This window comes from Streptomyces sp. NPDC006691 (assembly GCF_042869955.1).
Taxonomy (GTDB): domain Bacteria; phylum Actinomycetota; class Actinomycetes; order Streptomycetales; family Streptomycetaceae; genus Streptomyces.
Genome location: NZ_JBIAGW010000015.1, coordinates 134,327 through 191,640, shown reverse-complemented (window position 1 = coordinate 191,640; position 57,314 = coordinate 134,327). Strand labels below are relative to the sequence as shown.

The following is a 57,314-nucleotide window of genomic DNA, read 5'->3' as shown; positions in this document are numbered from 1 at the left end:
CCGAGCGCCGAGCCGTGCGCGGCCTCGGTGTTCTGCGCGTTGGGGGCGGGCCAGGCGATGATCGAGCGCATCGCGATGAAGGAGGGCTTGTCGGTCACCGCCTTCGCGGCCTGGACGGCCTGGTACAGGCCGGCCGGGTCGAGGTCGCCGTCCGCCTTGGGGGCCACGCGCTGGACGTGCCAGCCGTAGGCCTCGTACCGCTTGAGGGTGTCCTCGGAGACCGCGGTCTCGGTGTCGCCCTCGATCGAGATGTGGTTGTCGTCCCACAACAGGACCAGGTTGCCGAGCCTCTGGTGACCGGCCAGCGAGGACGCCTCCGCGGAGATGCCCTCCTGGAGGCAGCCGTCCCCGGCGATCGCGAACACGAAGTGGTCGAACGGGGAGGTGCCGGGAGCCGCCTCCGGGTCGAACAGGCCGCGCTCGTAACGGGCGGCCATCGCCATGCCCACCGCGTTGGCCACGCCCTGGCCCAGCGGGCCGGTCGTCGTCTCCACACCCGTGGTGTGGCCGTACTCCGGGTGGCCGGGGGTCTTGGAGCCCCAGGTACGGAACGCCTTGAGGTCATCCAGCTCCAGGCCGAACCCGGCCAGGTACAGCTGGATGTAGAGGGTCAGTGACGAGTGGCCCGCGGACAGGACGAAACGATCGCGTCCGACCCAGCCGGCGTCCGCCGGGTCGTGCCGCATCACCTTCTGGAAGAGGGTGTACGCGGCCGGAGACAGGCTCATCGCCGTACCGGGATGGCCGTTGCCGACCTTCTGCACGGCATCCGCGGCCAATACACGGCCGGTGTCAACCGCCCGCTGGTCCAGCTCGGTCCACTCGAATCCCAGCGGGAGGAGCGGAGGCAGGTGGTCGATACAAGCGTGGGAAAGGGACGTGGTGGTCATAGGTCAGTCGTCTCCATGGCGGGAGCCGCGCGGGTGTCCGCCACGGCCCCCGTTTCACCGGTCGGCGGGGTGGGCGGGCAGGCGCAGTCGGCGGTGGATGTCGAGGGCGGCGCTGGAGTGGTTCAGGGTGATGTAGTGCAGCCCGGGCGCGCCCTCGTCGACGAGACGCTGGGCGAGTTCGACCGCGTGGTCGACGCCGATGCGGTGGGACTCCTCGGGCGAGTGCCGCGCGGCGTGCAGCCGGCCGGCGAGGCCCGTCGGGAAGGTGGCGTCGCTCAGTTCGGCGAAGCGGCTGATCTGGTCGTACCGGGTGGCGGGCATGATCTCCGGGACGACCGGGGTGTCGCAGCCCGCGGCGGCCAGCCTGTCGCGCAGCCGGAGGTAGTCCTCGGCGTGGAAGAACATCTGGGTGATGGCGTAGTCCGCGCCCGCCCGGCACTTGGCGACGAAGTGGCGGATGTCGCTGTCCCAGTCGGGCGAGCGGGGGTGCCGCTCGGGGAACGCGGCGACCCCGATGCTGAAGTCGCCCAGCTCGCGCACGAGGCGGACCAGGTCCACAGCGTGGTTCAGGCCGTCGGGATGCGGTGTCCACGGACCCCGGGGGTCTCCCGGCGGGTCGCCGCGCAGCACCAGTACGTCCCGGATGCCGGCGTCGGCGTAACGCCCGATGATCTGCCGCAGTTCGGCCACCGAGTGGCCGACCGCGGTGAGGTGGGCGACGGGGCGCAGCGTGGTCTGCTCCGCGATGCGCTGGGTGAGGTCGGTGGTCCGTTCCCGCGAGGAGCCGCCCGCGCCGTAGGTCACGGAGACGAAGGCCGGGTCGACCGCCTCGATCCTGCGCAGGGCCTGCCACAGCGCGCCCTCGCCCTGGCCGGTCCGGGGCGGGAAGAACTCGAAGGAGTACGAGCGACGTCCCGCCGCGATCAGTTCGGCCGGTCCGGGGCGGGCGGCGGGCAGCGTGAGCACGCTCATCGGAGGGGCGTCCCTTCCGCGGGCCGGCCCGCCGGGTCCAGGCCCGTCGCGTACACGGCACGGCGCAGTGCCCGTACGTGCTCGGGCTCGGGCGTGTAGGTCTGCGTGCCCACGGCCGAGAGGGCCAGCGAGGCCATCACCGATCCCGTCTGCGCGCAGTGCACGGCATCGTGGCCCGCCGCGAGGGAGGCCAGATAGCCCGCGCGGAAGGCGTCGCCGACACCGGTGGGGTCCGCGATGGTCTCCGTGGGAACGGCCGGCACGTCCACCGCCGGTTCGCCGGCACGCTCGATGCGGCTGCCCTTCTCGGCCAGCGTGGTGATCCAGGTACCGACGCGCCCCAGCACCTCGGCGTGCTTCCAGCCGGTCTTGCGCAGCAGCAGCTCGTGCTCGTACTCATTGGTGAACAACAGCGTCGCGCCGTCGGCCAGTTCGCGGATCTCGGCGCCTTCGAGGCGGGCCAGCTGCTGGGCCGGATCGGCGGCGTACGGGATGCCGAGGGAGCGGCAGGCGCGGGTGTGCCGGAGCATCGCCGCGGGAGCGTCCGCGCCGATCAAAACGAGGTCGGCGCCACCGCGGGCATCCAGGACCCCGGCGATGTCGATGTCGGGCGCCTCGGCCATCGCGCCCGCGTAGAAGGACGCGAGCTGGTTGCCGTCGGGGTCGGTGGTGCACAGGAAGCGGGCCGTGTGCCGCGTGCCGGAGACCCGGACCGCGGAGGTGTCCACGCCGAGCCCGGCGAGCCGGCGCCCGTACTCGTGGAAGTCCGCGCCGACCGCCGCGACGAGCAGCGGACGGTGGCCGAGACGGGCCAGGCCGTAGGCGATGTTGGCGGCGACGCCCCCGTCCCTGATGTCCAGGGTGTCGACGAGGAACGACAGGGAGATCCGGTCCAGTTTGTCGGCCAGCAGCTGCTCGCTGATGCGGCCGGGAAACGTCATGAGGTGGTCGGTGGCGACCGATCCGGTGACGGCGATCCGCACGTCAGGCCTCCGCGATGGTGCGCAGCGCGGCGGCGCGGTCCGTGCGCTCCCAGGTGAAGTCGGGGAGCTCGCGGCCGAAGTGGCCGTACGCCGCGGTCTGGGCGTAGATCGGGCGGAGCAGGTCGAGGTCGCGGATGATCGCGGCCGGGCGCAGGTCGAAGACCTGCGTGATCGCGGTCTCGATCTTCTCGTTGTCGACCGTGTTGGTGCCGAACGTCTCGACGAACAGACCCACCGGCTCGGCCTTGCCGATCGCGTACGCGACCTGGACCTCGCAGCGCGCCGCGAGACCGGCGGCCACCACGTTCTTGGCGACCCAGCGCATCGCGTACGCCGCCGAACGGTCCACCTTCGACGGGTCCTTGCCCGAGAACGCGCCACCGCCGTGACGGGCCATGCCGCCGTAGGTGTCGATGATGATCTTGCGGCCGGTGAGACCCGCGTCGCCCATCGGACCGCCGATCTCGAAACGGCCGGTCGGGTTCACCAGCAGGCGGTAGCCGTCGGTGTCCAGCTTGATGCCGTCCTGCTCCAGCGCGGCCAGTACGTGCTCGATCACGTACCGGCGGATGTCGGGGGCCAGCAGCGACTCCAGGTCGATGCCGCTCGCGTGCTGCGAGGAGACCACCACCGTGTCCAGCCGGACCGGGGTGTCACCGTCGTACTCGACGGTGACCTGGGTCTTGCCGTCCGGGCGCAGGTACGGGACCGTCCCGTCCTTGCGGACCTCGGTCAGGCGGCGCGAGAGGCGGTGCGCGATGTGGATCGGCAGCGGCATCAGCTCGGGCGTCTCGTCGCAGGCATAGCCGAACATCAGGCCCTGGTCGCCCGCGCCCTGCCTGTCCAGCTCGTCGCCCTCCTCGTCCGCGGCGGCCCCCTCGACCCGCTTCTCGTACGCGGTGTCGACACCCTGGGCGATGTCCGGGGACTGGGCACCGATGGACACCGAGACGCCGCAGGAGGCGCCGTCGAAGCCCTTCTTCGACGAGTCGTAGCCGATGTCCAGGATCTTGTCGCGCACGAGCTGCGCGATCGGCGCGTACGCCTTGGTGGTGACCTCTCCGGCCACGTGCACCTGGCCCGTGGTGATGAGGGTCTCCACGGCGACGCGGGAGGCCGGGTCCTCGCGCAGCAGCGCGTCGAGGATCGTGTCACTGATCTGGTCAGCGATCTTGTCGGGGTGACCCTCGGTCACGGACTCCGAGGTGAAGAGACGACGGGACATGACACTCCTGGGGCTGGCGATGACAAAGGGGAGTCGTACGGCGTCCGCACACTGGGCGGCCGTTCGAAGGTGCGCGGGAAGGGACACGCGGGCCCGGGTGCGGGGCACGGACGGGGTTCCGCCGGCCGCCCGCACTCGACGTACCCGACGCTAACCACACCCGATCGGCAACACCAGGAAAGTGCGCGGACTCTGTCATAAGCGAGGTCATGAGCGAGGTCGGGCGACTTCATCGGCGCGGACCTGAGCGCGGACCTGAGCGAGGACCTCGGCGGGATCGGGGCAAGTTCAGGGGCGAGGAGGACCGGCTGTCGCCTCCCAGGCGGCATGGGCCACGGAGACGAGCGTCATGTGACGGTTCCAGCCGTCGAAGGTCCGCCCCGTGAAGTCCCGTGCGCCGAGCGGGTCGGTGACGCGCGCGAAGGACTCGTCCACCGCGCGTGCGGACGCCGTGAGGGCCGCCAGGGCCGCGGGGTCGATGTCCGCCAGGTCGGTGAGCCAGACCTCGTCGGACGAGGGCCCCGCGCCCCGCGGCGGGCGCACCCGGACGACGGTGGTCCCGGCGGCCGACGGGTCGGCGCCCTCGCCGCGGTGCTTGAGCTCCAGAACGCCGGGAGCGAGCGGGTCGGTGCGGTCGACCTGTACGAGGAACCGCAGCCGGGCGGCGCGCAGCATCCGTACCGCCGCGGCCACATCGATGCCGTGCAGGGCCAACACCACTGGTTTGTCCGGCAGTTGACTGCGGTGCCCGCCCACCAGATCCAGGCAGGCCCCGATCGCGCACTCCGTCGGGGTCTCGGGCCCGCTGCTCTCGGGGATGGACGTGCGAGCCCGGCGGACCGGGTCGTCGGTCCAGGAACGGGGAAGCAGCAGACGCCAGTTGACGGGATGGCACCGCGTACCGGACACCGCCCACAGGCCGATGCCGTACTGCACGTTCACGTGGTGACCGAGGCCGGGCACATGGCGGCGGTGGACGCCCACGATGTTGTCGCCCTCCTTCGGCGCGATCACCGGTCGGAGCACCCACGCGTCCGGCGGCACCGAGGCGGTCACGTGGGCGGCCAGGGCGCGCCGGACCGGCAGCCAGTCCCAGGTGGAGCAGCTGACGAAATGGTGCAGGCGCTGTTCCAGCGTGGGGCCGCCGCCGAGCCGGGCCGCCATGTTCCGGAAGGACCGGCGGCCCGGAGTGGCCAGCAGGCCCTCGACGTACTGGGTGAACCGCTCGCGCTGGTCGCTGCGCGTCAGCGAGGCGACCAGCGGAGCGCACAAGGACGGCAGCGTGTCGACGGCCGGCAGGTATCCGCTTGCTCCGCGCAGTGCGGCACTACTCACGAACTCCCCCTGGTGCAACGGATGATGAACGTTTCCTGGCCGGTGGTGCGCCGCCCCACCGGCGCGCACTCCCGACGCCCCCGCATGCCTGCCCGACATCCCACAAACCCGTGACCGTGTGCGCGTCCTCCGGTCGGAGTGAGCGTCCACGGCCACGGGCAGTGGCCTGCGGGAACCCTGGTGACGTCCGGCCGTCGCGAGCGGGGGTGGTCGCGCGGCCGGGCCGGGGCCCCGGGTCAGGCGGCCGCGGGCTCCGCCTTCTTCGTCCGGAAGGTTCCGGACGCCGTGAAGACGAGCGCGGCGATCACGAGGGCCGCCACGGTGAATCCGGAGACCCCGTAGAAGCCGTCGAACTTGGAGAGCAGGATGCCGCCCGCGAAGCCGCCGATCGTGGTGCCGACGTACAGCGCCGTCGTGGCGAGCGAGGAGACCGTGCCGCGTGCGGCGGTGGTCTGGGAGAGCAGCATCGCCATGAAGATGGGGTAGTTGAGGCCGAGCACCGCCGAGCCGAGGGCCAGGAGGGTGATCGCGGTGGCCAGGTTCGGGGCGAAGGGCACCGCGCCGTAGATGACGATCAGCGCCACGAACGCCCAGGCGAGCGTGCGCTGTTCACCCAGCCGCTTGATGACGTGGCTGCCGAAGATCGAGGTGGTCGCCATGCCCACGCCCAGCGCCATCATCGCGGCGCCGATCGCGCTGACGCCGAGACCGAAGTCCTTGGAGAGCCAGGACCCGATGAACGAGATGGTCTCGAACACACCGGTCTGGTAGGCGAGATAGCCCACCAGGTACCAGGTGAACGTGCGGGAGCGGAACAGTCCCGCGTACACCGAGAAGAAGCCGCCACTGGCCGACGGGGAGGCGGGCACCGAGGGGAAGACCCGGAACAGCAGGAACCACACGACGGCGGAGAGCCCGGCGACCGCGAAGAACGGCACGTGCCAGGAGCTGGCCGCCAGCCAGCCGCCGATCGGAACGCCGACCACCTGCGAGATGGACATGCCGGCGCCCGCCAGGCCCATGGTCTTCACGATGGCGTCGCCCGGCACCAGGACCGGGATGGACGCCCACAGCTGCGGGGTGACCAGGGCGGCCGACATGCCGGCGAGCACCCGGAAGACGATCATGCCCCAGAAGCCGGGCGCCACTCCGCACAGAGCGGTCGCGATCGTGAATCCGGCAAAGCCGAGGAGGAGGACGCTACGCCGGTTCCTGCCGTCCGAGAGAGGACCGGCCACCAGCGCGAACAGGGCGAAGCCGAGAGCGTACGCGCTGACCATCCACCCCGACATGCTCGTGGAGACATCGAAACTGCGGGAAAGGGTGGGCAGCATCGGGGCAACGAGGAAGGTGTCGGTCCCGATCACGAACATGGTCGTGAACGAAAGCCAGGCAATGGCCGTTGCCGATACCTTCTTCGCCGCGGGGGACGCGGAGACCGCCGTACTGGTGTGTGAGGGTGATTGTGTCGAGGTCATGAAAGGAACACCGCCGTCGAAGGGCTGGATGGGGGGAAATTGATCGGCGTCAGCCGCGCCGAATCGCCGGCGGGCCGCGGAGTACGTGCGAAAGGCTCGGCCCGAACGGGACCGGCGGATCAAGCGGGCTTTCGGCCCCACGCGGAATAGACGAAGGTCGAGAGGTCGGGAGCCGGACCGCTCTCCACGAGGAGTTGGGCCGCCTCGACCTGTTCGGCGGTCACCCGCCCCGCCTCGACCAGCCGCGGGCCGCTCTGCACCAGCCGGATGCTCAGGAGCTGGTCCTGCACCTCGTCGACGCCGATGCCGCCGGGGGTGGCGGTCAGGCCCACCGAGTCGCAGCCGGCCGCCTCCAGGGTCGCCGGGATGCGCCGTGCCCAGGCCAGGTCTATGCCCTGGTCCCGCAGCGCCGCCAGATAGGCGCCGTGCACCTGCTGCCACACCGGGTACGGGGAGTGTTCCGCCGGCAGGAAGTGGACGTCCTCGATGACCAGCCAGCCGCCCGGAGCGAGCCACTTCATCGCGCGCTCGACGATCTCCTCGCGCCGCGGCAGGTGCATGAACAGCGCGCGGGCGTGGATCAGGTCGAAGGAGCCGTCCGGAAAGTCCTCGACCGTGATGTCCGAGGCGCGCACCGTCAGGTGGGGCGCGCGGTCGCCATCGATGAACCGGGGGTCGATGTCCACGGCGAGCACCGAGCCGTCGGGCACCCGGCCGGCGAGGAGGTAGGCGATGGAACCCGCTCCGGCGCCCAGTTCCAGGCACCGCCAGTCCCGCCGCATCGGCAGCCGGTCGAGGACCCGCACCGTGCCGGGGTCGTAGGTCTTCTCCAGCAGCTGGAGGCGTTCCAATTCGGTGGGCAGGTCCTTGCTGAGCAGTCCTGTCGTGTAGGCATCGGCAGGCACAGCGTGGGCACTCATCGCACGGGTTCCTTCCAAGGGGGTCGGGGTGCCAGCCGGCGCTGGTGGGGATCGGGGGCCGGCCGGCCGGATCAGGTGGGCTCGCCGAAATAGCCGGAGGAGTGCAGGACGCGCAGCCAGCTGCCGTCGGGCTGACGCCGGGCCACCTGGTAGCGGCCCCGGCTGTTGTCCTGGGGGACGCTCGACGTCAGGGCGATGTCGCCGAGACGGAGCGTGGGCAGCGACTCCTCCATCGGGAAGTAGGAGAACTTCGCCAGCATCCCCTCGAACGCCTTCTGGATCGCGGCGCGGCCGACGTGGTCGTGGCCGATGGGGAACGCCATGACCGCGTCCGGCTCGTAGAGGGCCGCCATGCCCTCCGCGTCACCCAGGTTGGCCAGTTCCACCCACAGCCGCGCCAGGTCCTCCGGCTCCTTGGCCTTCTCGCGATCGGTCATCGGGATCGGTTCCTCTCTGCTGTCCGTCGTCTGCTGCTTGTCGCCGTTCGGGGTGGGTCAGCCGGAGACCAGGGCGCGCGGGTCGTACACCGCCCGAATCCTGTTGATCTTTCCGTCCTCGACATGAATCCAGTTCGCCACCGGAGTGGGCGGCGCGATCGTGGTGTGCAGGGTGAACCAGGTCACGACGTCCGCACCCGAGACGAAGACCCGCTCCACCGCAAGGTCCGTCGTCACCGGCGCCATTCGCTCCAGGGATTCCCGGCACGCGTCCGGATTGTCGAGGCGGGCCAGCGGTCCGACATATTCGAATGCGTCCGCAAGCAGCGACCTCAGGGTGTCGAATTCCTTGCCGCGCCAGGCCGCGATATAGGCGGCCGCAATCTCCTTGGATTCCCCCGCAGTTGCTTCCGCGGTTTCCTCAGGCTTTTCGCTCACAGGTTGAATTCTGCGCGGGTGGCCGACGGCTGGCGACGGCCCGCACGGCACTATGTCAAGTCGTCGGCGGGGCAGGCGGCGGGCCCGTCGGCGTTCCGCAACGCAAAGTGCCGCGCCCGCTGAGCAGCGGACACGGCACGCCGCGCGAGGCGGCACACGAGGGGGGCGGCCTACGGCTGGAGGCGTCGGGTCAGCCATCCGTCGCCGTCCCGGTCGTAGCGCAGGCGCTGGTGCACCCGGTTCTCGCCGTTCGCCCAGAACTCCACGCTGTCGAACCGGAGCAGGTAGGCGACGTAGCTGTCCGGACGCGGCAGCGGACCCAGGCCGGCGAGCCGGTCGATCTCCGTCCGGAAGGCGGCCATGTCCAGCAGTTCCTCGCTCTGCCGGGAGGTCACCGAGGCGGGGTGGGTGAACAGCGGGCGCTCCAGCCACTTGGCGTCGGCCACGTCGGGGCCGAGCAGCTCCACCCGTCCGCTCACGCTGATCTGCTGACTGGTCTCGCGCCAGTACAGGACGCCCGACGCCCAGGGGTTCTCGGTGATCTCGCGGCCCTTCTGGCTGCCGAGATGCGTGGCGAAGACGATGCCGTCGTCCGTGATCTCGTTGACCGCCACGATGCGGGTCGACGGGCGGCCCTGTTTGTCGGCGGTGGCGAGGGCCAGCGCCTTCGGCTCCCGCACGCCGATGCGCGCGGCGTCGTCCCACCAGCGGCGCACGATCCCCGCCGGACCCGGCGGCGGTGCGTCGTACTCGGGGAAGGTGATCTCGATGCTCGCGGTGAGCGTTTCCGACCTGCCTGAGCTCATTGCTGCCTCCTCATTGCTTGTACGTTGTCGTGCGCCCCGGGCCTGCGCCCCGGGGCGAGAGGGCTCGGCCGCGCCGGTCAGACCAGGGCCGTGCCGTGGGCGAACACGGCGCCGCTGCCGCCGACTTCGACGGAGGTGAAGCGGCCGCCGGTGCCCTCGGCGCGCGCCAGCATCAGCGAGGGGCGGCCGAGTTCGACGCCCTGGAGGATCTCGATGGGCTGCCCGTGCTCGATGAGCCCGTGGCGGCCCAGGTGCAGGGCGAGCGGCCCGGCGGCCGATCCGGTGGCCGCGTCCTCGACCACTCCGTACGCGGGCGAGAACATCCGGCTGCGCCAGTGGGTGCCCTGGCCCGCGAAGCAGTTGGCGGCCATGTCGGGGAACGCGGCCAGTGCCCGGTGGTCGGGGTGCAGCCGCGACAGGGCCTCGACGCTGTCGAGCCCGACGAAGACGTGCCGGGGACCGTTGCGGTAGATCTCGACCGGGAGGGTCGACTCACGCACGCCGAGGGCCGCCAGGAGTTCGTCGGCCCGGTCGAACAACTCCCAGGTGGGAATGGGCTGTTGCATCCGCGCACCCGTCACTTCACCGGCCCGGCGGTCCAGTTCGAAGGGTATGGCCCCCATCTGGGTCTCCAGGAGCAGCTTGTCGCGGTCGCTCCCGGCACCCAGCGCGATGGCCGTGCCGAGCATCGGGTGCCCCGCGAAGGGCAGTTCGTTGACCGGGGTGAAGATGCGGATCCGCGCGTCCCCGTCCCCCCGCGGCCGCAGCACGAAGGTGGTCTCGGACAGGTTCATCTCGCGGGCGATGCGCTGCATGCGCTCGCCGGGGATGTCGTCGGCGTCGAAGAAGACGGCGACCGGGTTACCGCGCAGGGGTTCCTCGGCGAAGGCGTCCACGACGGCGTACTGGTGCATGGATGGTGTCTCCAACTGGGCAGAGGGCGAATGGCTTTCGAGGGGCCGGGCCGCGCACGGGGCGGCCCGGCCGCTCCCGGCGGCCCCGGGCTCACGCGATGACGCGCTGATCCACCAAACCGGGCGCATCGGGCAGCGCCAGGACGTCCCGCACCGCGCGGGCCACGATCCGCGGGCCGTCCTGGGTGAGCACGGACTCGGCGTGGAACTGCATGGAGGCGAAGTGCGGCCCCCGCAGCGCGTGGACCTCTCCGGTCGCCGCGTCCCGGCTCACGTCGATCGTGCCGACTCCGTCGACCTCGACGCGGTCCGTGTCGCTCACCGCCGCGAACGTGTTGTAGAAGCCCACCCGTTCACGGCGCCCGAACAGGTCGATCTCCTTCTGTACGCCCTGGTTGGGGACGTTCCTGCGGCGCAGCTGGAAGCCGAGCCGGAGGCTCAGCGCCTGGTGGCTGAGGCAGACGGCGAGGAACGGGCGCCGGTCGTGCAGCAGGGTGTCGACGGCGGTGCGCAGCCGTTCCATCTTCGGGTGGCCCGAGGCGCTCGGGTCACCGGGCCCCGGCCCCATCACCACGAGATCGTACCCGTCGAAGGAGTACGCCTCGTCGAAGCGCCGCACGGTCACCGCGAGGCCGACCGAGCGGAGCTGCCCGGCGATCATGGCGGTGAAGGTGTCCTCGGCGTCGATCACGAGGACCTCGCGGCCCACGAGGTCCGGTTCCGGCCGCAGCCGCCGGCCCACGTCGCTCAGCCAGAATCCGGCGATGGAGGCGTTCCTGCCGCCCAGGGCGGCACGGACCGTGGGGTGCTCCGCGAAGCGGGTCACGACGGGGGTTTCGAGGGCGGCGATCAGACCCGCCGCCTTGGCGCGGGTCTCGGCGGCCTCCGCCGCCGGGTCGGAGTGGCGCACCAGCGTGGCACCGACCCCGATCCGCAGCCGGCCCTCGGCGGAGATGTCCGCGGTGCGGATCAGGATCGCCGAGTCCAGTGAGCGCGCGCCCCGCTCGTCGCGGCTGATCAGGGCGGCGACCCCGCTGTAGTAGCCGCGCCCCCGCGGCTCGTACCGGGCGATGACCCGACAGGCGCTCTCCAGCGGGCTGCCGGTGACGGTCGGGGCGAACAGCGTCTCGCGCAGGACGTCGCGCACATCCCGGTCGGTGTGCCCCTCGATGAAGTACTCGGTGTGCGCGACGCTGCCCATTTCCTTGAGGTACGGCCCGACGACCCGGCCGCCCTCGGGGCAGATCTGGGCCATCATCTTCAGTTCCTCGTCGACGACCATGTACAGCTCGTCGGTCTCCTTGCGGTCGGCGAGGAAGGCCATGAGGCCGGGCAGTTCGGGGCCCGACGGCGGGTAGCGGTAGGTGCCGCTGATCGGGTTCATGACGGCGACACCGTCCCGCAGACTGACGTGCCGCTCGGGCGAGGCGCCGACGAAGGTGCGCTCGCCGGTGTGGACGACGAACGTCCAGTAGGCGCCGCTCTCCCGGTCGAGCAGCCGCCGGAAGATCGCCAGGGCGCGGTGCGGCCCGAAGTCGCCGATGTCCGCGACGAACGACCGCTTGATGACGAAGTTGGCGCCCTCGCCCTCGCCGATGGCCTCGGCGAGGACCTGGCGCACGGTGTCGGCGTACTCCTCGTCGTCCACGTCGAAGTGGGCGTCGCGCAGTTCGGTCGGCAGGTCCGGAATGCGTGCGGCCGCGTCCTCGACGCGCACCGTCTGCTGTGCGGTGACGGTCAGCGCGATCAGCGGGGCGCCGTCGTCGGGGGCGACGAATCCGCGCTCGGTGACCTGGCGGTACGGGATGACGGTGAGCACCTCGTGCCGCGGGCCGGCGCCGGCGTGCGGCGCCGGATCCGCGTGCTCGGGCAGCGGGATGTCCGCCAGGGACGCCGGCTGCGACACCTCGCCGATCAGGACGTCCAGGTGTCCCGGTCCGGTCGCCTCGGGGCGGTGCAGCACGGCGAACGGGCCCGGCTCCGCGCTCAGGATCCGGCCGAGCAGGTCCTCCTCGCTCACGCCGCGACCTCCTTCGCGGTGAGGACCGCCGCGCAGCGCTCGGCGGCGTAGCGGAGCGCCAGGTGGTGGTACTCGGCGGAGAAGTCGGCGACGGCATCGGCCACCAGGAACGGCTGGATGTCGTGGGTGAACGCCTCGGCCGCCGACATCAGCACCCCGACGTGCGCGTAGACACCGCACACGATCAGCTGGTCGCGCCCCGAGGCGCGCATCCGGTCGAGCAGGTCGGAGCGGAAGAAGGCGCTGTAGCGCCACTTGGTGAGCCGCCAGTCCCCGGGTCCGGGAGCCAGTTCGTCGACGACCTCGCGGTCGGCGGGGTCCGCGCGCATGCCCGGTCCCCAGAAGTCCTTGAGCAGACCGCGCTGTTCGTCGTCCATGCCGCCGGGCTGGGTGGTGTAGGCGACCGGGACGCCGTGCGCGGCGCTCCACCGTCTCAACAGCGCGGCGTTGGCCACGAGTTCGGAGCGCGTGGGGTCGGGGAACGGCTTGAGGAAGTACCGCTGCATGTCGTGGACCAGGAGGACCGCGCGGTCCGGATCGATGGTCCAGTGGACGGTGTTGGCGGGCAGCTCGCCCGGGGTCGGCAGTGCGTAGGATTCGATGGGCGGTATGCCGGGCATGGCCCTGACCTCAGCTTTCCGTGTCGGGAAGGGGGCAGCCTGTTGCGCTCCGGAAGGGGGCGGCCGGTCTCGATGGCGGCGGGGTCAGCCGTTCCAGGCCGAGACCACCTCGACGGCCTGCCGCGGGTTCAGCCGCGGGTCGCAGCGGCTGGTGTACTTGTCGCCGACGCGGGCCAGGGCTTCCTGGTCGGTGGCGCACTCGGTGACGTCGTCCGGCGTGGTCTCCAGGTGCAGCCCGCCCGCGACTCCTCCGCCGTCGCGCACGGCCTGCTGGAACCCCCGCACCTCGCGCACGACCGTCGCCACCATGCGGGTCTTGTGACCGCCGGGGGCCGAGACGGTGTTGCCGTGCATGGGATCGGTCAGCCAGATCACCGGGTGGCCCGCCGAGCGGACCGCCTCGACCAGCGGGGTCAGCCGCTCGCCGACGAGGTCCGCGCCCATCCGGGCGATCAGCGTGAGGCGGCCGGGGTCCCGGGAGGGGTCGAGCCGCTCGCACAGGGCGAGGAGTTCCTCACGCGTCATGTCGGGGCCGACCTTGCTCGCCACGGGGTTGAGCACCTGGGCGAGCAGGGCCACGTGGGCGCCCTCCACCTGGCGGGTCCGGTCGCCGATCCACGGCAGGTGCGTGGAACCGAGGTAGCTCGCCCCGTGCTCGTCGCGGCGCAGCATCGGCACCTCGTAGTCCATCAGCAGGGCCTCGTGGCTGGTCCACACCGGCGCCTCGATGCCCTGGCCGGCCGCGCGGCCCTTCCAGCCCAGGTTCTCCACGATGTCGTTGGCCGCCATGTAGCCGGCCAGGATGCGCAGCGGGTCGGGTCGCCTCGACTCCGCGTCCGGCTCGGGCCCGTTCACCATGTCGCCCCGGTAGGAGGGGAGTTCGACCCCGTCGATCAGCTCGGTGGGCTTGGACCGCGGCTTGGCGAACTGACCCGCGATGCGGCCGACGCGGATCACGGGCTGGTGCGTCGCCATCCGCAGGACGCCCGCGAGCATGTCGAGGAGCGCGGCCTTGCGGGCCACGTAGCCGGGCGTGTGCTCGTTGACGTCCTCGGCACAGTCCCCGGCCTGCACCATCATGGCCCGGCCGGTGGCGACGAGGGCGAGCAGCGAACGCAGCGTGCGGATGTCCTCGGCCCGGGCGAGCGGGGGCCTGGCCTCCAGGGTCCATCTGACCCGCTGGAGCTGAAGCGGGTCGGCCCAGTCGGGCTGCTGCAACGCAGCGCTTGAGCCGGTGACGTGCAGAAGGTTCTCCATGCTGTTCTCCAAGGGGAGGAACCGGTTCTCCGAAAGGGGAGGAACCGTCAGGTGGGTATGCCTTCGCGCTTGATCTCGGGCACCGGAATGCCCAGCGCGCGCAGCTGCTCGAAGGGGTTCATGAACTCGCGGTTCTGCTTGATCTTCCCGTTCTCCAGCGTGAACGAGTGCAGGAAGTGGTTCTCGTAGTAACCATCGGGATAACCCGGGAAGCGAATCTGTCCATGCCCGTCGCATTCGACCCAGAAGTGGTTCGGGTCGTCCGTCTCGAAGACCCGGATGTTGTACCACTCCCAGTCCGGGAAGCACTTCAGCGACCAGACGGCGTGCTCGGCGAGGCGGTCCCGTCCGTTGATGACGATCGGAGATCCGGTGTCGGTGGTCCACAGGCCACCGCTGCCGTCCTCGGTGAACAGCTCGTGTCGCCGCAGGCGCGCTTCGCCCGTGGTGTGCATGTACTGCTCCACGACCGCCCGGTGCTTGCGGCGCAGGTCGCCCGCTTCGGCGAATCCCTGGGGAGCTGTGGTTTCGGACACGGTAATCCCTTCGCAGTGCATGGTTGATACGCCGCCGGCGGAACGGCGGCAGGACGCATCGGATGGCGTGAGGTCCGCGCATCGGCGCGCAGGAAGGCGCATGCATTCGGGGGCGGACTCGAATCAGCCTAATGAAAGGGGGCCGGGCACGGAAGGAAATTCGACTCCGCATGACATTCCCGTGCACGGCCGAATTCCGGGCATGGCGAAGGGCACCCGTGGGCGCGGGTGCCGTTCGGTGCCGAAGGCGGGCGGAAAGGCCGGAGACGGAGAAGGCGCGGGCGGACGGGGAGGCCGGCGGGGCGTCGGCCGGTACCTCACGCGTGACGGGTGCGAGGCGTGCTCACGTCGTGCGGACGGGTTCCGCGCGGGCGGGGCGGACGAGTTCTACGCGGGCAGGGCGCCGGCGGTCGGCAGGCCCGCACGTGCGCTCGCGCGGGGGGACGGCGGGTCGCCGGCGGGCGCCCGGCGCCGGGCGGGGCGCTGCGCGTGCGCCGAGGCCGCGTCGGCCAACGCGCTCCACTCCGCGGCGCGTTGAGCCGCGACCGTGCGCACCAGAGGGGCGCAGTGCTTGGGCAGCGCGGCGGCGATCCGCTGCCACTGACAGGGGGTGAACTCCGTGGCGAGCAGCGCGCGCAGCAGCTGCCTGCCCGGCTCGCTGCCCTTCAGGGACGGGTCCTTGACGAGTTTGCGCACCGCGTCGGCCGCCGGGTCCGGGCGCACCCCACCGTCCGCGGCGGGTGCTCCAGGCGGATGGTGGCCGCCGGGAACCGGGTCGTCGCCGCGCCGCAGCCGGTCGCGCACGTCGCGCACGGTCGCCGTGGAGACCCCTGATCTGCGGGCCAGTTCGCGCAGCGACACGGCGGGGTCGGATTCGATCAGGCGGGCGGCGCGAAGCCTTCCGTCGAGACTGCTGAGCGGTCGTACGGTCCCGTCCCTGCCCACCCGGGTGTGCGACTGCGGGATTTCCGCACTCATACTCTCCCGCAGCTTGCCCACGGTCTTGCCGCTGAGGCCGGTGCGTTCCGCGATGGCGCGGTCGGACCAGTGGGGGTGGGTGTGCAGGATGCGCTCGGCGGCCGCACGGCGTTCGGCCCGGGACAGCGGCAGACCGTGTCGTACGTTCAACTGCACGGACAGCACATACGCGTCCGCCTCCGCGCCGTCGAAGAAGCGCACCGCGATGGTGTCCTGGCCGCGCAGCCGGGCGGCGCCGAGCCGGTGCATGCCGTCGACGACCCGCATGGTCGGCCGGTGCACCACGATGGCCTCGAACTCCCGGCCGGAATCGGCGAGGGCGCGGACATGGCCCTCGTCGCAGGAGCCGCCGCGCGGCGAGTCCGACGGCTTGAGCAGGTCGAGCAGTACGTTCTCGACGTTCGCGGAACCGAGCGGGAAGTCGCCGCCCGGCCAGCCGATGGTTGTCACGGATTCGCTCCCCCTCCGGGCCGGCAGAAGTCTCTGCGCAGCGCCCTGTGGCTTGATCCTGAGGCCTGCGCGAGGTGGCGCCAACGTCGCTGGCGCGACTACGTCAGGTGGCCCGGAGTCCATCAAGTCCCGCCACGCCCACGGCATTTGGCGAGATCCCGCCCCTGCCGGCCAGAGCCGTCACGGTGTAGGCGGCGGAGGCGAGGGTCATGTGGCGGTGCCAGCCGCGGAAGGACCGGCCCTCGAAGTCCTTGAGCCCCACGTCCGCGCCCGCAGCGGTGAGGTCCTGGCAGGCCCGGCCGCCCAGCCGGGTCAGCCGCAGCAGCGCCCCGGCGGGCACCGACGTCATGTTGGTGACCCACACGGCCGAGGGCGGGCCCTGCGGGTCCTGCCACTCCCCCACCAGGAGGAGGTCGCCGGCTCCGTCGGCCGCACCGGCCCTGGGGTGACGCGGCAGCTCTCCCACGCGCGCGACCCGGACCGCCACGGCCAGCGTGCCGCCGGGCCCGGCGGGCCGGTCGGGGTGCCCGTCGGCGCCGACGGGCCTGCGCAGCCCGCGCACGCCCGCGAGGATCCGCTGGGCCTCCAGCGGTCCTCCGTCGTAGCCCGGCAGCGCCGGGTCGCCCATCAGGAGCCGGGCCGTGCCGCGGATCCTGGCGATCACGGGGACCCCGGCGGCGGTGAAGCGGTCGACGGTGTCGCCGATCCGGTTGATATGGGTGTTGAGGACCACCGGGCGGGCGGGCACCCGCCAGGAACCCAGCATCTCCAGTACGGCCGCCGCCGCACACTGCTCCAGGCTCTCGGGACCCACCCCGTCGGGGATCTCGGCCTGGCGTCGCCGCTCCGCGTCGCCGACCCAGAAGCCCGGCAGGAACAGGCGCCAGCTGACAGGGGTGTTGAGCGTCTCGCCGGCGTACCAGACGCCGAAGGCACGCTGCCCCCGGAAGACACCGGTGCAGGGGTCCACTCCGTAGTCCACGCCCACGGACTGGTCGCCCGCCTTGGGGATCGGCATCGGGTGCACCACCCAGGCCTGCGGCGCGGCGAGCCGCGCGAGGTATCCGGCGAGGGCCTCGCGCACCGGCATCCAGTCCCAGGTGGAACTGCTGATGAAGTGGTGCAGGCTCTGCTCGGTGGCCGGGCCGCCCACCTGGGCGGCGATGTTCCGGATGGACTTGCGGCCCTCGGTCCCCAGCAGTCCGCGCAGGTACTGCTCCCCCTTACGGCGCTGGTCCCGGCGCGCGAACGACGCGAACAGCACGTCGCTCAGCCCCCGGGTCACCGCTTCCCGCGCGTCCGACAGCCCGGCGGGCCCGGTCGGGACGACGGACCCGGACGGGACGACGGACCCGGACGGGACGACGGACCCGGACGGGACGACGGACCCGGACGGGACGACGGGCCGGGACCGCTCGTGCGCCACCCTCGTTCTGCTGACAGAGACAACCACGGATCTCCCCCTCTGATGCTGTGATCTCTCGACCGTTCCTCAAGCCTCGCTCCGCCCGGCCGGTCCGGACCAGGTGTGGAGGCGCCCCCGCCGGGACCCCCGACGGTGGTCCCGCCACCACCCGGCAGCCCCACCACCGGTCTCCGGCCCGGTGACGAGCGGCTGTGGGGGTGCCGTGAGCACCGTGCCGGTGGTGGAAGCACTGCGGCGGCGCCGTGGCGCCGCCGCAGTGCTTCCGGGATCCCGCGGGGTCCGGGGTCAGCCGGTGACCGGGTCCGCGCTCCGCCGGCCCGGGAACTCGGATCCGGTCAGCATCAGCAGGGGGGCCGTCTTCACCGCGGTCTCCTCGAACTCCTCCTCGGAGTCCGACAGCGCGACGATGGCACCGCCCGCCCCGTACCGCACGCGTCCGGGGGTGACCATCATCGTGCGGATCGCCACGCTCAGGTCGGCCGCCCCGGACAACGAGAAGTAGCCGATCGCCCCCGAGTAGACGCCCCGCGGACCGGCTTCGAGCCGGTCGATGATCCGCATCGTGCGGATCTTCGGCGCCCCCGTCATGGATCCGGCGGGGAACGCGGCCCGTACACAGTCCACGGCGCTCCGGTCCGGGCGCAGTCTGGCCCGTACCGTGCTGACGAGTTGGTGCACGGTGGCGTACGACTCGACCTCGAACAGTCCGCTGACCTCGACCGAGCCGATCTCGGCGTGCCGCCCGAGGTCGTTGCGCACCAGGTCGACGATCATCAGGTTCTCCGCGCGGTCCTTCTCGTTCGCGCGCAGCTCCCCGATGATCTCGGCGTCCTCCCGTGCGGTCGCGCCACGCGGCCGGGTGCCCTTGATCGGTTTGGACTCGGCGACGCCCGCCGCGGTCACCCGCAGGAACTGCTCGGGCGAGGTGCTGAGGACGGACAGGGTGCCGAAGCGCAGCAGCGCCGTGTACGGGGCGGGGCTGAAGCGGCGCAGCGCTCGGTAGGCCTCCCACGGGTCGACCGAGCAGTCGGCCTCGGCCAGGTTGGTCAGGCAGACCTCGTACGTCTCTCCGGCGGCGATCTCCTCCTGGCAGGCGTCGATCAACCGCAGGTAGCCGTCCCGCTCGTGGCGCAGCCGGATCTCCCCGGCCGGTTCGGGCAGGGCGGGCCGCCCGGCGGGCAGGCCGGCGAGGGAGGCGAGCGTCCGCGCGGTGGCGGCCAGCCAGGAGCGCGCGTCGTCCTCGTCGTCGTCCTCCACCAGCGCCAGCAGATGGGTGATCCCGCTGTGGTGGTCCAGGACCACCGCGCGGTCGGCGAACACCATGGCCGCGTCGGGGTCCTCCGCCTGGTGCGCCAGGTCGCCGCCGCACTCCGACTTCAGTTCGTATCCGAGATAGCCGACCCAGCCCAGGGTGAACTCGAAGGGCAGGTCCGGCAGTTCGGTTTGTGTCCCGCGCAGGTCGCGGTCGAGCCAGTCGAGGAAATCGGCCGAGATGATCTGGAGGCCGTCGGCGGAGCCGACCGTGACGGTGCGGCTCCACACATCGGCCTTGGCCACTCGTGCGAGCGGCCCCGAGGCGTCTCCCATGATGGAGAAGCGTCCGGCATCCGTGTCGGACTTGCTGCTGTCCAGCCAGAAGACGTTCTCGCCGTGTCCGAAGATCGCCTGGTGGACGACCTCGTCGTTCCAGCGCGTCGTCAACTCCTCGGCCAGGACGCGCAGTCGGCGGCGGACCGGCTCGTCCGGGACGGCGGACCGGACGTCGGCCCGGACGGGCGCGGCCGGTTCCGCGAGGGCGGCCCTCTTCGGCGCGCGCGACGCCCCGCCCCGTCCGGCGTGCCATTCGAGGGTCAGGTCCCGGAAGTTCGCGAGGAGGTCGTGGCCGTACTGCGTGAGGATCGACTCGGGGTGGAACTGCACGCCCCACAAAGGGCGTTCACGGTGCCGGTGACCCATCAGAACGCCGTCCGCGGTCCGGGCCAGCGCCTCCATCCCGTCCGGCAGGTCCGTCACGGCCAGCGAGTGGTAGCGCACCACTTCGAAGGGCGAGGGAAGGCCGCGGAACAGTCCGGTGCCGGTGTGCCGCACCAGCGAGGTGCGGCCGTGCCGGGGTTCCGGGGCCCGGGTGACGGTTCCCCCGTGCAGCAGCGCGAGGCCCTGGTGCCCCAGGCAGATGCCGAGGATCGGAAGGTCGCCGCGCTCGACTATCTCCCGGCAGATGCCGAAGTCGGCCGGGCGGCCGGGATTCCCGGGCCCCGGCGAGAGAACGACATTGTCGAATTCGGCGAGCAGCGCCATGTCCCAGCGCGGATCGTCATTCCGGAGCACCACCGGCTCAATTCCGTTGACCTGAGCCAGATAGTGGAAGAGGTTAAAGGTAAAAGAGTCGTAATTGTCGATCAAAAGGGTCCGCACGGGTTCTTTTCTCGACTTCTCTCTTCGCAACGGCCGGTTCACCGCTTCGCACCGTGCGGATCCATTGCCGCGTCGACCTCCAGAAGAATGTGCCGCACGCTCTCCGTGCCCTCGCGCACGGTACGGCCGCCGATCGCCCGCAGCCCCCGGCCGCGCTCCTCGGCCAGCGCCTCCAGCGCCGCCAGGTCACCGCGCTCGCTGAACTGGAGGAGCACCCTGCCGCCTCGCGCCACGTACGTGTGCGCTTCGGCCAGATAACGCTGGTGCGCCCGGTAGCCGGGGTCGACGTAGGCACGCTCGTGCATCGAGGCGTAGCGGTAGTCCGCGGGGGCCAGCACGAAGTTCGAGTGCCAGTAGACGGTGTCGTAGCGGTCGCCCGGCACGAGCCCGTCGAACAGGTCGCTGTGGATCGCCGTCACCCGGTCGGCCACGCGATGACGTGCCGCGTTCATGGCGGTGTTCCGCACCGCGTTCTCGTTGATGTCCAGGGCCGTCACCCGGTCGCATCCCGCGAGGGCCGCGCTGACCGCGATGATTCCGGTGCCACAGCCGATCTCAAGGAACGAGCCGTGCCACGACCGCTGTTCGGGTCCGGCAAGGCCGAGGAGCTCCATGGCCACTCCGGTCGACGTGGTGAAAGGTGGCGCGAACACATCGTCCAGCAGGTCCCATTCGGTGCCCGCCATCGCAAACACCCGCGGCCGTTCCGTGTGCAGCAGCGACGCCCTGCTCCGCTCCAGGGAATGCACGTAGTTCCTTATGTCAGCCATTGCGCCCCGTTCTCCGCGTTCTCGCACAAACTCAACATCACCCCGGGGCAGGGCTGTTCCCACCCCTTGACGATCGTCTCCGGGTCGGCGGGCCGGACAAAAGGTGGCCCCGCAACACCGCGTCGCCGCCGCGTGATGTTGCAACCACATGCCAAACGTAAACTTCCAGGTCAGCGCCTTGACTCGCCCTACGGCTCCCCATACGCTCAACCGGCTCACACATTTGAGATCTTGGGGGAGAGGCAGGGTGAAGAGCGAGGAATCCAACGGTGTCCCGACACTTGCCGTACTGGAACTCCTCGCCCGGGATTCGCCGCCCGACCGGTTCCACGAACTGCTCCAGCGCGCTCAGCGCCAACAGCTCCCGGCGGAGCGGCTCGCCGAGCTTCAGCAGGCCACGCACCTGGCACTCGACGTCCAGGCCTCGGTCAGCCAGCGCCGGCGCCGCGAGACCTTCATGACCGGACTCGTGGACACCGTCCACGACATGGCCGCGCCCGCCGGTCCCGACACCCTGCTCAGAGTGGTCACGAGCCGCGCCCGCAGGCTCCTCGACTTCGACATGGCGTACGTCAGCCTGCGCGACGCCGACGACACCTTCTACATCCACAACTCGGACGGCGACACGACGGCCCTCAACACCGGCCTCGTGGTGCGCAAGCAGCGCGGGCTGAGCGAACTGGTCACCGCCACGGGCGCGCCGTTCTGGACCACGGACTACCTCAACGACGACCGCATCCCGCACTGGGAGGAGGTCGACGAGGTGGTACGCGCCGAGGGCCTCTCCGCCATCGTCTCGGTGCCGATCATCCGGGGGAACACACCCATCGGCGTGCTCTACGGGGCGAACCGCTGGGTGCGCCACTTCACGCCGGACGAGATCAGCGTGATGCGCTCGCTGGCCGACTTCGCCTCGGTCGCCCTGGAGAAGGCCGAACTCCTGGACCGTACGCAGGCGGAGATCTCCGCACTGGAGGCGGAGGTCGCGCGCGCACGGGCCGCCATCACCCGCACGACGGACCTCGGGGACTCCCAGTCCCGGCTGGCCTGCCTCGTCCTCGACGGGAGCGATCTGCATCAGCTCGCGAGCGCGGCGGCCCAGGCACTGGACGGCGCGATCGTGGTGTGCGACGCCTACGGCAGGTCCCTCACCTCGGCCGGCGAGACCTCGGGCATCACCGACGCGATGACGGACCGCGCCGTTCTGGAGGTGCACGCCGCGCGCGGCCCCGTCGCTCTCGCGCCGGACCTCTGGGCGACCCCGGTCAGTGCGGGCGCCGAGAACCTCGGCATCGTCCTGCTCCGGCCGGCCGGCCGACTCGACTCCGCCGCCCAGCGGTTCCTCCGTTTCGCCGGGCAGGCCGTGGCCATGTTGCTCGTCGTCCAGCGCAGCACGGCGGTCGCGGCCGGTCCGGTCCGCGACGAGTTCTTCGACGAGCTGCTCGCCGTGCCCCTGCGCGCCCCGCACCGGCTCGCCGCGCGTGCCCAGCGGCTCCAGGTCGGCCTCGACGAGCCCTATGTCGTCGTGGTGATCCGGCCCGAGGGCAGCGAACAGGGCGAAGCCGTCATGTGGGCGTCGTTCTACAGCCACCGCCACCACGGGCTCAAGACCGTACGGGACGGCCGCATCGTGCTCCTGCTGCCCGGCTCCGACCCCTCGGCCGCCGCACGCGCCGTGTCCGACGAGCTCTCGCCCGTCCTGCTCCAGCCCGTCACCGTCGGCGCCGCCGGACCCGCCACCGGATTCGCCTCGGTGGCCCGGGTCTACCAAGAGGCACAGCGCTGCCTGGACGCACTGGCCATCCTGGGCAAGTCCGGCAGCGCCGCCTCCATGGCCGACCTCGGCTTCCTCGGGCTGCTGCTCTCCGACGACCGTGACGTCGACGGCTTCGTCTCCTCGGCCATCGGGCCTCTCCTCGACCACTCCGCCGAGCGGGGTGTCGACCTCGTCGGGACCGTGGAGGCGTACTTCGCCTCGGGCCAGAGCCCCACCCGCGCCGCGGAGTCCCTGTACATCCACGCCAACACCGTGGCCCGCCGCCTCGACCGGATCACCGAACTGCTCGGCGCCGGCTGGCAGAAGGGCGAGCAGGCCGTGGAGGTCCAGCTCGCCCTGCGCCTGGTACGGGCCCGCGAGGTGCTGAGCCGGCAGCGGCCGACGGCCCCCGGCGCCCGGCCCGATCCGGCCCCGGAGGCGTAGCCGGACGTCCGCCGCGGGGCGGGGCCGATGCCCCGCGAGGTGCTGGTCACCAGCCGTGCGGGGGGCCGCCGGCCGAAGCGGCGTGCGATCGCCGGGTACTTGACGGAATCCGGTCCGTCCCCTTTTGGTTCCCCGCGCCATGGGCCAGGGTCAGGGTGTGCATGTGATCCCCCGCGCCGCTCGGGCCGCCCTCCGGCTCCCGGTCGCGTTCCCCGGCCCCGGTGTCCTCCGGAACCCGGTGGGAGCCGGCACCCGGCGTCCCCGCACCTGTCGTCCGACCCAGCCGTAGTCCGAAGGAGCCCTGACCGCACGGTGACCGCACAACCCGACCCCACCTCGCCGGACGACGCCCGGAACGCGCGCCACCACCGCGTCACCGCCTGCGGGCACGCCGGATGACCGCGCAACGGCTGCGCCAGCTCTCCGACGCGGGGATCCTCTTCTGGCTCGACGGCGTCAGCCGCTTCCTCCTGAGCAGCGGCGCCCTGGCCGCCCTGGTCCGGGACTGGGGGGTCTCGGGCGTGACGACGAACCCGGCGCTGTTCGTCCACGCGGTGGGCACCGGCTCCTCCTACGCGGAACAACTGCGCGGGCTCGCGGCCCGTGACGTCTCCGCCGACCAGGCCATCCGGGAACTGGCGGGCCACGACTTCCGGGCCGCCTGCGACGTACTGCTGCCGGTCCACCGGGCGCGGCGCGGCACGACCGGTCTCGTATCGGTCGACATCGACCCCCGGCTCGCCGACGACAGCGCGGCGACCGTGGAGACGGCCCGGCGGCTGTGGCGGGAGGTCGACCGGCCCAACCTGCTGATCAAGATCCCGGCCACCGACGCGGGCCTGGAGTCCCTCACCGCGTGCGTCGCCGAGGGCATCGGTGTCAACGCCACGCCCGTCTTCTCCGCCGAGCGCTACCAGCAGGTCGCCGAGGCGCATCTGGCCGGCCTGGAACTGGCCGCGCGGGCGGGCCGGCCGCTCGCCCGCATCCACTCCGTGGTGTCGTTCCACGTCAGCCCGATCGCGCGTGTGGTGGACCCGCGGCTCGACGCCCTCGCCACCGGCCCGGCACAGGAGCTGCGCGGCAAGGCGGCCCTGGCCGTCGCCCGGCTCGTCCTCGCGCGCCACCGGGCGACGTACGAGAGTGACGCCTGGCAGGCCTACGCACGGCTCGGGGCCCGGCGCCAGAGGCTGCTGTGGGCGGGGACGACGGTGCACGACACCGCGTACCGCGACACCCACTACGCGGACGGGTTGTTCGCTCCGGGCACCGTCGCCGCCATGCCCGAGCAGCTCCTGTGGGCGGTCGCCGACCACGGCCGTACCCAGAGCATCCAGCGGGACGGCGGGATCGGGCCGGAGGTCCGGCAGACGCTCGATTCCCTGGCGGCTCTCGGCATTCCGCTGGACGACATGGCGCGCGGGCTCGAAGCGGCCGACCACGAGGAGGCGTTGGCCTCGTGGCACCGTCTGCTCGACGTCGTCACCGCGTCTCTTGAGAAGCCCCGGGTCTGATCCAAGGGTCCGGACGGCTCGGACGGCCCGTCCGGACGGCTCGGACGGCCCGTCCGGACGACAACGCGGTGGATGCGGCCGGCGCCGGTGCGGAACACCGGGCCGGAACGCCGGCGACGACAGGTGTGCTCCTTGCGCGAGGAGCTCGATCAGCGCAAAGGTGAGTGCCCGGAGCCGGACTCGAACCGGCACGGCCCGAAGGCCAGCGAGGTTTAAGCTCGCCGTGTCTGCGTTCCACCATCCGGGCAAGGGCGCGCGGCTCCGCGTTTCGCGGGACGAGCCTAGCCCGACGCATCCCCCGAACAGCGGAACAACCACCCGATGTTGTCTTATTTTATTGACGCCTGAGGGTGTGTCAGCACAGCTCAAAGCGGTGTTGGCACATGCCGGAGGCGGTTGGCAGGGCGTCCGGGGTATCCCGATATACGAACGCGGAATGACGGAAAGTCGATGCCCCGTACCGCCTTCGCACAGATGCTGACGGGGCCCGCCGGAGGCCGCCCGGAGCGTGGGTGGAGTGCGCCTCGGATCCGGCCGCGCCTCAGGGGTGCCGTCATACCTCAGGAGGAGTGCGGGGGTACTTCCGTCCGACTCAAGAGGGCCGGTGAACGGGTACAGGGGCTGACGATCGGGCGCCGGGCGGCAGGAAGGGTGGAGAAGTCCCCGAAAGCCGCACCGACAGGAGTTACTCCGTGACCACCACCCCCACCGCACACCGCGCCACCGCGGTGGCCGCCCGCGCCGTCGAGCTGTCGAAGGTCTACGGCACGGGCGAGACCCAGGTGGTCGCGCTCGACCAGGTCACGGTCGACTTCAGGCAGGGCGAGTTCACCGCGATCATGGGCCCCTCCGGCTCCGGCAAGTCCACCCTGATGCACTGCGTCGCGGGTCTGGACTCCTTCAGCTCCGGCTCGGTCCGCATCGGTGAGACCGAGCTCGGCGCGCTCAAGGACAAGCAGCTCACACAGCTGCGCCGGGACAAGATCGGCTTCATCTTCCAGGCGTTCAACCTGCTGCCCACGCTGACCGCCCTGGAGAACATCACGCTCCCCATGGACATCGCGGGCCGCAAGCCGAACAAGGAGTGGCTCGACCAGGTCATCGCCATGGTCGGCCTGGCCGACCGGCTCGGCCACCGGCCCACCCAGCTCTCCGGCGGCCAGCAGCAGCGCGTCGCCGTGGCCCGCGCGCTCGCCTCCCAGCCCGAGATCATCTTCGGCGACGAGCCGACCGGAAACCTCGACTCGCGCTCCGGCGCCGAGGTCCTCGGCTTCCTGCGCAACTCGGTGCGCGAGCTCGGGCAGACCGTGGTGATGGTCACCCACGACCCGGTCGCCGCGTCGTACGCGGACCGGGTCATATTCCTGGCCGACGGGCGGATCGTCGACGAGATGCTGCGGCCCAGCGCGGACGGGGTGCTCGACCGGATGAAGGCGTTCGAGGCGAAGGGCCGCACCAGCTGACCCCGAGCCGTCGGGGGCCCTGCCCCCGAACCCCCTAGGTCCGCGCCCGCGCGCGGTGACCGGCGGGGGCTCCGCCGCGTGGGCGCGAACAGCCCCCACGGCCCGCAGCCGGGCTCGCACCCACCCGGCACCAGCACACTTCCCAGGACTGAGAAACCCCATGTTCAAGACCGCCCTGCGCAACGTGCTCGCGCACAAGGCCCGGCTGTTGATGACGGTGCTCGCCGTCATGCTCGGCGTCGCCTTCGTCTCCGGCACGCTCGTGTTCACCGACACCCTCGGCAGTGCCTTCCGCAACCAGTCGTCCAAGAGCTACGACAAGGTGGCCGTCGCCGTCACCACGTACGCAAGCCGGGACGACACCGAGCGGGAGGCCGGTGTCAGCAAGCAGACCCTGCAGAAGATGGAGCGGCTCGACGGGGTCGCCTCGGCCACCGGCCGGGTGGACGGCTTCGCCGGTGTGGCCGGCACCGACGGCAAGCTGATCGGGCAGGGCTGGGCCAACAAGGGCGGCAACTTCGCCCCCGGCAAGGACGGCAAGGACCCGGCGTACACCTTCGCCCAGGGCTCGGGCCCGGTGAAGGACGACCAGATCGCCCTCGACAAGGACACCGCCTCCAAGGGCGAGTACCACGTGGGCGACAGCGTGCGGGTCGCCACCAACGGGCCGGTCAAGACCTACCAGCTCGCCGGCGTCTTCACCACCGAGGACGGCGCGGTCAACGCGGGCGGCAGCCTCGTCCTGTTCGACACCGCCGTCGCCCAGAAGCTCTACCTCAAGCCGGGCTACTTCCAGAACGTGAGCGTGGCCGCCGCCCCCGGCGCCGACGCCCAGAAGATCCTCGACGAGGTCAAGCCGCTGCTCCCCAAGGACGCCGACGCCAAGACCGGCAAGGCGCTCGCCGACCAGGAGGCCAAGGACATCGAGAAGGGGCTGAGCGGCCTCAACCAGATGCTGCTCGTCTTCGCCGGCATCGCCCTCTTCGTCGGCATCTTCCTGATCTCCAACACGTTCACCATGCTGGTCGCCCAGCGCACCCGTGAGCTCGCCCTGATGCGCGCCGTCGGGGCCTCCCGCGGCCAGGTCCGGCGCTCGGTGCTGGCCGAGGCGCTGGTGGTCGGCGCCGTCGCCTCCGTCATCGGATTCGCGCTCGGCGTGGGCCTGGCGAGCGGGCTGCAGTCCGCCATCGGCATGTTCGGCGCCAAGATGCCCGCGGGCCCGCTGATCATCTCGGCCACGCCGGTGATCGCCGCGCTCGCCGTGGGTGTCCTGGTGACCGTGATCGCCGCGCTGCTGCCCGCCTGGCGCGCCGCGAAGATCCCGCCGGTCGCCGCGATGAACAGCGTGCACGGCGTGGCCACCACCAAGTCCCTGGTCGTACGGAACTCCATCGGCGGCGTCATCACCCTCGCCGGTGCGGCCGCCGTGGTGGCCGGTGCCGCCGCGGGCAAGGACGGCAAGGTCATCATCGGCTTCGGCGCCTTCCTCGCCCTGGTCGGCATCATCATCCTGATCCCGCTCCTGTCCCGCCCGATCATCGCCCTGGTACGCCCCGCCCTGAGCAAGGTGTTCGGCGTCTCCGGCAAGCTCGCCAGCCAGAACGCGGTGCGCAACCCGCGCCGCACCGGCGCCACCGCCTCCGCGCTGGCCATCGGCCTCACCCTGGTCACCGGCCTCTCGGTGCTCGGCGTCACGCTGGGCACGGCCATCGACAAGATGACCACGGACAACATCAAGGCCGACTACATGGTCCAGATGGCGGCCGGCGGCTCCGGGCTCGACAAGGACGTTTTGTCCGCGCTGCGCAAGGCGCCCGGCGTCTCGGCGGTCTCGCCCAAGCAGTCCTCGTACGTCAAGCTCGGCGGCATCGACGAGTCGGTGGCCGGTGTGACGCCTGGCGACATCGAGAAGGTCATCAGCGTCGAGACGGTGTCCGGCTCGCTCGCCACCCTCGGGCAGGGGCAGATAGCCGTCGACGACAAGACCGCGGCCAAGCACGGCTGGAAGCCCGGCTCCCAGCTCCCGGTCGAGTTCAGCGACAAGAAGAAGGGGCAGCTGACGATCGGCGCGACCTTCAAGGAGAACGAGTTCCTGGACACCGTTCTCGCGCCGACCACGCTGCTCGCCCCGCACGACCCCCAGCCCTACATCCCGCAGGTCTTCGTCAAGACGGACGGCGGCGCCACGAGCGCCAACGAGAAGGCCCTGGTCAGCGCGCTCGGTGACAACCCGGCGATCAGCATCATGGACCAGCAGGACATCCGCAACGAGTTCGGCGGCATGATCAATACGCTGCTCAACATCATGTACGGCCTGCTCGCGATGGCCCTGATCATCGCGGTCCTCGGTGTCGTCAACACCCTCGCGATGTCGGTGTTCGAGCGCCAGCAGGAGATCGGCATGCTGCGGGCGATCGGCCTGGACCGCGGCCGGGTCAAGACCATGATCCGCCTGGAGGCCGTCGTCATCTCGCTGTTCGGCGCGGTGATCGGCGTCGGGCTCGGCTCCTTCCTCGCCTGGGCCATCGGCCAGACGATCAAGGGCTCCATCCCGAACTACGCACTCGTCATCCCGTGGGACCGGATCGGCATCTTCCTGCTGCTGGCCGCCCTGGTGGGGGTGCTCGCCGCGATGTGGCCGGCCCGCAGCGCCGCCCGGCTCGACATGCTCACCGCGATCAAGACCGAGTAGGTCCCCACGGGCTTACGGTCAACTCCGAACAGCCCGCAGCGAGTTGAAGGGCCCCGGGAGGATTCTCCCGGGGCCCTTCGCTGCCACCGCAAGGCTTCGGACTCAGTTCCAGGTGCGGGCCCGCAGCGGCATGCCGGAGGCTCCGCCCTCCGGGGTCTTCACCGCCAGGATCTGGTTGACCCCGATCCGGTTGCGCTCGAACGAGAGCGCCGAGGCCGCCATGTAGAGCCGCCAGATCCGGGCCCGCCCGGGGCTGGTGAGGCCCACCGCGCGCCGCCAGTCGCCCTCCAGGTTGGCCACCCACTGACGCAGCGTCAGAGCGTAGTGCTCCCGGATCGGTTCGACGTCACGGGCCTCGAACCCGGCCTCCTCCAGGGCGGCAAGCGTGCGGCCGAGCGGGGCCAGCTCGCCGTCGGGGAAGACGTACTTGTCGATGAACTCGTCTATCTCGTAAGCCGATTCGTCCCGCTCGGGGCGCCGGGCGATCTGGTGGTTGAGCAGCCGGCCGCCGTCTTCGAGGAGGCCGTGCAGGATGCCCGCGTACTCCGCGTACCGCACCGAGCCGACGTGTTCGGCCATCCCGATGGAGGAGATCGCGTCGAACGGGCCGTCCTTGACGTCCCTGTAGTCCTGCACCCGGATCTCGATCCGGTCGGTGAGGCCCTCCTCGGCGATGCGCTTGCGGGCGTACGCGGCCTGCTCGCGCGACAGCGTGATGCCGACGACCCGGGCGCCGTACTCGCGGGCCGCATGGATGGCCATCGAGCCCCAGCCGCAGCCGACGTCGAGCAGCCGGTCGCCCTCCTTGAGGGCCAGCTTGCGGCAGACCAGGTCGAGCTTGTCGCGCTGGGCGTCCTCCAGGGTGGCGTCGGGGGTCTCCCAGTAGGCGCAGGAGTAGACCATCGAGGGGCCGAGCACCAGCTCGTAGAAGTCGTTGCCGACGTCGTAGTGGTGGCTGATCGCCTCCTTGTCCCGGCGCCGGGTGTGCAGCCGGCCGGTGCGGCGGCGCATCTCCTCGGCGGGCGGGGCCGGCGGAGGCAGGGCGCCGCCCAGTTTCACCAGCGCCTTGGCGGCGGCGCGGAGTCTGGGGTCGCGCACCGGGTGCACGGAGTCCTTCGGTTCGCCGCCGCGCTCCCAGATCAGCCCGGCCAGCCGGTCGAGCGCCCCGTACAGATCGCCCTCGACGTCGATCTCGCCGGCCACCCAGGCGCGCGCCAGGCCCAGTTCGCCCGGCTTCCACAGCAGGCGGCGCAGCGCGCGCCGGTGCCGCACGACGAGAACCGGAGCGCCGGGCGGACCCGCCTCGCTGCCGTCCCAGGCCCGGATCCGTACCGGGAGGGCCTCCCCCAACAACTCCTCGGCAAGAGCGGTCAGCCGCAGCGCCGCTTGGGCCATCGCGCACACCTCCGTACCTCGCAGAAATGTCTCAGCACCCTGCACAACAGTGCCCGGGCGCGCGGCAATCCCGCTACCGCGCAAGGGAGTGCCAGGATGGCTGTATACACCATCTTCTTGGCCGGAATCCACCCTTGGCCGGTTCACTCCGCCCCCGCCACCCCGCCAGGCCGCCACCCCGCCGCGTGCAGGCCACAGCACAGCGCGTACGCGCAAGCCGCACCCCGCGTCCCCGGACACGCCGAAGGGGCCGCCCGCACCACGGATGGCGGACGGCCCCTTCGGGGCACAGCCGGTGGCGCTCGGAGCTAGGAGGCCTTGGCCTTCTCGGGCTTGTCCTCGGCCTTGACCGCGGGAGCCGGAGCGGGCTTGGCCGCCTCGTAGAACTCCTCGCGCGGGGTCTCCATCGCGCCGAGGGAGACGACCTCGCGCTTGAGGAACATCGCGAGCGTCCAGTCGGCGAGGACCCGGATCTTGCGGTTCCAGGTCGGCACGGCCAGACCGTGGTAGCCACGGTGCATGTACCAGGCGAGACGGCCCTTGAGCTTGATCTTCATCTTGCCCATGACGATCATCGCGACGCCCTTGTGGAGGCCGAGACCAGCCACCGCACCCTTGTTGGAGTGCGCGTACTCCTTCTGCGGGAAGCCCCGCATGCCGGAGACCACGTTGTCGCCGAGGACCTTGGCCTGGCGCAGCGCGTGCTGGGCGTTCGGCGGGCACCAGGCGTTCTCCACGCCGGCCTTGCGCGAGGCGAGGTCGGGGACCTGGGCGTTGTCGCCGGCGGCCCAGATGTAGTCGGTGCCGGTGACCTGGAGGGTCGGCTGGGCGTCCACGTGGCCGCGCGGGCCGAGCGGGAGGCCGAAGCGGGACAGCGCCGGGTTGGGCTTGACGCCGGCGGTCCACACGATCGTGTTGGAGTCGACCTCAAGGCCGTTCTTCAGCACGACGTGGCCGTCCACGCAGGAGTCCATGGAGGTCGAGAGGTAGATCTCGATGCCACGGCCCTCAAGGTGCTCCTTGCCCCAGCGGCCGAGCTCCGGGCCGACCTCGGGAAGGATCTTGTCGGCGGCGTCGACCAGGATGAAGCGCATGTCCTCGCGCTTGACGTTGGTGTAGTACTTGGCCGCGTCGCGGGCCATGTCCTCCACCTCGCCGATGGTCTCCGCGCCGGCGAAGCCGCCGCCCACGAAGACGAAGGTCAGCGCCTTGCGGCGGACGTCCTCGTCCGTGGTGGAGTCGGCCTTGTCGAGCTGCTCCAGAACGTGGTTGCGCAGGCCGATGGCCTCTTCCACGCCCTTCATGCCGATGCCCTGCTCGGCCAGGCCGGGGATCGGGAAGGTGCGGGAGACCGCACCCATCGCGATGACCAGGTAGTCGAAGGGCAGCTCGTAGGCCTCGCCGACGAGCGGCGCGACCGTGGCGACCTTGCGGTCCTGGTCAATGCTGGTGACCCGCCCGGTGAGCACCTCGGCTCCACGCACGACGCGTCGCAGCGGGACGACGACGTGACGCGGCGAGATGCTGCCTGCGGCGGCTTCGGGGAGGAAGGGCTGGTACGTCATGTACGAGCGCGGGTCGACGACCGTGACGGTCGCTTCCGCGTAACGCATCTTCTTGAGAATGCGTCGCGCTGCGTACAGGCCTACGTACCCGCCACCTACTACGAGGATCCTGGGACGCTCCGTGGTGCTCATGCCATCGAGTATCCACCCGCCGATGACCCCCTGCTCGTGCGCCCCTTCACAAGGATCGCAGGGGGCTCTGCTACACTGCGCGGCCCACGTGACCGAGGTCATGGCGCCGGGAGGGAACCACGGTGTAGGGGCGAGCGTTGTCCACCCCCTCTGAACTGGCCTCCACGCCTTCCCACTCGGTGGACCACTGCCGTGGGAAACGTAGGCGTAACACGGACATCACCGTGTGGATTGCCCACGGAACGGGCCCCCGGGCCTCGGAAAGCGGTACTCGGACCACATTCTTCGGCCCGAGGGCCCCAATTCCTTGTGAAGAACTTCACGAACTTTCTCGCCGGGCCCGGCCGAAAGACCCGGTGTGGACCGCGAACGACCCTGCGGCGGACCGCGATCAGGCGATCGACCAGGCGATTCCGTCCAGAATGTCGTGCTCGCTGACCACGACCTCACGGGCGCCGGTGCGCTCCATGATGGCCAGCAGAACGAGCGCTCCGGCCCCGATCACATCGATCCGGCCGGGGTGCAGCACGGGGATGGCGGCGCGCTCGGCGTGCGTGGCAGCGAGCAGGCGTCCGGTGACCGCGGCGACCTCCTCGTAGGAGATGCGCGCGTGGTGCAGGGCGGCCGAGTCGTAGGTGCTCAGGCCGAGCGAGATCGCGGCGACGGTGGTGACCGAACCCGCCAGGCCCACCAGCGTGCGCGGCTCGCGCAGCGGCACGGTCCGCTCGGCGAGGTCCAGGGCCGCCTCGATGTCGGCGCGGATCGCGGCGATCTGCTCGGGCGTCGCCGGGTCGCCGGGGTGGTGGCGCTCGGTCATCCGCACACAGCCGATGTCGACCGAGCGGGCCGCCTCGACGCCCGCGGAGCCGACCACGAACTCGGTGGAGCCGCCGCCGATGTCGACGACCAAGTAATCGTCGTCGCCGTCGAGTTCCTTGGTGGCGCCCACGAAGGAGAACTCGGCCTCCTGGTCGCCCGAGATCACCTCGGGCTCGACGCCCAGGATGTCGAGGACTCCCCGTACGAAGTCGTCCCGGTTCTCGGCGTCGCGCGAGGCGGAGGTGGCCACGAACCGCAGGCGCTCGGCACCCAGGTCCTTGATGACCGCGGCGTACGCGCGGCACGCCGCGAACGTGCGCTCCAGGGCCTCGGGGGCGAGCCGGCCGGTGCGGTCCACGCCCTGGCCGAGCCGGACGATGGTCATCCGCCGGTCCAGGTCGGTGATCTCCCCGGTGGACGGGTCGGCGTCCGCGACGAGCAGGCGGATCGAGTTCGTACCGCAGTCGATGGCGGCGACGCGCGTCACTGGCCGTCCCCCTCGCCGCACGGCGTCACGCACGGGCCCTTCGCCCACCACTCGGGCAGCAGGGCGATCGCCTCGTCGCCCAGCGGGTTCACACCCGGGCCCGCAGCCAGCGAGTGGCCGACCAGCACGTGCAGGCACTTGACCCGGTCCGGCATGCCGCCGGCGCTCGGGAAGCCCTCCAGGACCTCGATGGCGTCGCGGCGCGCGATGTAGTCCTCGTGGGCGGCGCGGTAGGCGGCGGCCAGTTCGGGATCGCTCGCCAGCCGCTCCGTCATCTCCTTCATCACGCCGTTGGCCTCAAGGGTGCCGATCGCGGACGCGGCACGCGGGCACGTCAGGTAGTACGTCGTCGGGAAGGGCGTGCCGTCCTCCAGGCGCGGGGCCGTCTCGACGACGTCCGGGTTGCCGCAGGGGCAGCGGTGCGCGATCGCGCGCAGACCGCGCGGCGGGCGGCCCAACTGCTGCTTGAAGGCGGCGATGTCCGCGTCGGTGGGCTCGGTGCGGTCGGTCTGGGGCGGGGGCGTTTCCATGCCTGGGTCAGTCTCTATCGCTAGCGGTGGTCAGTTGGCGGAACGGTCGGCCTTGTCGACGCCGTCCCAGAGGTTGGAGTGCCAGGCGCGGCCGGTCGCGCCCTTGTCCTCGCGATGCTTGTTCGCCGCGTCCGGGTCGACGACGGTGAAGCCGGTCTCGCCCGGGAACTGCATGTGCAGGTGCTCGCGGGCCAGTTTCTCGATGTACGCGTCGTCCTGGAGCCGCGCCTTCTCGTCCCGCAGCCGCTCGACCGCCTGCTGCGCGTCGGCGGCCTTGCGCTGCTGGTCGGAGATGTCGGCGCGCTGCGACACGTACTGCCGCATCGGATAGGCGAGGGCCACGATCAGCGAGCACAGGACGAGCGCGAGCAGCGCGGCCCGGCCGGTGAGCCGGGACCGGCGGGCCTGGCGCTTGTTCTGCGAGCGGTAGACGCGGGCCGCGGTCTGCTCGCCGAGCACCTTGAGCCGGGCCGCGGTGGAGAACCGGTCGCGGTCCTTGACCTTGGCGTCGTTGCCCATCGCTCTCGCGCCTCCCCGTTACACACGTACGTCCCCGGACACGGTACGGGACCGCGGCCGGGGACGTACGTACGACTGGCTAGGGCATCGGCCCTTCACCCTGCTCAGCCGTAGGGCCTGTTCGGCCGGTGGGGCCTGGTCAGCCCTTGAAGCGCGGGAACGCGCTGCGGCCGGCGTAGACCGCGGCGTCGTCGAGGATCTCCTCGATGCGCAGCAGCTGGTTGTACTTGGCGACGCGGTCCGAGCGGGCCGGGGCGCCGGTCTTGATCTGGCCGCAGTTCACCGCGACGGCGAGGTCGGCGATGGTGACGTCCTCGGTCTCGCCGGAGCGGTGGGACATCATGCACTTGAAGCCGTTGCGCTGGGCCATCTCGACGGCGTCCAGGGTCTCGGTCAGCGAACCGATCTGGTTGACCTTGACGAGCAGGGCGTTGGCCGAGCCCTCCTCGATGCCGCGGGCGAGGCGCTCGGGGTTGGTCACGAACAGGTCGTCACCGACGATCTGGACCTTGGAGCCCAGGCGCGAGGTGATGGTGTTCCAGCCGGCCCAGTCGTCCTCGAACAGCGGGTCCTCGATGGAGACCAGCGGGTACGCGGAGACGAGCTCCTCGTAGTACTCGGTCATCTCGGCGGCCGAGCGGGACTTGCCCTCGAACTCGTACTTGCCGTCCTTGTAGAACTCGGACGCGGCGACGTCGAGCGCGAGCGCGATGTCCTTGCCCGGGGCGTAGCCGGCTTCCTTGATGGCCTCGACGATGAGGTCCAGGGCGGCGCGGTTGGACTCCAGGTTCGGCGCGAAGCCGCCCTCGTCGCCGAGGCCGGTCGACAGGCCCTTGCGCTTCAGGACGCCCTTGAGCGTGTGGTAGACCTCGGCACCCCAGCGAAGGGCCTCGGAGAAGGACTCCGCGCCGATCGGGGCGATCATGAACTCCTGGATGTCGACGTTGGAGTCGGCGTGCGACCCACCGTTGAGGATGTTCATCATCGGGACGGGCAGCAGGTGCGCGTTGGGGCCGCCCAGGTAGCGGAACAGCGGCAGGTCGCTGGCCTCGGACGCGGCGTGCGCGACGGCGAGCGAGACGCCGAGGATGGCGTTGGCGCCGAGCGAGCCCTTGTTGTCCGTGGCGTCCAGGTCGAACATGGCCTGGTCGATCAGGCGCTGCTCGGTGGCGTCGTAGCCGACGAGCTCCGGGCCGATCTGCTCGATGACGGCGAGGACGGCCTTCTCGACACCCTTGCCGCCGTAGCGGTTGGGGTCACCGTCGCGAAGCTCGATGGCCTCGAAGGCACCGGTGGAGGCGCCGGACGGAACTGCAGCACGGCCGGTGCTGCCGTCGTCGAGGCCGACCTCGACCTCGACCGTGGGGTTGCCTCGGGAGTCCAGGATTTCCCGGGCTACGACGACGTCGATGGACGGCACGAGCATCTCCTTCTGGGATGTGACGCTAGATGTGACGCAAGGTGCAGGGCCACGCGGGTCGCTTCGCCTTGCGACAAGAGCCTAACCGGCTCCGGGGCTCCGGCCAGCCGAGTGCCCGCCCCATGGGACGAAAAAGGGCCCAATGGCCCGGATTCCCGGGCAAAGGACCACAACCCTACTGCCCGGTAGCAGCCCCGGGTCGCGGGGTGACAGCGAAAACCCCGGCCCGGCGCGTACGGGGGAATGCGCGCCGGACCGGGGCGATCAGGGGGTGGTGCGGACTCAGCTCAGGTGCAGCTTCTGACCCGGGAAGATCAGGTTCGCGTCCTTGACGATGTCCTTGTTCAGGTCGAACACCTTCTGCCAGCCGCCCTTGACTCCCTTGGCGGTGGCGATGGTGCCGAGGGTGTCGCCGGACTTGACGGTGTACTCGCCGTCGCCCTGCTGGACCGGCTGGCTGCGCTGCTCGCCACGGCTGGCCGGCGCGGACTCGGTGCGCTCGGACTTCTGCGACCTCTGCTGCGGCTGGGCCTGCTGCTTCGGCTTCGAGGGCTTCGCGGAGTGCGAGGAGGAAGAGGAGGAGCCCGAGGTGTCGACGTCGGCCTTGGCGCCGCCGGACGACAGGTTGCCGGCGCCGGCGCAGGACCAGGCACCCGGGCCCTGGATCGCGAGCAGCTTCTCGGCCGCGGCTATCTGCTGGCCCTTGGTGGCGAGGTCGGCGCGCGGGGCGTACTGGGTACCGCCGGCGGCGGCCCAGGAGGAGTTCGAGAACTGGAGGCCACCGTAGTAACCGTTGCCGGTGTTGATGGACCAGTTGCCGCCGGACTCGCACTGGGCGACGGCGTCCCAGGTCTGCACGGAGGCGGCGGAGGCGTTGCCGGCCGCCATGAGCGGAGCGGCGACGGCGGCACCGGTGACACCGGCCAGCGTGGCGACACGGACGGCCTTGGACGGGCGGCGGTGCTTGCCCTTGCCGGAAAGCAGCATGGAAGTTCTCCTCACCGACGCCTGCGAGGTGAGCTGTCGGGTTCGGGCGTGAGCTGCCCGGCCGAGCGTCGATGCGCCCGTCTTCACCCCAAGCCGGTTCGGCAGTCGCGTGAACTGCCTTGCCCGGCACTTACCTTGGGTCCCCCGCTCCTGCCTACGGCGCATAAGCGTCGACTGTTCCCATCGGCCGACGGCAGGATTCGGCGTTCTCGGTCGACGGGGCCCGCGGTGACGAGCGAGTCCGACGAAAACACACGCCCCGCCAATGTTCAAAGACGCACATCGGGGAGAAATCCCCCCTACTTGCCGGCACAGAAGGGATGTTTCCGCAGGTGAGGGGCGGGGCGGACGGACCGGGCAGACGGGACACACCAGTTGGGGCGAAGAGACCCATGTCTCACTTGCACCAAACGGACATAGCCCCGCGAACTAACCCTGCTTCGGTGCCGAGTTCGGGGTCGCCGAGGCCCCAGTCGCACCCTTCAACTCCAGGCTCTGGCCAGGCAGGATGAGGTTCGGGTCGGTGCCGATCAGCTGCTCGTTGGCACGGTAGAGGGCGGGCCAGCCGCCCTGGACCTTGTTCGCCTCGGCGATGACCGAGAGATTGTCGCCGGGCCGGACGGTGTAGCCGCCGTTCGCCGCAGGGGTGTTGCCGACCTCACGTGAGGCACCGTCACCCCGGGACGCGTGCCGCCCGGAATCGCGGGTATCGGACGAGTCGCCCGAATTGCTCGAACCACTCGTGCCGGACCGGCCCGTCGGGTCGGTCCGCCCGGCCGGGCTGTCCGTGCCGGTGCCCGCCGGGGCGTCCTTGCCGGTGGCGTCCGGCGTCGCGCCCGCGCTCTCCTCCGGCGCGGGCGTCCCGCGGTGCTTGCCCGGGCTCGCCGGGGTGGACGCGGACGGAGCCGGGGACTTGGCGGTGCCGCCCGGCCGCGTGGCGCCCGGCGCGGGCGTGCCCGTGGCCGGGGTGCCCGGCGCCTTCGCGTCGGCGCCGGGCGTCTTGGTCGCCGGAGCGCTCGGGACGGGGGCGGGGGTGTTGTCGGACGTGTCGGGCACACCCGGGTCCACGTCCGCCGAACCGCCGCCCGTGGTGAGCCCCGCGCCGCTGCCGCAGTTCGCGAACGCCTGGGGCCCCTTGGCCGCCAGCACCTTCTCGGCCACGGCTATCTGCTGGGCGCGGCTGGCGAGGTCGGCACGCTGGGCGTACTCGTTGCCGCCGTACGCCTCCCAGGTGGCCTGGGAGAACTGGAGCCCGCCGTACAGGCCGTTGCCGAAGTCGGCACTCCACATCCCGCCGGACTCGCAGGCGGCGACCTGGTTCCAGGTGTTCGCGTCCGCGGCGTTCGCACCGGTCGCGGCGAGCAGCGGAAGCGCGATGGCCGATCCGGTCACTCCTGCCGCGACGACGAGGGCGGGTGCCTGGCGGGGTCGACGATGCCGTCCATTCCCGGAGCGCATGCGAAAGACCTTCCGTGTGACTGCTGAGCCGAATGAACGGTGAACGTAGCCGTACTCGAACGTCCGTCACAAGTCGATGCACTGGAGATCACATAAAAGTCACAGTCCTGACGTTCCGTCAGTCAATGCCTGGGTACGCCCCTTTACCGCGGCGGCGTGAACTCGACCGGCAGGGTGCGCAGTCCCCGCATGATGAGCCCGCCCCGCCAGCGCACATCGCCAGGTTCCACCGCGAGGCGCAGGTCAGGAAGGCGCCGCAGCAGGGTCGCGAGCGCGGTCTGCCCTTCGAGCCGGGCGAGCGGCGCACCGAGGCAGTAGTGGATGCCGTGCCCGTACCCGAGGTGCTGGTTGTCACGGCGGCCGAGATCGAGCGTGTCCGGCCCGTCGAAGCGCTCGGGGTCGCGGTCGGCGGCGGCGAGCACGACGAGCACGGGGTCGCCGGCGGCGATGTCCTGCCCGCCGAGCGTCAGCGGTTCGGTGGCGAACCGCCAGGTGGCCATCTCCACGGGCCCGTCGTACCGGAGGAGCTCCTCGACACCGGTTTCGAGCAGACCGGTCTCCCCCGCGTCGAGCGAAGCCTGGAGCCGCTCGCGCTGCTCCGGATTGCGCAAGAGGGCATAGACCCCGTTGCCGATCAGATTGACGGTCGTCTCGAACCCGGCGAAGAGCAGGATGAAGGCCATCGCGGCGGCCTCGTTCTCCGTCAGGTGCTCGCCGTGGTCGCTGGCCTCGATGAGCCGCGAGATGAGGTCGTCGCCCGGGTTCTCGCGCTTCTTGTGGATGAGCTCGGCGAGGTAGTTGCGCATCTTCTTCACCGAGCGCGCGACGCCCCCGCGGGGGCCGCCGCCGTGCCGGATAATCATGCCCGCCCAGTCCCGGAAGTCGTCCTGGTCCTCGCGCGGGACGCCGAGCAGATCGCAGATGGCGTAGATGGGCAGCGGGAAAGCGAAGTCGTGAATGAGGTCGGCCTCACCCTTGGCCGCGAACGCATCGATGAGCTGGTCGGTCAACTCCTGTACGCGGGGCGCGAATTGGGCGACCGTACGGGGCGTGAACGCCTTCGACACGAGGCGGCGCAGCCGGGTGTGGTCCGGGGGATCGATGTTGAGCAGATGCGTCATCAGCTCGGCCTTGCGCTCACCCGGGATGCCCGTCTTGCCCTTGGCGTGGGCGGGCTCGTCGTGATGGGCCGGGTTCTTGGAGAGCCGCTGGTCGGCGAGCGCCTGCCTGGCGTCCCCGTACCGCGTCACGAGCCACGCCTCGACCCCGCTGGGCAGCCGGGTCCGGTGCACGGGCGCGTGCTCGCGGAGCCAGGCGTAGGCGGGGTACGGGTCGGTGGCGAACTCCCAGGTGAAGAGTTCGGGGGCGGCGGGGGTGCCGGGGGCGTGGGGGGTGGGCGGCTGGTCGTGCATGGGTCCGACAGTATCCGGGCCCCTCTATAGAGGGGGCGCGCGGCTGGAGGCCGTCCGGCCCCTCCCCCGGCTCCCGCTTCACGCGGGGCTCCGGCCGGCGGAACGCTGCGTCGTCCGGCGCCGCTCCCGGACCCCGACGACGTCCACGGCGTTGAGGGTGGCCACCACGGTGTGGAAGATGACGTGGCCGGTGTCGAGGGCGTGATCCTCCAGAGCCCTGTGGACCCCTTCGCGTTCCGCGGTGATGCCGTGCGACCAGCCGCAGTCCAGGGCCACACAGTCGGAGCTGAAACCGGCACCGCGGCCGTCGGGGCATTCGGCGATGCGCGCCAGCGCGGCCTGGAGGAGGGGGTGGCGGGTCAATTCTGTTTCCCTGGCGGCGTGTTGAGGCAACGGATCACGGGCTTCACCGGCGGTACGGGCCAGCCATTTCGGCGATGGAAGGGGGCCGTCCGGGAGCGGTCGCGGGGTGAACGGCGCGTTGGCCCACATCAGCGTGTCACCACGGGCGTGGAGAGCATGATCGCCCGGCTCAGCTCGCTCGGGGTCGGGTCCCGCAGGGCGTCCGGCGGGACGGTCCACTCCCGGCCGCCGCCGGGCGGCCGGAGGCAGACGCTCCCCGGACCGGTGCCGACCACCTCCCCGAGCTTGCCGGATGCGTCCACCTTGTAGTGGGTGTTCCGCCCCTGCGTTTGTTCCTCCTGCGGCATGGCTCTGCCTTCCCCTCGATCGTGCTGGGCTCTGCGGATCTGCTCCCCGCCAGCGCACTGTCTTACCGACGATAGGGATCACGGGCATGCCGTACGGGCGCTGATTCGCGGCGATTCGCAAGGTGGGCAACGTGCTTCCGGCCGATTCTCAGAAGCTGCCCACTGCCCGCCTCGCGCGCATGATGACGCGGTGGGCTTCGGCCCCGTAGACAGCCGAGTCGGAGAGCGACTGCCAGGCCCGCCGGTACACATTGATGGTCTCGGTGTCGTTCAGCCACAGCTCCGCGTGCCAGTCCTCCGCGATGGCGAGTCGATCGTCGTACAGCCAGAAGCCGTTAGCCGGCGGGAGCTTGAGCGGAGCGCCCAGCGGGACGATTCCCAAGGTGACGGAGTCCAGTCCGATGACGCCGCTGAGCCGGTCGAGTTGCGCGGCCAGCACTGCGGGCGGGCAGACCAGGGCGCACAGGGCGGCTTCCCACATGACGATGTGGAACGTCTTACCAGGCAGGTACAACATCTCCTGGCGCTTCACGCGGGCCCGAACGGCTTCCTCCACGTCACGCACCGACCGGTGGAGGTCCATGTACCGCGAGAACACGTGACGGGCGTACTCGGCCGTCTGAAGCATTCCGACGACCATGGAACCCTCCCAGGCCCGGAGCACCGTGGAGCGTTCGTACTCGGCCGTGAGTGCGTCCTGAACCGGCGTGTGCCCGGCAGTGAGTTGTCGTCGCCAGGAGCGAGACCGGGACTCCAGGGTCCGGAGCCTGACGGTCAACTCCTCGGCTGCCGCCGGCCGACCCGTCCCCAGCGCCCATGCCTGAAGATCATCGGCTGTCGCGGTCTGGCGGCCGGTCTCCAGCTTGCTGACTTTGGACTGCGGCCACCCCAGCTCCCGCGCCAACTCCCTACCGGTCAGACCGCCCTCGGTGCGCAGCTCACGCAGCCGCGCACCGAGGGCAAGTCTCGCCTGCTGAAAATCGGTGGTCACTCGACGGCCGGCACCTGACCCGCGAACACGTCGTAGGGTACGGCGTGGTGCCAGGCGGCGTCACGGATCTGGCAGGCGCGGACGACCTCCACCGGGTTCGTGACCAGCTCGACGCCGGTCATCCGGTCGGCGTCATCGAAGTGGAGCCGCGCGATCACGCGTGAATCGAAGAGCCAGAAGTCCTCGTCCGGGAGTTTCAACCGATCCGCGTCGCTCCTCCACAGGCTGCGGATGTCCTCCCCCACCGCGCTGTTGCGGCGGGCGTTGTCGAGCAGGTATCGCTGGCCCGACGTCGGAGGGTTGTCCATGACGCGTACGCGCTCGAACCGCTTGCCAAGGGCTGACTGTTCGCGCCGGGAGACGCACCACGGGTCGTCCAGGTCCCATCCGGCCTCCTCACCACAGGCGAACCGGCGGTAGGTCTCGGTCTCTTCGTCCGACTGGTACCGGCGGCGGCTCTCAAGGCGCCAGGCCGTGTGCTCGAAGGTGCGGAACATGCCGTCGAACTCGTCGAAGCCGATCATCACGGGCACTCTGTCCACCTCCCTCGGAGCGAAGTCCGCCAGCAGCACGCGCGGCACCGTGACGAAGGCTTCCCCCGGCTTGACGTTTCGTAGTTGGGCCACGTCGTCGGGATCAGCCACCGCATCCCCCTGGACCAGGACCTCCCCAGTATCCAGGTCCTCATACAGGGTCGGGCATCCGTTGTTGCCGGAGTTGGTACCGATGAAGCGAAGCCGCCGAGCCATCGTCGTTCCCCTTTCGCCGGGCCGATGACGACCAGGATGAGACCGACGCCGGTGTTCTGTCCGGCTTGATTCGAGAATATTCGCGCATAAGGGTAAGGCCCCGCCCCGGCGCCCGGGCAAGGGCAACAGGGGCGGGGCCGGCGGGGCCACACGGTCAACTGGGCTGTCAGAAAAGGCCGTTGTAGAGGGACCAGTCCGAACCCACCTTGGTGCGCGGGGCATAGGGAGCCGCGGCCTGGCCCGTACCCGCGTACAGCCACAGCGCGCCCGCCGCGTCGCGGCCGAGGATGTCGGCCCGGCCGTCGCCGGTCAGGTCGCCGGGGACGAGGAGCGCGTTGTAGAGGGACCAGTTGGTCCCGACCTTGGCGCGCGGCGCGTACGGGGCCGAGGCCTTGCCCGTGCCCTCGTACAGCCACAGGGCGCCCGAGGCATCGCGCGCCAGCAGGTCGGCGCGGCCGTCGCCGGTCAGGTCGCCCTTGCCCGCGAGGGAGTCGTACGCCTGCCACCCGGGGCCGACCTTCACCCGGGGGGCGAAGGGAGCCGTGGTGCTCGTGGTGCCCTGGTACAGCCACAGGACGCCCGAGGTGTCGCGGGCCAGCAGATCGGCCCGGCCGTCACCGGTCAGGTCGCCCGCGCCCACCAGCGAGTCGTAGGTGTTCCAGCCGGCCCCGACCTTCACGGGAGCCGTGAACGGGACGGCGTCGCCACCGCCGCGGTAGTACCAGAGCACTCCGGCGGCATCGCGGGCGACCACGTCACCCGAGCCGTGCACGGTCAGGCCCGACAGCGCGGTGAGCGCGGTGTACCCCTGCCATCCGCCGCCGACGGCCACGCGGCCGCGGTAGGGCGCCGCCGCGTTCCCCGTGCCGTCGTAGCGCCACAGCGTCCCCTGCGCGTCACGTCCGAGGAAACGGGTTCCGGTGGGAACGGGGTACGGGCTATTGACCACGAAGCCCCCCGTCGCCTTCGGGCTGAAGGCGCCCTCGTCCGACGCCTCGAAGCGGAGGTCCGTCTCCACCTGCCAGGCGTCGACGTACGCGCCGGCCGCGAGCGTGTAGGTGATCGTGTGATCGCCGGCCGGCAGGGTGCACGAGACCGCCGGAGAAGCGGTGTTGACCGGCCCCGCCGTGCGGCCGCAGGCCCCCGCGGGCCCGCCGCTCACCGACGCGACCTTGAGGTCCACCGCGCTCGCGTTCCAGTCGGGCTGCCCGTACTCGGGACGGAACGCGACCGTGAGCCGGCCCGCGCTCTCGGCGTGGACGCGCACGGTGTGGGTGGCCGTCGAGGACACGGCGAGGTCCGTGGTCGTGAGGTCGAGGGAGGTCTGGGTCTGCTCGATCAGGCCCTGCCCCGTGGCCAGGTCGGAGGGGTTCTTCGCCGGGACCATGTACCCGCCAACCGCCAGGAGACGGCTGCCGGAGGCGCCGTTGACGGGGGCGATGTCCCTCAACTCGTAGGATTCGGCGGTGGGTTCGGGCACGGCGGCCCCGGCCTGCTTGGTCCATGAGGTTCCGTCGTAGTGCCAGAAGACGGGTTGCGCGTACTGCGCCGCGTCGTCCCCGCCGACCGCCCACAGGCCGCCGTGCCCGTCCGGCCGGATGGCGTTCACGACGAACCCGGCGAACTCACCCGTGACGTCGTGCCAGGCGGACCCGTCCCAGTGCTCGACCCGATTGTGGACCGGCTCCGCCGAGGACTGCCCCCAGCCGGCCACGTACACGCTCGTGGCGGACTCCACCGCGATGTGGGCCATGTTGGTGTCGTCGGGCGCGGACAGCTGCGGCATGAGCGTCCAGGCCGTGCCGTCCCAGTGGTACGTCACCGGGTGGCCGCCGTGCTTGGGGAACTGCATGCCCGTCGCGTAGGCGTCGTTCGCGGACAGGGCGTCGATGCCCTGGACGTCCACGCCGTCGGGCAGCGCGAAGGTCCCCCAGGTGCCGCCACTGTAGGTGTAGAGGGCGTCGCCGCCCTTGAAGAGCCTGCCGGGGACCGCCTTGATCGGCACCTCGGGCCAGGACCGGTCGAGGGCGCCCGCGGCGGGCACGGCCGTCCACTTCTCACCGTCGTAATGGACGAGGAACTGCTCGGTGCCGGTCATCCCGTAGGCCCACACGTCGTCGGCGGATGCCGCGCTGACGCCCGACCACTCCATCACCTTCGGCAGTGCCGGATCCGTGATCGGTGACCAGGTCGTGCCGTCCCAGCGCAGGAGCAGGCCGCCCATGCCGTCCGGGTCGCTCTTCCAGCCGGTCGCCCAGGCGTGGTCGGCGTCCACCGAGGACACCGACTTGAGCTTGTCCGCGGCGGAGCCGTCGCCCGCGGCCAGTGCCCAGCCGGGCGACGCGGTGTGGTGCGACGGTGCGGGTGCCGACGGCGGCGTGTCGGCGGCGGCCGCGCCCCCGGACCCCACAAGTGCGGTGAGCAGGGCGACACTTGCCGTGCTCACCGCGGCGACGTGTCCGGACCGTCTGAGGCCGCGTCTCTTCTTCATGCTGTTTTCCCCTCCCGAAGGGCGGTTGCCCTGTGCCGCATGGTCGGGTCGGGTGTGTCGGACGCACGGCCTGCGCACAGTCCACGCACAGGTACGGCGCGCGTCGCTGGTAGCGGCGTGCTGCCTGAACCGTGCGGTGTTGCCCCCCTGACCGCTCCCCTGCGGTGTGGGGGCAGTGTGCCATATGGGGTTGAGGGGGCGTCCAGTGAGTTTGCCCTGGCGGTGCGGGGCGTAGCGGGACGTCCGGGGGCGCTGCCCCCGGCCCCCCAAAGGCCGCCCTTTCGGCTGCGGGCCGAGCCGACTGTTCGCGCAGTTCCCCGCGCCCCCAACCCCCATTTCGGCCGCGGACCGTGGGCGCTTCTCGCGCAGTTCCCCGCGCCCCTGGCAGGGCTGGTGCTGGCCAGCACCAGGTATTTCAGCCCGTCCGGCGTTTGAGGACGAGCGCCCTTCAGGCGCGAACGGGGGTGCAGGGGGCGGAGCCCCCGCAGGGGTCTGGGGCGCAGCCCCAGGGCTCAGCCGATGCAACCCGCCGCACGGGCGGGCGGGTGGGCAAACCCCCCGGGCTACTCCGCCGCGCGGATCGCGACCCGGTACGCCCGCGCAGCAGCCCGCAGGGCCGCCTCGGGGTCAACCCCGGATTCCTCCGCCGCCACGGCCAGCGCGAGCAGCCGATAGCCGACCCCCTCCCCGGAGGGGAGCGGCACGGACAGGCCGGCCGTGCGGGCACGGGAGGCCAGCTTGGCCGCGAGGGCCAGGGCCGGCTGGCCGAGCGGCACACCGTCCGTGACGGACGCCCGCTGCTTCTCGACCGCCTTCATCCGCAGCCAGTGCTCCTTGACCTCCTCCGGAGTGTCCGCCCGCTCCGAGCCGAACACATGCGGATGCCGGTGGATCAGCTTCTCCACGATCCCGCCCGCGACATCGTCGATGGAGAACGGCTCCTCCCCGTCCTCCTCCGCGATCCGCGCATGGAAGACGACCTGGAGGAGCACATCGCCGAGCTCCTCGCGAAGCTCGTCCCGGTCCCCCTCCTCCACCGCCTCGACGAGCTCGTACGCCTCCTCAAGGGCGTACTTCGCGAGGCCCTTGTGGGTCTGCTGCGAGGACCAGGGGCATTCACGCCGGATCCGGTCCATGACCTGGACGAGGTCGAGCAGGCGCGCGCCCGGCAGATCGTAGGAGCCGGGCAGCAGCTCCAGGTCCGGCATCCGGACCCGGCCGGACCCGGCGAGCCGGGCGAGGCCGTCGGTCAGGCGGCTGTCGCCCTCGCCGGAGGGCAGCACGACCACGGTGCGCCCGCCCGCGCAGGCCTCGACCAGTTCCTGCGCGTCCGGCGCCGAGATCTCCACCGGCACGCCGGCCTCGCGCAGGTACGGCAGTTGCGGGTGCCCGGGGTCGGGGCACAGCACGAGGTGGGCGGCGCGCAGCGTCTCCCACGCGGGCCAGGACAGGAGGCCGGGGGCCACCCGGTGGCTCGCGGTGAGCAGAACGATGCGGCCGGGCAGGTCGGGCAGGCCGGGCTCTTCAACAGCAGTCACCCCACGAACCTACCCGGCGCCCCAGCCGGCCGGCGCCGAGTCCCCCCGGAGCCCCGCAGCCGTCCCGCTCAGCCCGTGGACGCGGAGTCCCCCGGGTCGACCTGCTGGTCCTCGGGCGCGCCCTGTGAGGGCGCACCCGGCGCGGGCGCGGGCGCGGGCTGCTTGGGCTTGGCGAGCCAGGGCGCCTGGTAGTCGGCGAGCTGGATCTGGCTCGCGTTCCAGCTGCCGTAACGCGGGTTCACATCCACGCCCAGGTCCTTGGACGCCTTGACCAGGACGGGCAGCAGATCCTGCTGCGTACGCGCGCCGATCGCACCGGCCAGCTTCTGCTCGGTGACCTGCCGCTGGACGTAGGTGTCGATCTGGTCCGGGGCGAGCCCGCCGTTGGTGAGGGCCTGCTCGCGCAGCTGGGCCTCCCCGCCGGCCTGCTGGACCATCGCGGCCCGCGCGTCCTGGACGTCCTTGGGAGTCACACTCACCCCGGCCTGCTCGGCGGCGCGCGCGAGGACCCGGTCGAAGATCATGTTGCTGAGCTTCACCTTGCCGAGCTGACCGGAGTCCTTGATCAGCTGGGCGGACTGCGGGGAGTTCCGCTGGGCCGTCCGTACGTCCTTGACCTCGGCCTGGAGCGCGGAGACCTCGATCCGCTGTCCCCCGACGACGGCCGCGGCCCCCGGATGGGCCGTACTGCCGCAGGCCGCGAGCAGTGGGCCCGCGGCGAGCAGGGCGGCGGAGACGGAGAGCGCGGTACGACGGCGGCGGTGCAAAGGAGCCTCCCGGCGGAGCAGATACGTGCGGCGTGGCGACGAACCTTGCTAAGACCTTGCGGTGATCGATGTTAGGCAGTCGGCGTGGCCGGGGCCACTGATTCGACCAACGATTCGCGACCCGCATCGGTCGCGGGGGTGAAGCCGGGTGAAGCCGCGCCGTCCATTGCGTGAACTGACGTGCGGGCCCCCTGTGTTGCCCCGGCGGGTCCGGCATATTCGACGGCAGCGCACAGCAAAGGACCTCGATGCCGACCCTCGAAGCCGCCCCCGCCCCACCGGTGGCCCCGGTACGCGCCCCGGCCGCCCGCCGTCCCCGCGCCCGGGCCGCCGCCCTCTCCGCACTGATCACCCTGCTCTCGGTGTGCGGCGCGGACGCGGTCGCCGGGGTGATCCCGCTCGGCCCGCTCCAGCGGCACACCCGCAGCATCAACGACCTGGGCAACCAGTTCGTCCCCTTCCACGAGCACCTGTGGGACCTGCTGCACGGCCGGGCCGAGGGCGGGCTGCTCCTCAACTGGCAGTCCGGTTACGGGACTTCGTTCCTGCCCGACCTCGGCACGTACCTCAGCAGTCCGTTCGCCCCGCTCGTCGGGCTCTTCCCGCGCGACCGGATCGACCTCGCGCTGTATGTGATCACCGTCCTGAAGATGGTCGCCGCGGCCGTCGCGATGACGGTGCTGCTGCTCGCCCTGCGCCCGGCCGTCCGGCACCGCTGGGTGGCCGGGGTGCTCGGCGCCTCGTACGCGCTGTGCGGCTGGTCGGTACTGGAGTCGATCTACAACCCGATGTGGCTGGACGGCCTGATCGCCTTCCCGCTGCTGTGCCTGGTCGGCCACTGGGCCAAGGCGGGAACGCGGCCGGTGCTCGGCCCGCTGGTCGTGGCGCTCGCCTGGATCGCCAACTTCTACACCGCGTACATGGCGACGATCGGGGCCGGACTCGTCCTGCTCCTCCTGCTCTTCGTGGACCGCGACGCGGACGCGCGCGGGCGGGTGCGGGCGGTACTCGTCGCGGGCCGCTCGGTCGCGATCGGCATCGGGCTCTCGGCGCCCGTCCTGTTCACCGTCTACCTCGGCACCAAGCACGCGCATCCGGGCTGGGTGCGGGAGTTCGCGCCGGTGTCCTGGCCGGACTACCTGGCCCGCACCCTGCCCGGCACGTACTCCTTCTCCTCCCCCGCCGTCTTCCTCGGCACCGGCGCGCTGCTGCTCGCGTGCGCCCTCGGCTTCCACCGCGCGGTCCCGCGCCGCGAGCGGTACGCGTGGAGCGGGCTCGCCCTCGCCGTCGCGCTCTCCTTCCAGTGGAAGCCGACCCATCTGGCCTGGCACGCCTTCGTCACGCCCAACGGCAGCCCCTACCGCCAGACGTTCGTCCTGTGCGGCATCCTCGTCATCGCCGCCTGGGTCTGCCTCTCGTACGGGATCCCCGGGCGCCGCGCACTGCTCGGCGGGGGCGGTGTGCTCGCGCTCATCGCCCTCGGCGCGGCCTTCAGCGAGCTGGTCTCGGCGTGGACGTATCCGCTGCTCGCGCTCGGTCTGGCCGCGGTCGTCGGCGGCCTGCTCCTGGTGCGGCGGGGCCGGCGCGGACTCAGCCTTCTCGCGCTCGCCCTGATCGCCGGGACACAGATCGCGCAGGCCGGGGTGACGGTGGCGTACGGGGACCAGCAGCGCGCCGCCCGCATGGACGGCTATCCCGCCTGGGGCGACGAACACACGGCGCGGGCCGCCCTGGAGGCGTCCGCCTCCGGCTGGCCCGCCTACCGCACCGACCCCGGCCAGCGCCAGATCACCAACAACGATCCGCTGCTGCTCGGAGGCGAGGGCGGGGCGTACTACTCCAGCCTCACCCCGGAGGTCCTGAACCGTACGATGACCGCGCTCGGCGGCGGGTGGACCTCGCGGGGGCGGGCGCTCCAGAGCCTCGACAATCCGGTGACCGACGCGATCTTCTCCGTGGGGGCGCGGGTGCGGGTCGCCCAGAAGGGCGGTCCGCCCGAGCTGCTCCGGGCCGGTGCGACTCCGCCGTTCGTCACGCTGCGGCCGGCCGGGCCGGAACCGGCGTACGGCACCAACCCCTTCCGCAACCAGGAGCTGCTGCTGGGCGCCCGGGTCTACACGACCCGCACCCTCACGCAGGGGTGTCCCGCCGGGACCGACATATTCCTCTGGGCGCCCCAGCACTTCGGCACGGCTCGCCTCGGCGACGGGCCCGTGGTCGAGATGCGGGGCGGCGCGCCCAGCCGGCGGGCGCCGCTGATCCCCTTCGGCCCCTCGGCGGGGCCGGGCCGGGCCTCCCGGATCGTCCTGTCCCCCGCGGACCGCGACACGGAGCTGGGCTGCCTGGACCGGGCCGCCCTCGCGCGGGCGGTGAACGGCCTCCGGGCCACGGGTGCGACCCGGGTCACCGTCTCCGACAGCGCCGTTCACGCGGAGCTGCCCTCCGGAGCGTCGGGGACGGCGGTGTTCGCGATGCCCCGTATCGCGGGGTGGTCGTGCGGGGTGAACGGGGCGGCCGCGACCCCGGCGGCGGATCATCTGGGACTGGTCGCGGTCCGCCTGCCCGCTTCCGGAGCCCGCTCGGTGGACTGCGGCTTCCGCCCGCCGGGCCTGCGTTCGGGCACGCTGGTGGGCGGGGCGGCCCTCGTTGCCCTTACGGGGGTGGGGGTGTGGGGGCGGGTGCGGCGGCGCGTCGCCCCGCGGGGGGTCCAGCCCCCGCCCCGCCCCTTCCCCAGGCCCTCCGGGGGTGTTGAGGGCTGAACCACCCCCCACCGCAGGGGCCCGGGAAACCGCCCACCGCAGGGGCGCGGGGAACCGCGCGACCAGCCACCCCCGGCGGGCGGCCGACCGCACCCCGGGGGCGCGGGGAACGCGCAATCGGGCGCCCCCGGGCCGGCTCACCCCGCCGGAAGCTGCTGGTCCCGGCACCCGTCAAGGACCGACTTCATCGCGGACTTCTCCGCATCCGTCAGCCACACCCCGTACTTCTTCTTCACCGCCACCTGGTCCGCCACATACGTGCAGCGGTACGCCTTGTACGGGGGCAGCCAGGTCGCCGCATCGCCGTCGCTCTTGCGGCGGTTGGCGCTCGCGTCGACGGCGATCAGGTTGAGCGGGTCGTTGGCGAACGCCGCCCGCTTCTGCTTGTCCCACTGCTGGGCGCCCTTCTGCCAGGCGTCCGAGAGCGCCACCACATGATCGATGTCGATCTTGCTGGCGCCGCGCTTGAACGTGATGGACTCCCCGGTGTACGGGTCGTGCACCAGCGTCCCCGACGATACGTCGCACTTGTCCTTGAGCTTCACGTCCTTCAGGTCCCGCTTGAGTATGTCCTCGCGGGTCTGGCAGCCGTTGTGGTCGGTGTCGGTCCAGCCCTTGCCGAACTGGTCCCGGGTGTAGCCGGTCTTCGGTGCGCGCCCCTTGACGGGGAGCGTGTCCACCGCGGCGAGCGCGGAACCCGCCGCCCCCTTGGGGCCTGGGGCACCGCTCTTGCCGGTGCCCGCGTCACCCCCGCAGCCGGTGAGGACGAGGGAGGCCGTGAGCGCGGTCACGGGCAGGGCAATTCGGTACATACGCATCAAGGCGGGCCGTCCTGGCAGCAGTTGGCGGAACCTCGCAATCGTAGGTACTCCTACCCGGCCCGCCCCGGGTCAACGGTCCCGAAAGGGACAGCCCTCCGCCCTTGATCGCCCCGGCTCGACCGGCGCACGGGCCCGGGCGCGGGCCCCCGCCGGCAGGCGCCGGAGCACCGGACGCGCCGCACGCGCCGGACACGCACAGGGCGGGCGGCGCCCGTCGGCGCCGCCCGCCCTCAGCCCGTACGCCTACCGCTCAGGACCCCAGGATCGTGGTGAGGAACTCGCCGGTCCAGGCGAGCAGTTCGCGGCCGACGACCGGCTTGCCGCCGATCTTTCCGGCGGTCGGGCGCGGCACCAGGATCTGCCGGGCCGGCGCCTTGATGACCGTACGGGGGTAGAGCCGCTTGAGGCGCAGCTCCTGCGACTCCCTCAACTCCACCGGTGCGAAACGGATGTTGGGACCCTGGAGCACGATCTCACCGACTCCGCAGGCGCGGGCCAGCATGCGCAGACCGGCCACCAGAAGCAGGTTCTCGACCGGCTCGGGCAGCTTGCCGTACCGGTCGGTGAGCTCCTCGCGGACCGCCTTGACGTCCTCCTCGGAGTTGGCCGAGGCGATCGCCCGATAGGCCTGGAGCCGCAGCCGCTCGCCCGGCGCGTAGTCGTGCGGGACGTGCGCGTCGACCGGCAGCTCGATCTTGACCTCCAGCGGCGCCTCCTCCAGCTCGCCGCCCTCCATCTGCGCCCGGTAGTCGGCGACGGCCTCGCCGACCATGCGCACGTACAGGTCGAAGCCGACACCCGCGATGTGCCCGGACTGCTCGCCGCCGAGCAGGTTGCCCGCGCCGCGGATCTCCAGGTCCTTCATCGCCACGTACATGCCCGCGCCCATCTCGGTGTGCTGGGCGATGGTGGCGAGCCGCTCGTGCGCGGTCTCCGTCAGCGGCTTCTCCGGCGGGTACAGGAAGTAGGCGTAGCCGCGGTCGCGGCCGCGGCCGACCCGGCCGCGCAGCTGGTGCAGCTGGGAGAGGCCGAAGTTGTCGCCGCGCTCGACGATGAGGGTGTTCGCGTTGGAGATGTCGATGCCGGACTCGACGATCGTCGTCGAGACCAGCACGTCGAACTTCTTCTCCCAGAAGTCGACCACGACCTGTTCCAGCTGGCTCTCGCCCATCTGACCGTGCGCGATCTGGATGCGCGCCTCCGGCACGATCTCGCGCAGCCGGGCAGCCGCCCGGTCGATGGACTCGACCCGGTTGTGGATGTAGAAGACCTGGCCCTCGCGCAGCAGTTCACGCCGGACGGCCGCGCCGATCTGCTTCTCCTCGTACGGCCCGACGAAGGTGAGAACCGGGTGGCGCTCCTCCGGCGGGGTGGTGATCGTCGACATCTCGCGGATGCCGGTCACGGCCATTTCGAGCGTACGGGGGATGGGCGTCGCGGACATCGTCAGCACGTCCACGTTGGCACGGAGCTTCTTCAGCTGCTCCTTGTGCTCGACGCCGAAGCGCTGCTCCTCGTCCACGATGACCAGGCCCAGGTCCTTGAACTTGGTCTCGGAGGAGAACAGGCGGTGCGTGCCGATGACGAGGTCGACCGAGCCGTCCTTGAGGCCCTCAAGGGTCGCCTTCGCCTCGGTGTCGGTCTGGAACCGGCTCAACGCCCTCACGTTGACCGGGAATTGGGCGTACCGCTCGGTGAAGGTGCCGAAGTGCTGCTGGACCAGGAGCGTGGTGGGCACGAGGACGGCGACCTGCTTGCCGTCCTGGACGGCCTTGAACGCGGCGCGCACCGCGATCTCGGTCTTGCCGTAGCCGACGTCGCCGCAGATCAGCCGGTCCATCGGGACCGTCTTCTCCATGTCCTCCTTGACCTCGGCGATCGTGGACAACTGGTCGGGGGTCTCCGCGTACGGGAACGCGTCCTCCAGCTCGCGCTGCCAGGGGGTGTCGGCGCCGAAGGCGTGGCCGGGCGCGGCCATGCGCGCGCTGTACAGCCGGATCAGGTCGGCGGCGATCTCCTTGACGGCCTTCTTCGCGCGCGCCTTGGTCTTGGTCCAGTCGGCGCCGCCGAGCCGGTGCAGCGTCGGGGCCTCGCCGCCGACGTACTTGGTGACCTGCTCCAGCTGGTCGGTGGGGATGTAGAGCCGGTCGCCGGGCTGGCCGCGCTTGGCGGGCGCGTACTCGACGAGCAGGTACTCGCGGGTCGCGTTCTGCACGGTGCGCTGCACCATCTCGATGTAGCGGCCCACGCCGTGCTGCTCGTGCACGATGTAGTCGCCCACCTCCAGGGTGAGCGGGTCGATGGTCTTGCGGCGGCGGGCCGGCATCCGGCCGAGGTCCTTGGTGGCGGAGCGCTGGCCGGTGAGGTCGGTCTCGGTCAGGACGGCCAGCTTGAGCGCGGGGTCGATGAAACCGAAGTCGATGGCGCCGCACGTCACATGGACGACGGAGGGGACCAGCTCGTCCAGTTCCGCGTCGAGCCGGGCCGCGATGCCCTCGCCGCCGAGCACCTCGACGGTGCGCGAGGCCGGGCCGTGCCCCGCCGTCACGTACACGGCGCGCCAGCCGTCGGCGAGCCACTGCTTGGTGTCGGCGAGCGCGCGCTGGGTGTCGCCCCGGTACGTCTCGGGCGCGTGCATGCCGAGCTTGAGGGTCTCGTCGTCGAAATCGGCCTCGTCGGCGGCGAACGGGGACACCGACCACCACATCATGCCGAGCTCGCGGGCCCGGTCGCGGACGTCGGCGATGCCCCACAGCGAGGCGGCGTCCACGTCGATGGGCGCCCGGCCTCCGTCCGCGCTGGCCGCCCAGGACGCCTGGAGGAACTCCTGGCTGGTGGCGACCAGGTCCGCGGCCCTGGTCCGCACCCGCTCGGGGTCGCAGACCACGGCCATCGACCCCTTGGGCAGCACGTCGATGAGCAGTTCCATCTCGTCGACGAGGACGGGGGCGAGGGACTCCATGCCCTCCACCGCGATGCCCTCGGCGATCTTCCCGAGCAGCTCGCCGAGCTCGGGGTGCTGCTCGGCTAGGGCGGCGGCGCGGGTGCGCACGTCGTCGGTGAGCAGCAGCTCGCGGCAGGGCGGCGCCCACAGGCCGTGCTCGGCGACTTCGAGGGAGCGCTGGTCGGCGACCTTGAAGTAGCGGATCTCCTCGACGTCGTCGCCCCAGAACTCGACGCGCAGCGGGTGTTCCTCGGTCGGCGGGAACACGTCCAGGATGCCACCGCGGACAGCGAACTCCCCGCGCTTCTCCACGAGTTCGACCCGGGCGTACGCGGCGGCGGCGAGCCCCTCGACGACCTCGCCGAGGTCCGCGCTCTGCCCGGTGCGCAGCGCCACGGGGACGAGCTCCCCGAGCCCCTTGACCTGCGGCTGGAGTACGGAACGGATCGGCGCGACGACGATGCTGACCGGCCCGGCCGACGGGTCGTCCTTGCTGGGGTGGGTCAGGCGGCGCAGCACGGCGAGGCGGCGGCCCACGGTGTCGCTGCGCGGCGAGAGGCGCTCGTGCGGCAGCGTCTCCCAGGACGGGTACTCGGCGATCTCCTCGGCGGGCAGCATCGCGCGCAGGGCGGCGGCCAGGTCCTCGGCCTCGCGGCCGGTGGCGGTCACCGCGAGCACGGGGCGGCCGGCCTCACGGGCGAGGGCGGCGATCGCGAAGGGCCGGGCGGCCGGGGGGCCGACCAGGTCGACGTGCATCCGGTGGCCGTCGGTGGCGGCCTTCACCGCTTCGGCGAGCGCGGGGTCTCGTACGACGGCGTTCAGCAGACCGTGCAGGCTCATGAAGGGCTTCCATCCCGGGGAGTGGGCAACGCGAACCGCCCGACACGTCGTACGGGCCGGGGTCTCCCAGCGTACGACGCCCCGACCCCCCTCGCCCCCGGGATACCCCGGGCCCCCTCAGCCCCGGGCCCCCGGGCCCCCCGGCCCCGCACCCCTGGAAACCCGCCTTCGTCCGCGGACCGCCGGGCCCGCCGCGCGGTTCCCCGCGCCCCTGTAGGTGACCCGGCGCCCCCTCGGCCCCGCGCCCACCGCGGCGGAGCCACGCGCACGCCACAGCCCCGCACCCCTGTGGGCGACCCCGCGTGCCTCGGTGCCGGCCGATGCGGGCACGTTCAGCCCTTCAGGCACGAACGGGGGGCTGGGGGCGGAGCCCCCAGGGGAGGCCGGCGCTGGGGGCTGGGAGAAAGTTGGGGGCAGGTGTCAACCGAGCGCGGCACCGGGGGCGTATACCCCGTGAGACCTATCCAGCCACAGGAGCCGCATTGACCGACGCCGAGTTCGAGGAGTTCTACGCGCACTCCGTGAAACCGCTGGTCGGCCAGGTGTACCTGATGACCGGCGACCTCCACGAGGCCCAGGACGTGGTCCAGGAGGCCTTCGTCCGGGCCTGGGGCCGCCGAGGCCGCCTGGACACCGGCGCCGGCCCCGAGGCCTGGGTCCGCACGGTCGCCTGGCGCCTCGCCGTGAGCCGCTGGCGCAGGGGCCGCCGCGCCGCCGATGCCTGGCGGCGCCACAGCCGTGCGCACACGGCCGAGGCCCCCGCCCCCGACCCCGGCACGGTCGCCCTCGTCGACGCCCTGCGCGGGCTCTCCGACCGCCAGCGCCGCGTCGCCGTCCTGCACTACGTGTGCGACCTGAGCGTGGACCAGGTCGCCCACGAGACCGGCATCTCCGCCGGCACCGTCAAGACGCACCTCTCACGCGCCCGCGCCGCCCTCGCGCCCCGTCTCCAGGAGGAGGAACACGGTGTCTGACCTCGACGGCGTACGCCGGGGCGACGAGCCCCTCGCCCGCGCCCTGAAGCTGGCCGCCGACACGGCCGGCCGCGCCATCCTGCCCGAACCCGCGGCCCTCGTGGCCGCCCGCGGGCTGCGGCGCCGGCGTCGCAACCTGGCCGCAGCCGCCGCCTGCGCGGTATGTCTGCTCGCCGGGTCCGGCACCGCGCTGGGCCTGCGGCTCCAGCAGAGCGGACCCGTGCCGCCCGCCTCCGTCCCCACCCCCGCCTACGGCTCGCCGTCCCCCGTGGAAAGCTCCGGCACCCCGACCTACAGCGCCACCCCGTCGGCCTCCCCGCCCTCCGGCTCGCCCACGCCCTCCTTCCCGCCCCGGCCCCCCTCGCCCTCCACCACCCCGACCGTTCCCACCACCCCCAACCGCTGACCCAAGGAGCCCCACCCGTGTCCGGAGTCCTCCTCTCCCTGCCCGAGACCACCACCGGGGAGGCGACGGCGACGAAAGGCCCGAGCAAGAACGGGCCGCCCAGGCCGCGAATACGCCGGCGGCCGGCCGCCGATCCCCATCTGCTGGCCGCCGCGCTCTTCGCCGCGTACACCGCGCTCAGCGTCCTGCGCTACCGGCGCATGGAGACCCTGTCCTGGGATCTGGGAATCTTCGAGCAGGTCGTCCGCGCCTACGCGCACTTCCAGGCGCCGGTCGCCGATCTCAAGGGGCCCGGCGCGAACGTCCTCGGGGACCACTTCAGCCCGGTGACCGCCCTGCTCGCCCCCGCCTACCGGCTGTTCCCCACGCCCGTCACCCTGCTCGTCGCCCAGTCCGCGCTCTTCGCCCTCGCCGCGATTCCCGTGGTCCGGGGCTCGGCCCGGCTGCTGGGGCGGGGGCCCGGGCTGGCGATCGGGGTCGCGTTCGGGCTCTCCTGGGGGATCCAGCGGGCCGCCGACTTCGACTTCCACGAGATCTGCTTCGCCGTCCCGCTGATCGCGTTCAGCCTGGAGGCGGTGCTGTGCGGTCGGTGGCGTGCGGCCCTCCTGTACGCGCTGCCCCTCGTCCTGGTGAAGGAGGACCTCGGCCTGACCGCGTCCGCGCTCGCCGTCGTCGTCGCCGTGCGCGCCCGCCGCGCCTCACCGCGCGCGGCGCGCTGGGCGCTCGTGGTGGCCGCGTTCGGTGCGGTGGCCGTCCTGGTCACGCTCACCCTCGTCATCCCGGCGTTCAACTCCACGGACAGCTACGACTACTGGAGCAAGATGCACGGCGGCGCGGGCCCGTTCGCCGCCTGGGACGTCAAGCTCTCCACCCTGCTGTGGACCCTGATCCCCACCACGGGCCTCCTCGCGCTGCGCTCCCCGCTGCTGCTCGCCGCGCTGCCCACCCTGGGCTGGCGCTTCCTGTCCTCGGACGACCACTACTGGTCGACCGACTGGCACTACAGCGCGGTCCTGATGCCGGTCCTCGCGCTCGCGCTGGCCGACGCGGTGGCCACCGCCCGCACCAGCCCGCGCCCCTGGCTGCGTACGTACGCCCGCAACCTGCCGGCCTGCACGGCCGCCGCGGCCCTCGCCCTGACGCCCTCGCTGCCGCTCGCGGCCCTGACCGCGTCGGCCACGTACCGCAAGAGCCCCCAAGTGGGCGCCGTGGAACGGCTGTTGGAGCGGATCCCGGACGGGGCCACCGTCGAGGCGGACATCGGGCCCATCGCCCGGCTCACCTCCCGCTGCCGGGTCTTCTGGGTGGGCGCCGCCCGCCCGGTGGTCCCGCGCTACATCGCGATCGACAACTCCGACGGCTGGGCGGGCGATCCCGTCCAGTACGCGACGACCCTGCACCCCGACGCCGAGTACTCGATCACCGGGGTGGCAGGGGGATACGTACTGCTCAAACTCCAGCCGGGGCAGGCGGATCGGCAGCCCTAGCCGTCGGCGGCGATCGCGTTCAGGACGTTCATCCGGCCCGCCCGGAAGGCGGGTATCAGGGCGGCGAACAGGCCCACGAACGCGGAGCCCACGAACACCGTGAGGATGGTCGGCCAGGGGATCTCCAGGACGCCCATGCCCTCCAGGGCCAGCAGCTTCTGTGCCGTGGTGCCCCAGCCGATGCCGAGCCCGAGGCCGAGCAGCGCCCCGAACAGGGCGATCACCACCGACTCCAGGCGGATCATCCGGCGCAGCTGCCGGCGCGAGAGGCCGATCGCCCGCAGCAGACCGATCTCCCGGGTCCGCTCGACCACCGACAGGGCCAGGGTGTTCACCACACCGAGCACCGCCACGATGATCGCGAGGGCCAGCAGCCC

The 57,314-nt window shown here is 71.7% G+C and carries 46 protein-coding genes, 1 tRNA gene, 1 pseudogene and 1 riboswitch (1 of these 49 cut by a window edge); of the genes and pseudogenes, 9 read left to right on the top strand and 39 right to left on the bottom strand.

Annotation, left to right across the window (positions count from 1 at the left end; genetic code table 11):
* The 6 genes and pseudogenes from ACFYNP_RS28455 to ACFYNP_RS28430 all read right to left on the bottom strand — a co-directional run.
* A pseudogene (locus ACFYNP_RS28455) lies at positions 1-890 on the bottom strand (transketolase); the annotation flags it as partial.
* Between the two features lie 54 nt (positions 891-944).
* Positions 945-1,862: a methylenetetrahydrofolate reductase [NAD(P)H] gene (gene metF / locus ACFYNP_RS28450; protein ID WP_388789302.1), complete on the bottom strand. Its 918-nt coding sequence runs from the start codon at positions 1,860-1,862 to the stop codon at positions 945-947.
* On the bottom strand, positions 1,859-2,845 hold the full coding sequence (locus ACFYNP_RS28445; RefSeq protein WP_388416525.1) for a carbohydrate kinase family protein: 987 nt from the start codon (positions 2,843-2,845) through the stop codon (positions 1,859-1,861). The genes metF and ACFYNP_RS28445 overlap by 4 nt, the downstream gene beginning before the upstream one ends.
* A gap of 1 nt (position 2,846) precedes the next feature.
* Complete coding sequence (gene metK, locus ACFYNP_RS28440) at positions 2,847-4,070, bottom strand: methionine adenosyltransferase (protein ID WP_388789299.1); 1,224 nt, start codon at positions 4,068-4,070, stop codon at positions 2,847-2,849.
* 288 nt (positions 4,071-4,358) lie between these two features.
* Positions 4,359-5,405, bottom strand: coding sequence for an IS701 family transposase (locus tag ACFYNP_RS28435; RefSeq protein WP_388416531.1), 1,047 nt, complete (start codon positions 5,403-5,405; stop codon positions 4,359-4,361).
* A 236-nt stretch (positions 5,406-5,641) separates the two neighbouring features.
* A complete protein-coding gene (locus ACFYNP_RS28430; RefSeq protein WP_388416534.1) occupies positions 5,642-6,778 on the bottom strand; it encodes an MFS transporter in 1,137 nt (378 codons plus the stop codon).
* 4 nt (positions 6,779-6,782) lie between these two features.
* Here ACFYNP_RS28430 and ACFYNP_RS28425 point away from each other — a divergent pair, with 4 nt between their 5' ends.
* On the top strand, positions 6,783-6,926 hold the full coding sequence (locus ACFYNP_RS28425) for a hypothetical protein (protein WP_388789296.1): 144 nt from the start codon (positions 6,783-6,785) through the stop codon (positions 6,924-6,926).
* Between the two features lie 76 nt (positions 6,927-7,002).
* Here the strand turns inward: ACFYNP_RS28425 and ACFYNP_RS28420 are convergent, their stop codons facing one another.
* The 13 genes from ACFYNP_RS28420 to ACFYNP_RS28360 all read right to left on the bottom strand — a co-directional run bounded on the left by ACFYNP_RS28420 (position 7,003) and on the right by ACFYNP_RS28360 (position 20,870).
* On the bottom strand, positions 7,003-7,803 hold the full coding sequence (locus ACFYNP_RS28420; RefSeq protein ID WP_388416541.1) for a class I SAM-dependent methyltransferase: 801 nt from the start codon (positions 7,801-7,803) through the stop codon (positions 7,003-7,005).
* 71 nt (positions 7,804-7,874) lie between these two features.
* Entirely contained in the window at positions 7,875-8,240 is a 366-nt protein-coding gene (locus ACFYNP_RS28415) for a YybH family protein (RefSeq protein ID WP_388416544.1), read from the bottom strand.
* A 57-nt stretch (positions 8,241-8,297) separates the two neighbouring features.
* Positions 8,298-8,678, bottom strand: a complete 381-nt coding sequence (locus tag ACFYNP_RS28410; protein WP_388416547.1) for a nuclear transport factor 2 family protein — start codon at positions 8,676-8,678, stop codon at positions 8,298-8,300.
* A 170-nt stretch (positions 8,679-8,848) separates the two neighbouring features.
* Entirely contained in the window at positions 8,849-9,484 is a 636-nt protein-coding gene (gene phzG / locus ACFYNP_RS28405) for a phenazine biosynthesis FMN-dependent oxidase PhzG (RefSeq protein ID WP_388416549.1), read from the bottom strand.
* 77 nt (positions 9,485-9,561) lie between these two features.
* A complete protein-coding gene (locus ACFYNP_RS28400) occupies positions 9,562-10,398 on the bottom strand; it encodes a PhzF family phenazine biosynthesis protein (protein WP_388789293.1) in 837 nt (278 codons plus the stop codon).
* A 91-nt stretch (positions 10,399-10,489) separates the two neighbouring features.
* A complete protein-coding gene (locus ACFYNP_RS28395; RefSeq protein ID WP_388789290.1) occupies positions 10,490-12,418 on the bottom strand; it encodes an anthranilate synthase family protein in 1,929 nt (642 codons plus the stop codon).
* Positions 12,415-13,038: an isochorismatase family protein gene (locus ACFYNP_RS28390; RefSeq protein ID WP_388416558.1), complete on the bottom strand. Its 624-nt coding sequence runs from the start codon at positions 13,036-13,038 to the stop codon at positions 12,415-12,417. The genes ACFYNP_RS28395 and ACFYNP_RS28390 overlap by 4 nt, the downstream gene beginning before the upstream one ends.
* An 84-nt stretch (positions 13,039-13,122) precedes the next feature.
* The gene (locus tag ACFYNP_RS28385) at positions 13,123-14,295 is read right to left on the bottom strand and encodes a 3-deoxy-7-phosphoheptulonate synthase (protein ID WP_388416561.1); all 1,173 of its coding nucleotides are present in this window, start codon (positions 14,293-14,295) and stop codon (positions 13,123-13,125) included.
* A gap of 47 nt (positions 14,296-14,342) precedes the next feature.
* Positions 14,343-14,831 (bottom strand): PhzA/PhzB family protein, encoded by a 489-nt coding sequence (locus ACFYNP_RS28380; protein ID WP_388789288.1) that lies wholly within the window; start codon positions 14,829-14,831, stop codon positions 14,343-14,345.
* A 387-nt stretch (positions 14,832-15,218) separates the two neighbouring features.
* On the bottom strand, positions 15,219-16,259 hold the full coding sequence (locus tag ACFYNP_RS28375; RefSeq protein ID WP_388789285.1) for a hypothetical protein: 1,041 nt from the start codon (positions 16,257-16,259) through the stop codon (positions 15,219-15,221).
* 103 nt (positions 16,260-16,362) lie between these two features.
* Complete coding sequence (locus ACFYNP_RS28370) at positions 16,363-17,712, bottom strand: IS701 family transposase (protein ID WP_388789282.1); 1,350 nt, start codon at positions 17,710-17,712, stop codon at positions 16,363-16,365.
* Between the two features lie 258 nt (positions 17,713-17,970).
* Positions 17,971-20,100, bottom strand: coding sequence for an aminodeoxychorismate synthase component I (pabB, locus tag ACFYNP_RS28365; RefSeq protein ID WP_388789279.1), 2,130 nt, complete (start codon positions 20,098-20,100; stop codon positions 17,971-17,973).
* Between the two features lie 38 nt (positions 20,101-20,138).
* Positions 20,139-20,870 carry a methyltransferase domain-containing protein gene (locus ACFYNP_RS28360; RefSeq protein ID WP_388416573.1) on the bottom strand — a complete coding sequence of 244 codons (732 nt, stop codon included), beginning with the start codon at positions 20,868-20,870 and terminating at the stop codon, positions 20,139-20,141.
* A gap of 247 nt (positions 20,871-21,117) precedes the next feature.
* Here ACFYNP_RS28360 and ACFYNP_RS28355 point away from each other — a divergent pair, with 247 nt between their 5' ends.
* Positions 21,118-23,070 carry a helix-turn-helix domain-containing protein gene (locus tag ACFYNP_RS28355; protein ID WP_388789276.1) on the top strand — a complete coding sequence of 651 codons (1,953 nt, stop codon included), beginning with the start codon at positions 21,118-21,120 and terminating at the stop codon, positions 23,068-23,070.
* A gap of 395 nt (positions 23,071-23,465) precedes the next feature.
* Positions 23,466-24,581 (top strand): transaldolase, encoded by a 1,116-nt coding sequence (gene tal / locus ACFYNP_RS28350; protein ID WP_388789272.1) that lies wholly within the window; start codon positions 23,466-23,468, stop codon positions 24,579-24,581.
* 165 nt (positions 24,582-24,746) lie between these two features.
* Here the strand turns inward: tal and ACFYNP_RS28345 are convergent.
* A tRNA-Leu gene (locus ACFYNP_RS28345) sits at positions 24,747-24,828 on the bottom strand.
* Between the two features lie 445 nt (positions 24,829-25,273).
* Here ACFYNP_RS28345 and ACFYNP_RS28340 point away from each other — a divergent pair.
* Complete coding sequence (locus tag ACFYNP_RS28340; protein WP_388416581.1) at positions 25,274-26,044, top strand: ABC transporter ATP-binding protein; 771 nt, start codon at positions 25,274-25,276, stop codon at positions 26,042-26,044.
* A gap of 160 nt (positions 26,045-26,204) precedes the next feature.
* Positions 26,205-28,736, top strand: coding sequence for an ABC transporter permease (locus tag ACFYNP_RS28335; protein WP_388789269.1), 2,532 nt, complete (start codon positions 26,205-26,207; stop codon positions 28,734-28,736).
* A 102-nt stretch (positions 28,737-28,838) separates the two neighbouring features.
* On the opposite strand, the gene ACFYNP_RS28330 is transcribed toward ACFYNP_RS28335, so the two are convergent.
* The 16 genes from ACFYNP_RS28330 to ACFYNP_RS28255 all read right to left on the bottom strand — a co-directional run bounded on the left by ACFYNP_RS28330 (position 28,839) and on the right by ACFYNP_RS28255 (position 46,706).
* Positions 28,839-30,131, bottom strand: coding sequence for a class I SAM-dependent methyltransferase (locus ACFYNP_RS28330; RefSeq protein WP_388789266.1), 1,293 nt, complete (start codon positions 30,129-30,131; stop codon positions 28,839-28,841).
* Positions 30,132-30,439: 308 nt separating this feature from the next.
* Positions 30,440-31,828, bottom strand: coding sequence for an NAD(P)/FAD-dependent oxidoreductase (locus tag ACFYNP_RS28325; RefSeq protein ID WP_388789263.1), 1,389 nt, complete (start codon positions 31,826-31,828; stop codon positions 30,440-30,442).
* 391 nt (positions 31,829-32,219) lie between these two features.
* Positions 32,220-33,134, bottom strand: coding sequence for an exopolyphosphatase (locus tag ACFYNP_RS28320; RefSeq protein WP_388789260.1), 915 nt, complete (start codon positions 33,132-33,134; stop codon positions 32,220-32,222).
* Positions 33,131-33,664: a DUF501 domain-containing protein gene (locus ACFYNP_RS28315; protein WP_388789258.1), complete on the bottom strand. Its 534-nt coding sequence runs from the start codon at positions 33,662-33,664 to the stop codon at positions 33,131-33,133. Before ACFYNP_RS28315 ends, ACFYNP_RS28320 begins: the two co-directional genes overlap by 4 nt.
* Before the next feature lie 30 nt (positions 33,665-33,694).
* Positions 33,695-34,183 (bottom strand): septum formation initiator family protein, encoded by a 489-nt coding sequence (locus tag ACFYNP_RS28310; protein ID WP_388416596.1) that lies wholly within the window; start codon positions 34,181-34,183, stop codon positions 33,695-33,697.
* 139 nt (positions 34,184-34,322) lie between these two features.
* Positions 34,323-35,609, bottom strand: coding sequence for a phosphopyruvate hydratase (gene eno / locus ACFYNP_RS28305; RefSeq protein ID WP_053725044.1), 1,287 nt, complete (start codon positions 35,607-35,609; stop codon positions 34,323-34,325).
* 276 nt (positions 35,610-35,885) lie between these two features.
* Positions 35,886-36,590, bottom strand: coding sequence for a transglycosylase family protein (locus ACFYNP_RS28300; protein ID WP_388416599.1), 705 nt, complete (start codon positions 36,588-36,590; stop codon positions 35,886-35,888).
* A 3-nt stretch (positions 36,591-36,593) separates the two neighbouring features.
* Positions 36,594-36,762, bottom strand: a riboswitch (cyclic di-AMP (ydaO/yuaA leader).
* Positions 36,763-37,019: 257 nt separating this feature from the next.
* Positions 37,020-38,048, bottom strand: coding sequence for a transglycosylase family protein (locus tag ACFYNP_RS28295; protein ID WP_388789255.1), 1,029 nt, complete (start codon positions 38,046-38,048; stop codon positions 37,020-37,022).
* Positions 38,049-38,191: 143 nt separating this feature from the next.
* Positions 38,192-39,460, bottom strand: coding sequence for a cytochrome P450 (locus ACFYNP_RS28290; RefSeq protein WP_388789252.1), 1,269 nt, complete (start codon positions 39,458-39,460; stop codon positions 38,192-38,194).
* Between the two features lie 78 nt (positions 39,461-39,538).
* The gene (locus ACFYNP_RS28285) at positions 39,539-39,823 is read right to left on the bottom strand and encodes a hypothetical protein (protein ID WP_388789249.1); all 285 of its coding nucleotides are present in this window, start codon (positions 39,821-39,823) and stop codon (positions 39,539-39,541) included.
* Between the two features lie 128 nt (positions 39,824-39,951).
* Positions 39,952-40,170, bottom strand: coding sequence for a hypothetical protein (locus ACFYNP_RS28280; protein ID WP_388789246.1), 219 nt, complete (start codon positions 40,168-40,170; stop codon positions 39,952-39,954).
* A 148-nt stretch (positions 40,171-40,318) separates the two neighbouring features.
* On the bottom strand, positions 40,319-41,161 hold the full coding sequence (locus ACFYNP_RS28275; protein ID WP_388789243.1) for a helix-turn-helix domain-containing protein: 843 nt from the start codon (positions 41,159-41,161) through the stop codon (positions 40,319-40,321).
* Positions 41,158-41,910, bottom strand: a complete 753-nt coding sequence (locus tag ACFYNP_RS28270) for a DUF6879 family protein (RefSeq protein ID WP_388416613.1) — start codon at positions 41,908-41,910, stop codon at positions 41,158-41,160. Before ACFYNP_RS28270 ends, ACFYNP_RS28275 begins: the two co-directional genes overlap by 4 nt.
* A 166-nt stretch (positions 41,911-42,076) precedes the next feature.
* The gene (locus ACFYNP_RS28265) at positions 42,077-44,401 is read right to left on the bottom strand and encodes an FG-GAP-like repeat-containing protein (RefSeq protein ID WP_388789240.1); all 2,325 of its coding nucleotides are present in this window, start codon (positions 44,399-44,401) and stop codon (positions 42,077-42,079) included.
* Positions 44,402-44,964: 563 nt separating this feature from the next.
* On the bottom strand, positions 44,965-45,939 hold the full coding sequence (locus ACFYNP_RS28260; protein ID WP_388789237.1) for a nucleoside triphosphate pyrophosphohydrolase: 975 nt from the start codon (positions 45,937-45,939) through the stop codon (positions 44,965-44,967).
* Between the two features lie 68 nt (positions 45,940-46,007).
* Positions 46,008-46,706: a SurA N-terminal domain-containing protein gene (locus ACFYNP_RS28255; protein ID WP_388789234.1), complete on the bottom strand. Its 699-nt coding sequence runs from the start codon at positions 46,704-46,706 to the stop codon at positions 46,008-46,010.
* Positions 46,707-46,954: 248 nt separating this feature from the next.
* Between ACFYNP_RS28255 and ACFYNP_RS28250 the strand changes: the two genes are divergently transcribed.
* Complete coding sequence (locus ACFYNP_RS28250) at positions 46,955-49,465, top strand: YfhO family protein (protein WP_388789231.1); 2,511 nt, start codon at positions 46,955-46,957, stop codon at positions 49,463-49,465.
* 137 nt (positions 49,466-49,602) lie between these two features.
* Here ACFYNP_RS28250 and ACFYNP_RS28245 read toward each other — a convergent pair whose 3' ends face one another.
* Together ACFYNP_RS28245 and mfd are read right to left on the bottom strand one after the other, a co-directional pair.
* Positions 49,603-50,283, bottom strand: coding sequence for an HNH endonuclease family protein (locus ACFYNP_RS28245; RefSeq protein ID WP_388789229.1), 681 nt, complete (start codon positions 50,281-50,283; stop codon positions 49,603-49,605).
* A gap of 253 nt (positions 50,284-50,536) precedes the next feature.
* Entirely contained in the window at positions 50,537-54,070 is a 3,534-nt protein-coding gene (gene mfd, locus ACFYNP_RS28240; RefSeq protein WP_388420499.1) for a transcription-repair coupling factor, read from the bottom strand.
* A gap of 482 nt (positions 54,071-54,552) precedes the next feature.
* Between mfd and ACFYNP_RS28235 the strand changes: the two genes are divergently transcribed.
* The 3 genes from ACFYNP_RS28235 (at position 54,553) to ACFYNP_RS28225 (ending at position 56,937) form a co-directional block, all read left to right on the top strand.
* The gene (locus ACFYNP_RS28235) at positions 54,553-55,044 is read left to right on the top strand and encodes a SigE family RNA polymerase sigma factor (protein ID WP_388420498.1); all 492 of its coding nucleotides are present in this window, start codon (positions 54,553-54,555) and stop codon (positions 55,042-55,044) included.
* Positions 55,037-55,450 carry a hypothetical protein gene (locus tag ACFYNP_RS28230; RefSeq protein WP_388789227.1) on the top strand — a complete coding sequence of 138 codons (414 nt, stop codon included), beginning with the start codon at positions 55,037-55,039 and terminating at the stop codon, positions 55,448-55,450. Before ACFYNP_RS28235 ends, ACFYNP_RS28230 begins: the two co-directional genes overlap by 8 nt.
* A 200-nt stretch (positions 55,451-55,650) precedes the next feature.
* Positions 55,651-56,937, top strand: a complete 1,287-nt coding sequence (locus ACFYNP_RS28225; RefSeq protein ID WP_388789314.1) for a DUF2079 domain-containing protein — start codon at positions 55,651-55,653, stop codon at positions 56,935-56,937.
* Here the strand turns inward: ACFYNP_RS28225 and ACFYNP_RS28220 are convergent.
* Positions 56,934-57,314, bottom strand: the 3' end of a protein-coding gene (locus ACFYNP_RS28220) for an ABC transporter permease (protein WP_388789225.1). Its footprint extends 2,199 nt past the window's final position; the window shows 381 of its 2,580 coding nt (coding positions 2,200-2,580); the start codon falls outside the window, past its right edge; the stop codon is at positions 56,934-56,936. The two genes, ACFYNP_RS28225 and ACFYNP_RS28220, sit on opposite strands and share 4 nt — an antisense overlap.

Coding starts and splice junctions, on each gene's coding strand:
- ACFYNP_RS28280 (WP_388789246.1), bottom strand. CDS start 40,170: ATGCCGCAGGAGGAACAAACGCAGGGGCGGAACACCCACTACAAGGTG.
- ACFYNP_RS28245 (WP_388789229.1), bottom strand. CDS start 50,283: ATGCGTATGTACCGAATTGCCCTGCCCGTGACCGCGCTCACGGCCTCC.
- mfd (WP_388420499.1), bottom strand. CDS start 54,070: ATGAGCCTGCACGGTCTGCTGAACGCCGTCGTACGAGACCCCGCGCTC.
- tal (WP_388789272.1), top strand. CDS start 23,466: ATGACCGCGCAACGGCTGCGCCAGCTCTCCGACGCGGGGATCCTCTTC.
- ACFYNP_RS28300 (WP_388416599.1), bottom strand. CDS start 36,590: ATGCTGCTTTCCGGCAAGGGCAAGCACCGCCGCCCGTCCAAGGCCGTC.
- ACFYNP_RS28270 (WP_388416613.1), bottom strand. CDS start 41,910: ATGGCTCGGCGGCTTCGCTTCATCGGTACCAACTCCGGCAACAACGGA.
- ACFYNP_RS28400 (WP_388789293.1), bottom strand. CDS start 10,398: ATGCACCAGTACGCCGTCGTGGACGCCTTCGCCGAGGAACCCCTGCGC.
- ACFYNP_RS28250 (WP_388789231.1), top strand. CDS start 46,955: ATGCCGACCCTCGAAGCCGCCCCCGCCCCACCGGTGGCCCCGGTACGC.
- phzG (WP_388416549.1), bottom strand. CDS start 9,484: ATGAGCTCAGGCAGGTCGGAAACGCTCACCGCGAGCATCGAGATCACC.
- ACFYNP_RS28390 (WP_388416558.1), bottom strand. CDS start 13,038: ATGCCCGGCATACCGCCCATCGAATCCTACGCACTGCCGACCCCGGGC.
- ACFYNP_RS28415 (WP_388416544.1), bottom strand. CDS start 8,240: ATGACCGATCGCGAGAAGGCCAAGGAGCCGGAGGACCTGGCGCGGCTG.
- metF (WP_388789302.1), bottom strand. CDS start 1,862: ATGAGCGTGCTCACGCTGCCCGCCGCCCGCCCCGGACCGGCCGAACTG.
- eno (WP_053725044.1), bottom strand. CDS start 35,609: ATGCTCGTGCCGTCCATCGACGTCGTCGTAGCCCGGGAAATCCTGGAC.
- ACFYNP_RS28290 (WP_388789252.1), bottom strand. CDS start 39,460: ATGCACGACCAGCCGCCCACCCCCCACGCCCCCGGCACCCCCGCCGCC.
- ACFYNP_RS28335 (WP_388789269.1), top strand. CDS start 26,205: ATGTTCAAGACCGCCCTGCGCAACGTGCTCGCGCACAAGGCCCGGCTG.
- ACFYNP_RS28325 (WP_388789263.1), bottom strand. CDS start 31,828: ATGAGCACCACGGAGCGTCCCAGGATCCTCGTAGTAGGTGGCGGGTAC.
- ACFYNP_RS28360 (WP_388416573.1), bottom strand. CDS start 20,870: ATGGCTGACATAAGGAACTACGTGCATTCCCTGGAGCGGAGCAGGGCG.
- ACFYNP_RS28265 (WP_388789240.1), bottom strand. CDS start 44,401: ATGAAGAAGAGACGCGGCCTCAGACGGTCCGGACACGTCGCCGCGGTG.
- ACFYNP_RS28420 (WP_388416541.1), bottom strand. CDS start 7,803: ATGAGTGCCCACGCTGTGCCTGCCGATGCCTACACGACAGGACTGCTC.
- ACFYNP_RS28295 (WP_388789255.1), bottom strand. CDS start 38,048: ATGCGCTCCGGGAATGGACGGCATCGTCGACCCCGCCAGGCACCCGCC.
- metK (WP_388789299.1), bottom strand. CDS start 4,070: ATGTCCCGTCGTCTCTTCACCTCGGAGTCCGTGACCGAGGGTCACCCC.
- ACFYNP_RS28430 (WP_388416534.1), bottom strand. CDS start 6,778: ATGTTCGTGATCGGGACCGACACCTTCCTCGTTGCCCCGATGCTGCCC.
- ACFYNP_RS28225 (WP_388789314.1), top strand. CDS start 55,651: ATGGAGACCCTGTCCTGGGATCTGGGAATCTTCGAGCAGGTCGTCCGC.
- ACFYNP_RS28310 (WP_388416596.1), bottom strand. CDS start 34,183: ATGGGCAACGACGCCAAGGTCAAGGACCGCGACCGGTTCTCCACCGCG.
- ACFYNP_RS28315 (WP_388789258.1), bottom strand. CDS start 33,664: ATGGAAACGCCCCCGCCCCAGACCGACCGCACCGAGCCCACCGACGCG.
- ACFYNP_RS28330 (WP_388789266.1), bottom strand. CDS start 30,131: ATGGCCCAAGCGGCGCTGCGGCTGACCGCTCTTGCCGAGGAGTTGTTG.
- ACFYNP_RS28385 (WP_388416561.1), bottom strand. CDS start 14,295: ATGGAGAACCTTCTGCACGTCACCGGCTCAAGCGCTGCGTTGCAGCAG.